The 56,246-nt window shown below is 67.7% G+C and carries 52 protein-coding genes (2 of these 52 cut by a window edge); 24 read left to right on the top strand and 28 right to left on the bottom strand.

What is annotated here, in order from left to right; genetic code table 11:
• The 3 genes from prfA to EYR15_RS09400 all read right to left on the bottom strand — a co-directional run.
• Nucleotides 1-260 carry the 5' portion of a peptide chain release factor 1 gene (gene prfA, locus EYR15_RS09410; protein ID WP_131003255.1) on the bottom strand. It extends 829 nt beyond the left edge of the window, so only the first 260 of its 1,089 coding nucleotides appear in the window; it begins with the start codon at nt 258-260; its stop codon lies off the left edge, out of view.
• Complete coding sequence (gene ptsP, locus EYR15_RS09405) at nt 257-2,530, bottom strand: phosphoenolpyruvate--protein phosphotransferase (protein WP_131003254.1); 2,274 nt, start codon at nt 2,528-2,530, stop codon at nt 257-259. The genes prfA and ptsP overlap by 4 nt, the downstream gene beginning before the upstream one ends.
• 66 nt (nt 2,531-2,596) lie before the next feature.
• Nucleotides 2,597-3,850, bottom strand: a complete 1,254-nt coding sequence (locus tag EYR15_RS09400) for an aspartate kinase (protein WP_131003253.1) — start codon at nt 3,848-3,850, stop codon at nt 2,597-2,599.
• A gap of 130 nt (nt 3,851-3,980) precedes the next feature.
• Here EYR15_RS09400 and ubiG point away from each other — a divergent pair, with 130 nt between their 5' ends.
• Nucleotides 3,981-4,727 (top strand): bifunctional 2-polyprenyl-6-hydroxyphenol methylase/3-demethylubiquinol 3-O-methyltransferase UbiG, encoded by a 747-nt coding sequence (gene ubiG / locus EYR15_RS09395; RefSeq protein WP_131003252.1) that lies wholly within the window; start codon nt 3,981-3,983, stop codon nt 4,725-4,727.
• A 19-nt stretch (nt 4,728-4,746) separates the two neighbouring features.
• On the opposite strand, the gene EYR15_RS09390 is transcribed toward ubiG, so the two are convergent.
• The 4 genes from EYR15_RS09390 to EYR15_RS09375 are packed head-to-tail and all read right to left on the bottom strand — an operon-like array spanning nt 4,747 to nt 7,133.
• The gene (locus EYR15_RS09390) at nt 4,747-5,181 is read right to left on the bottom strand and encodes a DUF1178 family protein (protein ID WP_131003251.1); all 435 of its coding nucleotides are present in this window, start codon (nt 5,179-5,181) and stop codon (nt 4,747-4,749) included.
• Nucleotides 5,182-5,189: 8 nt separating this feature from the next.
• Nucleotides 5,190-6,065 (bottom strand): carbon-nitrogen hydrolase family protein, encoded by an 876-nt coding sequence (locus EYR15_RS09385; protein WP_131003250.1) that lies wholly within the window; start codon nt 6,063-6,065, stop codon nt 5,190-5,192.
• On the bottom strand, nt 6,065-6,322 hold the full coding sequence (gene grxC, locus EYR15_RS09380; RefSeq protein WP_131003249.1) for a glutaredoxin 3: 258 nt from the start codon (nt 6,320-6,322) through the stop codon (nt 6,065-6,067). The genes EYR15_RS09385 and grxC overlap by 1 nt, the downstream gene beginning before the upstream one ends.
• Before the next feature lie 43 nt (nt 6,323-6,365).
• Entirely contained in the window at nt 6,366-7,133 is a 768-nt protein-coding gene (locus tag EYR15_RS09375; RefSeq protein WP_131003248.1) for a ComF family protein, read from the bottom strand.
• A 58-nt stretch (nt 7,134-7,191) separates the two neighbouring features.
• Between EYR15_RS09375 and EYR15_RS09370 the strand changes: the two genes are divergently transcribed.
• Nucleotides 7,192-8,424, top strand: a complete 1,233-nt coding sequence (locus EYR15_RS09370; RefSeq protein WP_131003247.1) for an SAM-dependent methyltransferase — start codon at nt 7,192-7,194, stop codon at nt 8,422-8,424.
• A 4-nt stretch (nt 8,425-8,428) separates the two neighbouring features.
• Nucleotides 8,429-9,307: a methyltransferase domain-containing protein gene (locus tag EYR15_RS09365; RefSeq protein ID WP_131003246.1), complete on the top strand. Its 879-nt coding sequence runs from the start codon at nt 8,429-8,431 to the stop codon at nt 9,305-9,307.
• A 15-nt stretch (nt 9,308-9,322) separates the two neighbouring features.
• On the opposite strand, the gene EYR15_RS09360 is transcribed toward EYR15_RS09365, so the two are convergent.
• From EYR15_RS09360 to EYR15_RS09345, 4 genes are all read right to left on the bottom strand, one after another.
• The gene (locus EYR15_RS09360) at nt 9,323-9,505 is read right to left on the bottom strand and encodes a Flp family type IVb pilin (protein WP_131003245.1); all 183 of its coding nucleotides are present in this window, start codon (nt 9,503-9,505) and stop codon (nt 9,323-9,325) included.
• A 44-nt stretch (nt 9,506-9,549) separates the two neighbouring features.
• Nucleotides 9,550-9,969: a (deoxy)nucleoside triphosphate pyrophosphohydrolase gene (locus EYR15_RS09355; RefSeq protein WP_131003244.1), complete on the bottom strand. Its 420-nt coding sequence runs from the start codon at nt 9,967-9,969 to the stop codon at nt 9,550-9,552.
• A gap of 55 nt (nt 9,970-10,024) precedes the next feature.
• Complete coding sequence (gene argJ / locus EYR15_RS09350) at nt 10,025-11,254, bottom strand: bifunctional glutamate N-acetyltransferase/amino-acid acetyltransferase ArgJ (RefSeq protein ID WP_131003243.1); 1,230 nt, start codon at nt 11,252-11,254, stop codon at nt 10,025-10,027.
• 210 nt (nt 11,255-11,464) lie between these two features.
• The gene (locus tag EYR15_RS09345) at nt 11,465-12,421 is read right to left on the bottom strand and encodes a peptidylprolyl isomerase (protein WP_131003242.1); all 957 of its coding nucleotides are present in this window, start codon (nt 12,419-12,421) and stop codon (nt 11,465-11,467) included.
• Nucleotides 12,422-12,663: 242 nt separating this feature from the next.
• Here EYR15_RS09345 and secA point away from each other — a divergent pair, with 242 nt between their 5' ends.
• A complete protein-coding gene (gene secA / locus EYR15_RS09340) occupies nt 12,664-15,384 on the top strand; it encodes a preprotein translocase subunit SecA (RefSeq protein WP_131003241.1) in 2,721 nt (906 codons plus the stop codon).
• Between the two features lie 503 nt (nt 15,385-15,887).
• Here secA and EYR15_RS09335 read toward each other — a convergent pair.
• The 4 genes from EYR15_RS09335 to EYR15_RS09320 all read right to left on the bottom strand — a co-directional run bounded on the left by EYR15_RS09335 (nt 15,888) and on the right by EYR15_RS09320 (nt 19,785).
• Nucleotides 15,888-17,441, bottom strand: a complete 1,554-nt coding sequence (locus EYR15_RS09335; RefSeq protein WP_131003240.1) for a L,D-transpeptidase family protein — start codon at nt 17,439-17,441, stop codon at nt 15,888-15,890.
• 112 nt (nt 17,442-17,553) lie between these two features.
• On the bottom strand, nt 17,554-18,507 hold the full coding sequence (locus EYR15_RS09330; protein ID WP_131003239.1) for an acetyl-CoA carboxylase carboxyltransferase subunit alpha: 954 nt from the start codon (nt 18,505-18,507) through the stop codon (nt 17,554-17,556).
• Between the two features lie 118 nt (nt 18,508-18,625).
• On the bottom strand, nt 18,626-19,564 hold the full coding sequence (locus EYR15_RS09325) for a site-specific tyrosine recombinase XerD (RefSeq protein ID WP_280987208.1): 939 nt from the start codon (nt 19,562-19,564) through the stop codon (nt 18,626-18,628).
• Nucleotides 19,561-19,785, bottom strand: a complete 225-nt coding sequence (locus EYR15_RS09320; protein WP_131003238.1) for a hypothetical protein — start codon at nt 19,783-19,785, stop codon at nt 19,561-19,563. The genes EYR15_RS09325 and EYR15_RS09320 overlap by 4 nt, the downstream gene beginning before the upstream one ends.
• Nucleotides 19,786-19,941: 156 nt before the next feature.
• Here EYR15_RS09320 and EYR15_RS09315 point away from each other — a divergent pair, with 156 nt between their 5' ends.
• Nucleotides 19,942-20,577 (top strand): shikimate kinase, encoded by a 636-nt coding sequence (locus EYR15_RS09315; protein WP_131003237.1) that lies wholly within the window; start codon nt 19,942-19,944, stop codon nt 20,575-20,577.
• A complete protein-coding gene (gene aroB / locus EYR15_RS09310) occupies nt 20,574-21,695 on the top strand; it encodes a 3-dehydroquinate synthase (RefSeq protein ID WP_131003236.1) in 1,122 nt (373 codons plus the stop codon). The genes EYR15_RS09315 and aroB overlap by 4 nt, the downstream gene beginning before the upstream one ends.
• A 5-nt stretch (nt 21,696-21,700) precedes the next feature.
• Here aroB and EYR15_RS09305 read toward each other — a convergent pair whose 3' ends face one another.
• From EYR15_RS09305 to cysG, 5 genes are all read right to left on the bottom strand, one after another.
• Entirely contained in the window at nt 21,701-22,234 is a 534-nt protein-coding gene (locus tag EYR15_RS09305) for a DUF934 domain-containing protein (protein ID WP_131003235.1), read from the bottom strand.
• 222 nt (nt 22,235-22,456) lie between these two features.
• Entirely contained in the window at nt 22,457-23,233 is a 777-nt protein-coding gene (locus EYR15_RS09300; RefSeq protein WP_131003300.1) for a phosphoadenylyl-sulfate reductase, read from the bottom strand.
• Nucleotides 23,234-23,306: 73 nt separating this feature from the next.
• Nucleotides 23,307-24,971 carry a nitrite/sulfite reductase gene (locus EYR15_RS09295; protein WP_131003234.1) on the bottom strand — a complete coding sequence of 555 codons (1,665 nt, stop codon included), beginning with the start codon at nt 24,969-24,971 and terminating at the stop codon, nt 23,307-23,309.
• Between the two features lie 14 nt (nt 24,972-24,985).
• Nucleotides 24,986-25,321 carry a DUF2849 domain-containing protein gene (locus EYR15_RS09290; protein ID WP_131003233.1) on the bottom strand — a complete coding sequence of 112 codons (336 nt, stop codon included), beginning with the start codon at nt 25,319-25,321 and terminating at the stop codon, nt 24,986-24,988.
• Nucleotides 25,322-25,336: 15 nt separating this feature from the next.
• Nucleotides 25,337-26,749 (bottom strand): siroheme synthase CysG, encoded by a 1,413-nt coding sequence (gene cysG / locus EYR15_RS09285; protein ID WP_131003232.1) that lies wholly within the window; start codon nt 26,747-26,749, stop codon nt 25,337-25,339.
• Between the two features lie 268 nt (nt 26,750-27,017).
• Here cysG and EYR15_RS09280 point away from each other — a divergent pair, with 268 nt between their 5' ends.
• Complete coding sequence (locus EYR15_RS09280) at nt 27,018-28,196, top strand: efflux RND transporter periplasmic adaptor subunit (RefSeq protein ID WP_131003231.1); 1,179 nt, start codon at nt 27,018-27,020, stop codon at nt 28,194-28,196.
• Nucleotides 28,197-28,199: 3 nt separating this feature from the next.
• Complete coding sequence (locus EYR15_RS09275) at nt 28,200-31,403, top strand: efflux RND transporter permease subunit (RefSeq protein ID WP_131003230.1); 3,204 nt, start codon at nt 28,200-28,202, stop codon at nt 31,401-31,403.
• 200 nt (nt 31,404-31,603) lie between these two features.
• Here EYR15_RS09275 and EYR15_RS09270 read toward each other — a convergent pair whose 3' ends face one another.
• On the bottom strand, nt 31,604-32,167 hold the full coding sequence (locus EYR15_RS09270) for a NifU family protein (RefSeq protein WP_131003229.1): 564 nt from the start codon (nt 32,165-32,167) through the stop codon (nt 31,604-31,606).
• Nucleotides 32,168-32,240: 73 nt separating this feature from the next.
• The gene (locus EYR15_RS09265; protein WP_131003228.1) at nt 32,241-33,242 is read right to left on the bottom strand and encodes an adenosine kinase; all 1,002 of its coding nucleotides are present in this window, start codon (nt 33,240-33,242) and stop codon (nt 32,241-32,243) included.
• Nucleotides 33,243-33,256: 14 nt separating this feature from the next.
• Between EYR15_RS09265 and trpS the strand changes: the two genes are divergently transcribed.
• The 8 genes from trpS (at nt 33,257) to EYR15_RS09225 (ending at nt 41,745) form a co-directional block, all read left to right on the top strand.
• A complete protein-coding gene (gene trpS, locus EYR15_RS09260; protein WP_382238400.1) occupies nt 33,257-34,399 on the top strand; it encodes a tryptophan--tRNA ligase in 1,143 nt (380 codons plus the stop codon).
• 56 nt (nt 34,400-34,455) lie between these two features.
• Complete coding sequence (locus tag EYR15_RS09255) at nt 34,456-34,944, top strand: universal stress protein (RefSeq protein ID WP_131003227.1); 489 nt, start codon at nt 34,456-34,458, stop codon at nt 34,942-34,944.
• On the top strand, nt 34,941-36,014 hold the full coding sequence (locus tag EYR15_RS09250; protein ID WP_131003226.1) for a dipeptidase: 1,074 nt from the start codon (nt 34,941-34,943) through the stop codon (nt 36,012-36,014). The genes EYR15_RS09255 and EYR15_RS09250 overlap by 4 nt, the downstream gene beginning before the upstream one ends.
• A gap of 207 nt (nt 36,015-36,221) precedes the next feature.
• Nucleotides 36,222-37,103 (top strand): RNA polymerase sigma factor RpoH, encoded by an 882-nt coding sequence (gene rpoH / locus EYR15_RS09245; protein ID WP_131003225.1) that lies wholly within the window; start codon nt 36,222-36,224, stop codon nt 37,101-37,103.
• 249 nt (nt 37,104-37,352) lie between these two features.
• Nucleotides 37,353-37,973 carry a hypothetical protein gene (locus EYR15_RS09240; protein WP_131003224.1) on the top strand — a complete coding sequence of 207 codons (621 nt, stop codon included), beginning with the start codon at nt 37,353-37,355 and terminating at the stop codon, nt 37,971-37,973.
• Between the two features lie 90 nt (nt 37,974-38,063).
• Complete coding sequence (locus tag EYR15_RS09235; RefSeq protein ID WP_131003223.1) at nt 38,064-38,705, top strand: cation efflux transmembrane domain-containing protein; 642 nt, start codon at nt 38,064-38,066, stop codon at nt 38,703-38,705.
• Between the two features lie 252 nt (nt 38,706-38,957).
• The gene (locus tag EYR15_RS09230) at nt 38,958-40,250 is read left to right on the top strand and encodes an adenylosuccinate synthase (protein WP_131003222.1); all 1,293 of its coding nucleotides are present in this window, start codon (nt 38,958-38,960) and stop codon (nt 40,248-40,250) included.
• Between the two features lie 70 nt (nt 40,251-40,320).
• Nucleotides 40,321-41,745 carry a hypothetical protein gene (locus EYR15_RS09225; RefSeq protein WP_131003221.1) on the top strand — a complete coding sequence of 475 codons (1,425 nt, stop codon included), beginning with the start codon at nt 40,321-40,323 and terminating at the stop codon, nt 41,743-41,745.
• A gap of 118 nt (nt 41,746-41,863) precedes the next feature.
• On the opposite strand, the gene EYR15_RS09220 is transcribed toward EYR15_RS09225, so the two are convergent.
• The 6 genes from EYR15_RS09220 to EYR15_RS09195 all read right to left on the bottom strand — a co-directional run bounded on the left by EYR15_RS09220 (nt 41,864) and on the right by EYR15_RS09195 (nt 49,208).
• Nucleotides 41,864-42,739, bottom strand: a complete 876-nt coding sequence (locus EYR15_RS09220; RefSeq protein ID WP_131003220.1) for an RNA polymerase factor sigma-32 — start codon at nt 42,737-42,739, stop codon at nt 41,864-41,866.
• A 227-nt stretch (nt 42,740-42,966) separates the two neighbouring features.
• Entirely contained in the window at nt 42,967-43,542 is a 576-nt protein-coding gene (locus tag EYR15_RS09215) for a CarD family transcriptional regulator (RefSeq protein WP_131003219.1), read from the bottom strand.
• A 344-nt stretch (nt 43,543-43,886) separates the two neighbouring features.
• Nucleotides 43,887-44,225 (bottom strand): ferredoxin FdxA, encoded by a 339-nt coding sequence (gene fdxA, locus EYR15_RS09210; RefSeq protein WP_131003218.1) that lies wholly within the window; start codon nt 44,223-44,225, stop codon nt 43,887-43,889.
• A gap of 150 nt (nt 44,226-44,375) precedes the next feature.
• The gene (locus EYR15_RS09205) at nt 44,376-44,687 is read right to left on the bottom strand and encodes an RNA-binding S4 domain-containing protein (RefSeq protein ID WP_131003217.1); all 312 of its coding nucleotides are present in this window, start codon (nt 44,685-44,687) and stop codon (nt 44,376-44,378) included.
• A gap of 7 nt (nt 44,688-44,694) precedes the next feature.
• The gene (locus EYR15_RS09200) at nt 44,695-48,120 is read right to left on the bottom strand and encodes a helicase-related protein (RefSeq protein ID WP_131003298.1); all 3,426 of its coding nucleotides are present in this window, start codon (nt 48,118-48,120) and stop codon (nt 44,695-44,697) included.
• A gap of 209 nt (nt 48,121-48,329) precedes the next feature.
• A complete protein-coding gene (locus EYR15_RS09195; RefSeq protein ID WP_245498219.1) occupies nt 48,330-49,208 on the bottom strand; it encodes a DUF3108 domain-containing protein in 879 nt (292 codons plus the stop codon).
• Nucleotides 49,209-49,486: 278 nt separating this feature from the next.
• Here EYR15_RS09195 and rpmB point away from each other — a divergent pair, with 278 nt between their 5' ends.
• From rpmB to sucD, 8 genes are all read left to right on the top strand, one after another.
• A complete protein-coding gene (rpmB, locus tag EYR15_RS09190) occupies nt 49,487-49,813 on the top strand; it encodes a 50S ribosomal protein L28 (protein ID WP_131003216.1) in 327 nt (108 codons plus the stop codon).
• An 18-nt stretch (nt 49,814-49,831) separates the two neighbouring features.
• The gene (locus tag EYR15_RS09185) at nt 49,832-50,440 is read left to right on the top strand and encodes a queuosine precursor transporter (RefSeq protein WP_131003215.1); all 609 of its coding nucleotides are present in this window, start codon (nt 49,832-49,834) and stop codon (nt 50,438-50,440) included.
• Nucleotides 50,441-50,774: 334 nt separating this feature from the next.
• Nucleotides 50,775-51,983, top strand: coding sequence for an aminotransferase class V-fold PLP-dependent enzyme (locus tag EYR15_RS09180; protein WP_131003214.1), 1,209 nt, complete (start codon nt 50,775-50,777; stop codon nt 51,981-51,983).
• A gap of 128 nt (nt 51,984-52,111) precedes the next feature.
• Complete coding sequence (locus EYR15_RS09175) at nt 52,112-53,053, top strand: D-2-hydroxyacid dehydrogenase (protein WP_131003213.1); 942 nt, start codon at nt 52,112-52,114, stop codon at nt 53,051-53,053.
• Nucleotides 53,054-53,266: 213 nt separating this feature from the next.
• On the top strand, nt 53,267-54,133 hold the full coding sequence (locus EYR15_RS09170) for an NADP-dependent methylenetetrahydromethanopterin/methylenetetrahydrofolate dehydrogenase (protein WP_131003212.1): 867 nt from the start codon (nt 53,267-53,269) through the stop codon (nt 54,131-54,133).
• Complete coding sequence (gene fchA / locus EYR15_RS09165; RefSeq protein WP_131003211.1) at nt 54,133-54,762, top strand: methenyltetrahydrofolate cyclohydrolase; 630 nt, start codon at nt 54,133-54,135, stop codon at nt 54,760-54,762. The genes EYR15_RS09170 and fchA overlap by 1 nt, the downstream gene beginning before the upstream one ends.
• A gap of 265 nt (nt 54,763-55,027) precedes the next feature.
• Nucleotides 55,028-56,206: a malate--CoA ligase subunit beta gene (locus EYR15_RS09160; protein WP_131003210.1), complete on the top strand. Its 1,179-nt coding sequence runs from the start codon at nt 55,028-55,030 to the stop codon at nt 56,204-56,206.
• 13 nt (nt 56,207-56,219) lie between these two features.
• Nucleotides 56,220-56,246: the 5' end (the start) of a succinate--CoA ligase subunit alpha gene (gene sucD, locus EYR15_RS09155; protein WP_131003209.1), read on the top strand. 873 nt of this gene lie beyond the right edge of the window; 27 of the gene's 900 nt are visible here — the first part of the coding sequence; the start codon lies at nt 56,220-56,222; its stop codon lies off the right edge, out of view.

Here is a 56,246-nt window from a genome sequence, read left to right as displayed (position 1 = left end):
GCCTCGTGCAGTTCGGCTTCGGCCAGCGCCCGGACTTCAGGGTCTCCTTTGGCGTCTGCGGCGAGCAGAGCGAGGTCGCCGATCTCCGCCTCGATCGCGTGCAGTTCCTCGATTGCGCCGACCACGGGCGCGAGCTCCGCGCGCTCGCGGCCGAGCTTGGCGAGGACTGCGCCGTCGGTGGTTTCGCCCAGCGCATGCTCGACCGTCGCGAAGCGGTCGAGGACCTGGTCGAGCCTCTCGGCGGGCAGTTCAGCGCTCACGGCTCGACCTGCAGGCCGCGCTTGGCCGCAAAGGCCTTCAGCTCCGCACGGATCGAATGCGCCCCGTCGCTCCGCGCCAGCAGCGGCTCCACGAAAGCCGCGAGCTCTGCCGCGTCGACGTCGAGCAGAGCCGCCTTCACCGGACCGATCGAAGCCGGCGACATCGACAGTGAGCGGTAGCCAACGCCAATGAGCGCCATCGCCTCGAGCGGACGGGAGCCGATCTCTCCGCACAAAGTCACCGGCGTGCCGGTCTCGCCGGCCTTCTGCGCGATGCGCTGAAGGGCGCGCAAGAAGCCCGGGCTCAACGGATCGAAGCGGGTCGAGACACGCGCGTTGCCGCGGTCGACCGCGAACAGGAACTGCATGAGGTCGTTGGAGCCGACCGAAACGAAGTCCGCGCGCGCCAGGATCTCGTCGAGCTGGAACAGCAGCGAGGGCACCTCAATCATCACGCCAAGCTGGAGCGACGACGGCAGCGGATGGCCGTGCCTCACGAGCCGTGCGTGCTCGCGACGAACCAGCGCGCGCGCCTCGTCGAACTCGGAGACGCTCGCGACCATCGGGAACATGATCCTGAGGTCGCGGCCGCCGGCGGCGTTCAGCAGCGCGCGGATTTGGGTGCGCAGCAGGGCCGGGCGATCGAGGCCCAGCCGGATCGCGCGCCAGCCGAGGGCCGGGTTCTCCTCCGGCTCGTTGCGCATGTAAGGCAGGATCTTGTCGCCGCCGACGTCGAGCGTGCGGAAGGTGACGGGCTTGCCGTCGGCTGCGTCCAGCACCGCGCGGTAGAGCTGCTGCTGAGCCGCGGTCCGCGGCATCGAGGACGCCACCATGAACTGCAGCTCGGTGCGGAACAGGCCGATGCCCGCGGCGCCGGTCTCGACGATGTGCGGCAGGTCGACCAGCAGGCCGGCGTTCAGCATCAGCGCGACCTCCGCGCCGTCCTTGGTCTTGGAAGGCTTGTCGCGGAGCGCGCGGTACTGCTCCTGCTTGCGGGCGCGGAAGCGGACCTTGTCGATGTAGGAGCGCTCGACGTCCGCGGTCGGACGGATGTGCACGTCGCCGGAGACGCCGTCGACGATGATGGCGTCTCCGCCCTCGACGAGGCCGGTCGCGTTCGCGATCTGCCCGACGGCGGCGATCCCCAGCGCCCGCGCGACGATCACCACGTGGCTCGACGCCGAGCCCTCCTCCAGCACGAGGCCGCGCAGCCTTGTGCGATCGTAGTCGAGCAGCGCGGCCGGCCCCATCGAGCGCGCGACGACGATCGCGTTCTCCGGCAGTTGCGTCAGCTCAGCTGTCATCCCTTTGCCCGGCGAGACAAGCTCGCGCAGCAGCCGGTTCGCGAGGTCGTCGAGATCGTGCAGCCGCTCGCGCAGGTAAGGATCGGTCTGGCGCTGCATACGGGCGCGGGTGTCGGACTGCACGCGCTCGACGGCGGCTTCCGCCGTGAGGCCCGTCAGCACCGCCTCCTGCATGCGCCGACCCCAGCCGCGATCGTTCGCGAACATGCGGAAGGCTTCCAGCACGTCGCGGTGTTCGCCGGCGCGGGCGACTTCGCTCTGGTCGATCAGTTTGTCGAGGGACGTTCGCAGGCTCGCAAGCGCGTCCTCCAGCCGCTTGAGCTCGGCCGCGGAATCCTCGGCGATCAGCTTCTTGATGACGACGCGCGGCTCGTGCAGCACGACATGGCCAAGGCCGAGGCCCTCGGACAGCGGCTGGCCTTCGGCGTGGGACGGCCGCCTGCCCGCGAGGCTCGGATCTTCGGGCCCGCCGAGCTCACCGCTCGCGATCATCTCCGCGATCACCATCGCGGTGGTCTGGAGCGCCTCGATCTCCTCGTCGGAATAGGTTCGGTGCGACTTGTTCTGGACGACGAGCACGCCGAGCGTGTTGCCCGACCGCAGAATCGGGACGCCGAGGAAGGAGTGGTAGATCTCCTCGCCCGTTTCCGGCTTGTAGGCGAAGGACGGGTGCGACTGGGCGTCGGACAGGTTGACCGGCTCGGCCTCGTCCGCGACGAGGCCGACGAGACCCTCGCCCTTGCGCATCATGGTCGCGTGGACCGCCGTGCGGTTCAGGCCCTCGGTCGCGAACAGCTCGAGGTCTCCGCCCCCGCGCAGCACGTAGACCGAGCAGACCTCCGCCACCATGTTGTTGGCGATCAGCACGACGATGCGGTCGAGACGCTCCTGAGCGGTGACCGGCTCCGCCATGACTTCGCGCAGCCGGCGCAAAAGCACGCGCGGGCCGCCATACGCGCCTCGCATCTTCCGCTCTCCGGGCGAGGAATACCCTCGCTTGTCGCTGTGATTCAGCCCGACAGGGGCGTCGCGTCAGCCCTTGTCGAGCCCGTATAGCGAATGCAGCGTTCGCACGGCAAGCTCGGCATAGGCGGAGTCGATCAGGACCGAGATCTTGATCTCCGACGTGGTGATGGCGCGGATGTTCACGCCGCGCTTGGCAAGCGCCTCGAAAGCCTGGGCCGCAACGCCGGCATGGCTGCGCATTCCCATGCCGATGACCGACACCTTGCAGGCGTCGGCTTCGGTGTTGAGGGTCGCGAAGCCGATCTCCGCCTTCTTGGCGTTGAGAATGTCGAGCGCCCGCGGCTGATCGGCGGTCGGCAGCGTGAAGGTGATGTCCGTCGTCTTGCCGTCCTCCGAAATGTTCTGGACGATCATGTCGACGTTGATCGAGGCCTCCGCCAGCGGGCCGAAGACGCCGGCGGCAACGCCCGGACGGTCCTGAACGCGCCGGAGGGTGATCTGAGCCTCGTCCTTCGAATAGGCGATGCCGGTGACGACCTGCTGTTCCACGATCTCGTCCTCGTCGCAGATGAGAGTGCCGGGCGGCAGACCGCCGGGACCCGACTGTATGGCGTCGGCTGCGTCGAAGCTCGACCGCACGAAGACGCGCACCTTGTGCACCATGGCCATCTCGACCGAGCGCACCTGAAGAACCTTGGCCCCGAGCGAGGCCATCTCCAGCATCTCCTCGAAGGCGATCCTGTCGAGGCGCCGCGCCTGCGGCACGATGCGCGGGTCGGTCGTGTAGACGCCGTCGACGTCCGTATAGATGTCGCAACGGTCGGCGTTGATCGCTGCGGCGACCGCGACGGCCGAGGTGTCCGATCCGCCGCGCCCGAGCGTCGCGATGCGGTTGTCCGGGCCGATGCCCTGGAAGCCTGCGATCACCGCGACCTGCCCATCGCTCATCCGCGAGATCAGCGTCTCGCCATCGATCGAAGCGATTCGCGCCGAGCCGTGCGCAGCGTCGGTGCGGAGCGGGATCTGCCAGCCCTGGAACGAACGGGCGGTGACGCCCATGCTCTGGAGCACGATCGCGAGCAGCCCGGACGTCACCTGCTCGCCGGAGGCGACGATGGCGTCATATTCGCGCGCGTCGTGGATCGGCGAGGCCTCGCGCACCCAGTCGACCAGCTGGTTGGTCGTCCCCGCCATCGCCGAGACGACGACCGCGACCTCATGTCCGGCGTCGATCTCGCGCTTCACATGGGCCGCCACGTTGCGGATGCGTTCGACGGTCGCGACGGAGGTGCCGCCAAACTTCATGACGATGCGGGACATGGAATTACGCGCGGCTTTCGAGTCTGGCTGGCCGCGTGAAAGGTCCGCCGGCCGAAAACGCGGCTATATAGCTTGGCGGTCGGCCGCGACACAACGCAGTCCGCAGCATTTTGGGCCAAGGAGATGGAACATGCGTCAGGCGGGAGGGGTGAGCCTCGACGCGGACGAAGTCGCCCGGTTCGACGCGCTGGCATCGCGGTGGTGGGACCTCGGCGGCCCGATGAAGCCGCTGCATCGCTTCAACCCGGCCCGCGTCGGCATCTTCCGCGACGCGATCACGGCCCGATTCGGCCGGGACGCCCAGGCGATGCGCCCGCTCGACGGGCTGACGCTGCTCGACGTCGGCTGCGGCGCCGGCGTGCTGGCCGAACCCCTCGCCCGCCTCGGCGCGACGGTCTCGGGCGCCGACCCCGCGCCGGAGCTGATCGCGGTCGCCGCCGCGCATGCGGACGACCAGGCGCTCTCGATCGACTATCGCGCCACGACAGCGGAGGCGCTGCTGGAGGCCGGCGAGGTTTACGACGTCGTCGTCGCCTCGGAGGTCGTCGAGCACGTGAACGACGTGCCGGGCTTCGTCCGGACCCTGTCCGGCCTCGTGAAGCCCGGCGGGTTGCTGCTGCTCTCGACCATCAACCGCACTCTCGCCGCGCACGCGCTCGTCATCGTCGGCGCGGAATATGTGCTGCGCTGGCTGCCGAAGGGCACGCATTCCTACGACAAATTCGTGCGGCCGGAAGAGCTGCGGGCCGCGTGCGAGGCCGCCGGGCTGGAGCCGACGGATATGCGCGGGATCAAGTTCGACCCGCTGCGGAATGCGTGGCGCGAGAGCGGCGATACGCTGGTGAATTACACGCTGGCGGCGGCGAAGGCGGATTAGCGGGTCTGCGCGCCGCCCTTCAGTTCGCGTCGTCCGGAAAAATCGGCAGCGGCTGAACGGCGATGCCTTCCTCGATCAGCGCCTTGGCCTCGTCGGCCGTCGCGCGGCCGCGGATGGCGCGTTGCTCGACCTCCTCGGCGTGCATCTGGCGGGCGACTTCCGGAAAACGCTCGCCGACATCCTCGGAGGTCGCGGTCACATGCCGCTTGATCTCCCGCAGCATCTCGCGGAGCCGCAGATCGCTTCCAAGCGCGACTTCGGACGTCGGGGCCGCGACCTCCTTGCGCTCGCGTGTGGCGACGGCGGGGGCCATCAGCGCCTTGGCGACCGACTCCGAACCGCAGACGGGGCAGGACAGCAGCCCTCGCCCGGCCTGCGAATCGTAGTCGGACGACGAGCGGAACCACGCGTCGAAGGAGTGCCCGGCGTCGCAGGCGAGATCGTAGCGGATCATTGGACGGTTCAGCTCGCCGCGTCGCGGATTGCGGTCGGCTCACTCGACTCCGGCGCGACGCCGAAGCGGCGGCCGTTCTCGAGCGATGGGATGCGCTTGCGGGTCTGCGGTGATTTGTCGAGGTCGATCTCGGCGAGGATAACGCCGGGCTCCTCGCCGCCTTCGGCCAGAACCTTGCCCCAGGGGTCGATGATCAGGCTGTGGCCGTACGTCTCCCGGCCGTCCTCATGTTTGCCGCCCTGGGCCGCGGCGACGACGAAGGAGCCGGTCTCAATCGCGCGGGCGCGCAGCAGCACATGCCAGTGCGCGGCGCCCGTTTGCTGGGTGAAGGCCGCCGGCGAGGCGAGCACCTCCGAGCCGTGTTCGGCGAGCGCCCGGTGCAGCAGCGGGAAGCGCAAATCGTAGCAGATCGTCAGGCCGAGTCGCCCCCAAGGCAGCAGCGTCGACACCGCCTGCTCTCCCGGTCGGTAGGTCTCGGATTCGCGCCAGCTCTCGCCGTCCGGCAAATCGACGTCGAACATGTGGATCTTGTCGTATCGAGAGATGATATCGCCGTCGGGGTCGATGACGAGCGCCCGGTTCGCCGCGCGCTCGCCTTCAAGCTTCACCGCCACCGAGCCGACATGGAGCCAGACGCCCGTGGCTCGCGCGAGCTCCTGGAAGGCCGCGACTTCGGGAGAGACTTCTTCGGGCATAATGGCGGCGAACAGCTCGGCCCGTGAGCGCACGAGGATGTTGGTCATCTCCGGCGTCTGGACGTAATGCGCGCCTTGTTCGGCAGCCTCGCGCACCATCCGCGCCGCATCGTCGACGTTCTTCGCCACCGTCTTGCCGGACCGCATCTGCACGCAGGCGGCGACGAAGCTTCGGCCGGATTCCGCCATCAGGCCGCCAGCAGCGGATCGAGGCCGCTTGCGCGGTCGAGCGCGTAGAGATCGTCGCAGCCGCCGACATGGCGTCCGTCGATGAAGATCTGCGGCACGGTCGTGCGCCCGCCGGCGCGATCGATCATCTCGGCGCGTCGCTGAGGCTCGCGCTCAATGTCGACCTCGTCGAACGCGACGCCCTTCTTCCTCAGAAGGTCCTTCGCCATGTGGCAATAGGGGCAGGACTGGCGCGAGTAGATCGTCACTGAAGGCATGTCAGCCTCGCCGGTTCGAGATATTCCGGGACGATATAGAGGTTCACCCGTCCTTCACAACAAGGGCGAAGACCAGCACATCGACCGATTCTGCGCCCGCCCGGCGCACCAGCCGGGACAGGCGATCGACGGTTGCCCCCGTCGTCAGCACGTCGTCGACGATCACGACCCGCCTGCTTTTCAGGGCCGCGGCCGCGCCGTCGGCGAGCCGGAAGGCGCCGGCGAGGTTCGCGGCGCGCTCGGCCGCGGTGAGGCCGACCTGCGGCCGCGTCGGCTTGACCCTGAGCAACAGGTCGGTGCGGAGCTCCGCGCCCGAAAGCCGCGTCGCCTCGCGGGCGAGCAGCGCCGCCTGGTTGAAACGCCGGCTCCACAGCCGTCCGCGATGGAGCGGGACCGGCAGGATCACCGCCCCGGGACCGAGAAGTTCCGCGCCTGCCCGCGCCATCATGCCGCCCAGCGGCCGGGCGAGATGAACTCCGTCCGCGTATTTGAGCCGGTGGACGAGCTCCCGCGCCGAGCCGTCGAAGCGCGCGACCGCCCGCGCCCGATCATAGGCCGGCGGGTTCGCGATCGCCGCGGGCGACAGCAGGCCCGGTCCGTAATCGGCGGGGAACGGCGTGCCGAGCCGCTCGCAATAAGGCCGCTCGATCGGCTGCAACACGCTCCAGCAGCCCGCGCACAGACCGCCGGAATCGATGACGGGCTTTGAACAAGCAAGGCATTGCGGCGGCAGGGCGAAGTCGAGCACGACCCTTGCAGCGACGCCAAAGGCACGGGATGCGCTCGCAATGACGGGGCTCGCGAAGGCCATCGCAACCGGGCTCGCTCTGGACTAAACGGAGTGTCCGCTTGGTCGCAGGGAGCCGTCAATGTCCGCGCTGAAAACGATCCTCGGCGATTTCGTCCGCATCGGATCGCTCACGATCATCGACGCCAAGGGGCGCTCGCACACGCTTTCCGGCGCGCCAGGCCCGACGGTCACAATCCGGCTACACGACAGCAAACTGCACCGGCAGCTGCTGCTGAAGCCCGAGCTCTACACGGGCGAGGCTTACATGGACGGCCGCCTCACCATCGAACAGGGCAGCTTGCGCGACCTGCTCACCATCTACGGCCTCAACCGCACCAGCCTTCGCGCCCAGCCGATCCAGAAGACGCTGCGCGCCTGGACCAAGCGCTTCAAGCGCTTCGCTCCGAAGAACGACGCCAAGCGCTCGAAGGAGAACGTGGAGGCGCATTACGACCTGTCGAACGAGATGTACCGGCTCTTCCTCGACGAGGGCCTGAACTATTCCTGCGGCTACTATCGCTCTCCGAACGACACGCTCGAACAGGCGCAGGTCAACAAGCTCCGCCACATCGCGGCGAAGCTCGACCTGAAGCCTGGCCAGCGCGTGCTGGACATCGGCTCGGGCTGGGGCTCGATGGCGATCTATCTCGCGGAAGCCTGCGACGTGGAGGTGCTCGGCGTCACGCTTTCCACCGAACAGCATCAGCTTGCGACCGAGCGGGCGGCCGAACGCGGCCTGTCTAATCGGGTGCGCTTCGAGCTTCGCGATTATCGCGAGGTTCAAGGCAAGTTCGATCGCATCGTCTCTGTCGGCATGTTCGAGCATGTCGGCGTGAAGAACTATCCGGCCTTCTTCGAGACCGTGAAGAGCCTGTTGACCGAGGACGGCGTCGCGCTGCTGCACACGATTGGCCGCAAGGGCGGACCGGGCTCCACCGGCGCCTGGGTCCAAAAATACATTTTTCCGGGCGGCTACTCGCCTGCGCTTTCCGAGGCGACGACCGCGATCGAGGGCGCGAAGCTCTGGATCACCGACATCGAGATCTGGCGCATGCATTACGCCGAGACCTGCCTCGCCTGGGGCGGCCGTTTCGCCGCGAACCGCGACAAGGCGGCCGCGCTGCTCGGCGAACGGTTCTGCCGGATGTGGGAGTTCTATCTGCTGATCAGCGAGTTCTCGTTCCGCTACGGCAAGCACGTCGTCTTCCAGATCCAGCTCACCAAGGACGTCCACGCGCTCCCGCTCGCCCGCGATTACATGGGTCAGACGGAGACGCGGTTCGAGGCCGGCGAGCGCGAGTGGGCGGCGTAAGGCCTTGAGCGCCGCTCCGCGGCTGATCGACCGCGCGGCGCTGCGCGCAAGGCTCGCGCGCTCGGCGGCCGCAGGCGGGGGGCCGGACTTCCTGCGCCGCCGCGTCGCCGAGGATCTTGCCGACCGGCTCGCCGCGACCCTGCGCCCGTTTCCAATGGCCCTCGACCTTGCCTCGTCCGGACCTGAAATCCTCGAACTGCTCCGCCCGCGGGACGGAGTTGCCGCCTTTCGCGCAGGCGCGGCCGGTCAGGCCGGCGCGGCGGCGCTGGTCGATCCCGACGCGCTGCCCTTTGCGGCGGAAAGCCTCGACCTCGTGGTCTCGTCACTCGCGCTCCATCTCGTCGACGATCTGCCGGGCCTGCTCGCGCAGATCCGGCGGAGCCTTCGGCCTGACGGGCTGTTCCTCGCGGCGCTTCTCGGCGGCGACACGCTAACGGAGCTCCGCCAGTCCTTCGCCGCGGCGGAGGCTGAGATCGAAGGCGGCGCCGGTCCGCGCGTCGTGCCCTTTGGCGACGTCAGGGCGTTCGGTGGGTTGCTGCAGCGGGCGGGCTTCGCGCTGCCGGTGACGGACGTCGACCGCGTGACAGTGCGTTATCCCGATCCGCTCGCCCTGATGCGCGACCTTCGCGCCTGGGGCGCCGCCAACATGCTGGCCGAGCGCCGCCGGACGCCGCTGAAGCGCGCCACGCTGGTGAGGGCGATCGAGGTCTACGGAGAGAAGTTCGCCGACGCGGACGGCCGCGTGAGGGCGACCTTCGAGATCATCTGGCTGTCAGGCTGGGCGCCGCATCCCGACCAGCAGAAGCCGCTCAAGCCCGGCTCGGCCACGACGCGGCTCGCGGACGCGCTGGGCGTGAGGAGCGGAGACGGGGCGGCGTCGTAGGGGCGCATGCAGTCCTCAGAACGCCGCCAGGACCTTCTGGTAGAAGTTGACGTTGAGCGACGTGCCGGCCGAGAATATCAGAGCCGAGGCGGCGACGGAGATGCCGACGGCGATCATGGCGTATTCGATCGCAGTCGCGCCGCTGTCTTCGCGCAGCAGCCTGCGAATAAGGCCAGTCCGCTCCGGCTTCGTCGTCATCGTCTTCCGGCCCCCGCCCGTTCAACGCGACCGGAAGCCTGACGTCAGAGCAGGTCGACGAGGTGCGCGATGAGCGGCTCGTCGGCCGGCGGCATCGGAAAGTCGCGGAGCCGTTCCGGGCGGACCCAGCGCGTCGCCTGACCTTCCTTGCCGGTCACGATCCCGTCCCACCGCCGGCACACGTAAAGCGGCATCAACAGGTGGAAGGTTTCGTAGGCGTGGCTTGCGAAGGTGAGCGGCGCGAGACATGGCTCCTTGACCGCGATGCCGAGTTCTTCGGCCAGTTCCCGGATCAAGGTTTCTTCCGGCCGTTCGCCCGGCTCCATCTTGCCGCCGGGAAACTCCCAGAGCCCCGCCAGCGTCTTGCCTTCGGGCCGTTGCGCGATGAGCACGCGGCCGTCGACGTCGACGAGGGCGCAGGCGACGACCAGAACGAGTTTTGGCTTCACGTCCGCAGTCGTCATTATGCCGGACGCTCGTAAAGGATGCGTTGACGGAGGGGCCGAAGGTTCTGGATTCTCAAGAGCGATAGTCGGCGTTGATCGCGATGTAGCCTTCCGTCAGGTCGCAGGTCCAGACCCGCGCCTTGCCGGTGCCGAGCCCAAGCTCGACCGCCACCGTGATCTCCTCGTTCTTCATGTAGGCGGAGGCGACGGCCTCGTCGTAATCGGGATCGCGCGCGCCGAGATGAGCGACGCGGACGTCGCCGAAGCGGATCGTCAGAAGGTCGCGGTCGGCGGGTTCGCCGGCCTTGCCGACCGCCATCACGACCCGGCCCCAGTTAGCGTCCTCCCCGGCGATCGCGGTCTTCACCAGCGGCGAGTTGGCGATCGACAGCGCGATCTTGCGGGCAGACAGGTCGCTCTCGGCGCCCTCGACCTCGACGGTCACGAATTTGCGCGCGCCCTCGCCGTCACGCGCGACGAGCTGAGCGAGTTCGATCAGCAGATCCTCGAACGCGGCCTTGAAGCCGTCCAGCGCCGGGTCGGACGCATTCTCGATCTCATTGACGGCCTTGCCTGTTGCGAAGGCCAGCAGCGTGTCGGAGGTCGAGGTGTCGCCGTCGATCGTCACGCAGTTGAACGAGCGCTCGACCGCATCGCTCAGCACCGCCTGCAGCGCCGTCGGCGCGATGGCCGCGTCGGTCGCGATGAAGGAGAGCATGGTCGCCATGTCGGGCGCGATCATCCCAGCGCCCTTGGCGATGCCGTTGATCGTTACGGTTGCGTCGCCGATCCGCGCCGTGCGGGTGGCGAGTTTGGGGAAGGTGTCGGTCGTCATGATGGCGCGAGCCGCGGCCTCCCAGGCGCCCTCCTCGCCATCGGCGGCGAGCCGATCCATCACCGGGCCGAATTTCGAGGCGTCGAGCGGCTCGCCTATGACGCCGGTGGAGGCAAGGAAGATCTCGCTTTCCGAGCAACCGAGGGATCTGGCCGCGAGTTCGGCCGTCAGCTTGGTCGCCTGCCGGCCGGTCGCGCCCGTAAAAGCGTTGGCGTTACCGGAATTGACGACAAGCGCGCGGATCGAGCCTCCGGCGAGCCGCTCCCGGCACCATTCGACCGGCGCTGACGGGCAGCGCGACCGGGTGAACACCCCGGCGACCGCGGTTCCTGGCTCGAAGACGGCGAGCAGCACGTCGGTCCGGCCGGCGTAGCGGATGCCGGCCTCTGCGGTCGCCATGCGCACGCCCGCGATCGGCGGCAGCGCGGGGATCGATTTGGGCGCGAGCGGAGAGACGGCGGTCGACATGGGCTTTACCTCGAAGCGCGTAGCGCGTGAGGCTTACAGACTCGGCATGACGAAGGAAACGCGCGAGGCGCGCCTTCGCCGCTGTCTCCTCCCCCGCTTAGCGGGGAAGGATCGAGAGCGGCGCTTCGCACGCAGTCCTCCTCCGCGACGAGGAGGGGGAGCATGCGCAGCATGGTGGAGGAGGCCCTGCGGCCTCCGGCGAAGTTCAGCTTACTTCGGCGCGTCAGCCTGCGGAGCGGCCGGGGCTTCGACGCCAGGCAGCGGGACCGGCGGAGCGGAGGGCTTACCGGCGTCGGTGCGCTCGATCTTGGCGTCGTTGCGCAGCTTCAGCACCAGATCCTGCTGCGCGGTGCGCACGACGTAGTTCTCGATCTGCGGACGGACCTGCTCGAACGGCGGCACGGGACGGGTGCGCTTCTCGTCGATCTTGATCACGTGGTAGCCGAACTGCGTTTTCACGGGGTCAGAGACCTTGTTCGGCTCGAGCTTGAACGCGACCTCTTCGAAGGCCGGCACCATCTGGCCGCGGCCGAAGAAACCGAGATCGCCGCCGCGCTTCGCCGAGCCTGGATCAATCGAGACGTCGTTCGCGACCTTGGCGAAGTCCTCGCCCTTGGCGAGCCGCTCCTCGACCTTCTTGGCCTCGTCCTCGGTCTTCACGAGGATGTGGCGCGCATGCACCTCCTCCTCGGGCTTCATGTTCTTGGCGGTGTCCTCGTAGAGCTTGCGCATGCGCTCGTCGGTGACGGCGGCCTTCGCCTCCTTCTGGAGAAGCTCCTCCATCAGAGCGCGGTCCTTGAGGTAATCGAGCCGCTTCCTGAACTCGTCGCTGTCGCCGAGCTTGGCCTTCTCGGCCGAGCGCGCCGCGAGCTTCAGGTCGATCAGGTAGTTCAGCGCGTAATCCTTGCGCTGGTCCTCGGTCATCGAGGCCATCGACTGCTCAAGATCCTCGGTCGCGACCGCGACGTCGCCTGCAGTCACCGGCTGCCCGTCGATGGTGGCGAGCACCGTCGAGGGATCAAGCGGCGCCGCCTTGGGCGCGGCGGCGGCGGGAGTGTCCGCCGGCGGCGGTGTCTGCGCCATGGCTGGAGCGCCCGCTGCGAGCAGGAGGGCGAGCGTCGCGCCGAGCGCGGCGCGCTGCCGGCTCGCAAGGCGGGAGAATGTCATGAAGACCATCCGTTTTGAGCGTCTACGCGCCCCCGATTGGCGCGGGAAGATGTGGGAAAGGCCTTGGATTGACAAGCCTCCGGCCCCCTCTTATCTCGGTCCTTGGCCTATGCCGCGTAAGAAGCGCCTCGGAAAAGAACGAATTTCTAGGTAGACGCGGCCCCTCGAGACCGTCTAACGGCGGGCTCGAGCAGCGGCGTCCGGCTCTTGGTCGGTCCAGGTCCTAATCGAAAGGTTGCCTCATGTTCGGCGGTCTCGCCCGACGCCTGTTCGGCTCATCCAACGAGCGCCGCGTGAAGGCGCTGCGCGGTCGCGTCGAGGCGATCAACGCGCTGGAGCCCGAAATCTCCGCGCTGACCGACGAGGAGCTCAGGGCGAAGACCTCCGAGTTCCGCGAGCAGATCGCCGCCGGCGCCTCGCTCGACGACCTGCTCGTGCCCGCCTTCGCCGTGGTGCGGGAAGCCGCCAAACGCGTGCTCGGCCAGCGCCATTTCGACGTCCAGCTGATGGGCGGCATGACGCTGCACGAGGGCCGTATCGCTGAGATGAAGACCGGCGAGGGCAAAACGCTGGTCTCGACGCTCGCGGCCTATCTCAACGCGCTGTCGAGCAAGGGCGTCCACGTCGTCACCGTGAACGACTATCTCGCCCAGCGCGACAGCGGCTGGATGGGCCGCGTCCACGGCTTCCTTGGCCTCTCGGTCGGCGTGATCGTCCACGGCCTCGACGACGACGAGCGCCGCGAGGCCTATGCCTGCGACATTACCTACGCGACCAACAACGAGCTCGGCTTCGACTATCTGCGCGACAACATGAAGTACGACGTCCGCGCAATGGTCCAGCGCGGCCACGCCTACGCGATCATCGACGAAGTAGATTCGATCCTGGTCGACGAGGCGCGCACGCCGCTCATCATCTCCGGCCCGATGGAGGACCGCTCGGACCTCTATGTCGCGGTCGACGCCATCATCCCGCAGCTGATCGACGAGGATTACGAGGTCGACGAGAAGCAGCGCACCGCGACACTGACCGAGGCCGGCAACGAGCATATCGAGCGCCTGCTCGAGGCCGCGGGCATGCTGAAGGGCGACAATCTCTACGACGTCGAGAACGTCACCGTCGTCCACCACGTCAACCAGGCGCTGCGCGCCCACAAGCTGTTCGCCAAGGATAAGGATTACATCGTCCGCGGTGACGAGGTCGTGATCATCGACGAGTTCACCGGCCGCATGATGCCGGGCCGGCGCTATTCGGAAGGCTTGCACCAGGCGCTCGAGGCGAAGGAGCGCGTGAAGATCCAGCCCGAGAACCAGACGCTGGCCTCGATCACGTTCCAGAACTATTTCCGCATGTACTACAAGCTCTCCGGGATGACTGGCACGGCGCTGACCGAGGCCGACGAGCTGCTCGACATCTACGGCCTCGAGGTCGTGGAGATGCCGACCAATCTGCCGGTCGCGCGGCTTGACGACCACGATGAGGTCTACCGGACCAACGCCGAGAAGGAAAAGGCGATCATCGAGCTGATCCGAGACTGCCGTGAGCGTCGGCAGCCGATCCTCGTCGGCACCACGTCGATCGAGAAGTCCGAGCAGCTCTCCGAAGCGCTGAACCGCGCCAAGATCCCGCATCAGGTGCTGAACGCGCGCTACCACGAGCAGGAGGCGCATATCGTCGCCGACGCCGGGGTGCCGGGCGCGGTGACGATCGCGACCAACATGGCCGGACGCGGCACCGACATCCAGCTCGGCGGCAATCTCGAGATGCGCATCGAGCGGGAGCTCGGCGAGGTCGAGGACGGTCCGGAGCGCGATGCCCGCATTGCCGCTATCAAGGCCGAGATCGCCGAGAAGAAGGACGTCGCCAAGAACGCCGGCGGCCTGTTCGTCGTCGGCACCGAGCGGCACGAGAGCCGCCGCATCGACAACCAGCTCCGCGGCCGCTCCGGCCGTCAGGGCGACCCCGGCCGCAGCCACTTCTTCCTGTCGCTGCAGGACGACTTGATGCGCATCTTCGGCTCCGCCCGCATTGACGGCATGCTGCAGAAGCTCGGCATCAAGGAAGGCGAGGCCATCATCCACCCCTGGGTGAACAAGGCGCTCGAGAAGGCCCAGAAGAAGGTCGAGGCCCGTAACTTCGACATCCGCAAGAACCTTCTGAAATACGACAACGTCATGAACGACCAGCGGAAAGCGGTGTTCGAGCAGCGGCTCGAATTCCTATCCGCGGAATCGATCTCCGCGCCGATCGCCGAGATGCGTCACGACGTAGTCGAGGATATCGTCTCCAAGCACATCCCCGAGAACGCCTACCCCGAGCAGTGGGATTCCGCAGGCCTCGAAGAGGAAGTCCGCGAGCTGCTGAACCTCGACCTGCCGATCGTCCAGTGGGCGGCGGAAGAGGGCATCGCCGACGAGGAAATCCGCGCCCGCTTGATCAAGGCCGCGGACGACGCCGCCGCCGAGCGCGCCGAGCGCTTCGGGCCGGAGGTCACGACGCAGATCGAGAAGGCGGTGCTGCTGCAGACCCTGGACCATCTGTGGCGCGAGCATCTCGCGACGCTAGACCATCTGCGGCAAGTCGTCGGCCTGCGCGGCTACGCGCAGCGCGACCCGCTTAACGAGTACAAGTCGGAAGCCTTCGAGCTGTTCCAGGCGATGCTGGGACGCCTTCGCGAGACGGTGACGGCGCAGTTGATGCGGGTCGAGCTCGTCCAGTCCCCGCCGCCCTTGGCGGACGAGGGTCTGCCGGAAATGCAGGCCTCTCATATCGATCCGAACACCGGCGAGAACGAGTTCGCCTTCGCCGGAGCGGCTCCGGCCGCCATCGCCGCCGATGCGGCGCTCGCCGCGGTCGGCGTCGACCCGAACGATCCGACGACATGGGACAACACCCCGCGCAACGCGGCCTGCCCCTGCGGATCAGGCAAGAAGTTCAAGCACTGCCACGGCAAGTTCGCGTGAGCTGAGACGGCGCTGAGGGGCTGCGGCCCTTCGGCCGATAAGACTCGTGGGTACTCGATCGCGTCGGTCGGCGCGATCTCAGACGCCCGCTCACCTCTTCGGTCGTCCCGGCTCGATTGCCGCTGCATTTCAAGGAAGAACGACACGGACGACCGTCGGCCCTAAACGTCGCGGGATCCGGCATTCCGCTAGAGATGACGGGGCGTCGCGACGCCAAGCGCCGTGCTTGAGACAAATCTCATTCGGCCGCTTGCGGCGGCCACCGTCTCCCGCGGGCGGGAGAAGGAAGAGGCGCCGCCGCTTCTTTGAGATCATAGAACGCGATATCTCCACCCCCTCTCCTCCTTCAGGAGAGGGTAAGGGCGGGGGCGGCTCAGAACAGAACGTGCTAGCGGCTACGACTTGCCGTCATCTCCCCGACCTGATCAGAAGATCTATCTCGGGCGTGGAGTTCAGGGCCGGACGTGGATGGTCCGGTCAAGCCGGACCCTGACGCCTTCGCTTCAGGGCCGGATCGACGCTTCGCTGCCCTGATATGACAGGAATGTCGAGGCCACGCGCGCGTTGGGCTTCTTCGGCTGAGCGTCCGCCGAGCGCTTCTTCATGGGCTCGGCGGGAGGCGATGGTGGCGCGGAGGCCGGGATGACCGCCGGCGGCTGAGCCGCCTCCGCCGCGGGTTCGGGCGCTCCGCCGAACACGCCCTTCAGCCAGCCGCCCACACCCGAAGGCTTGGCGGCAGGCGCAGGACCGACGGAAGAGGCCATCACCGGCGCCTGATCGATCGCGATTTCGCGCGGAGCGTCGCCGGGCTTACGGGCCGCCGCAGACTTTGCGACCAGAACCGGGGCCGGCTTCGCAGCCGCGACGACGGCGACCGGCCCCTCGACCGGCGCAGGCGCGGGCTTCTCGCTCGCGAACATCTGGGCGAAGAAGCCGCCTTCGACCTTGGTCGTCGGCTGTCCCTCAGTCGCAGTCACAGGCGCTGTCAGCGCCACGGGCGCAACGCTCGCCATAGCGACGCTCTGGCGCACGACCGGACGCGCCGTCGTCGAGCCGGTGGCGGCTTCCGGAGTCGCGTCGGCGGACGCCGAGGCGGCAGGACCCGGCTGCCCGGGAATTGGCGAAATGGCGGCCAGCATCACAATCGGCTCGTCGAGCTTGCGGCGCATACGGCCATCCTGCGCGACGTATTCCGGCGCGGGCTGCTCCTTCTTGGAGAGCTGCGCGATCAGAATGTCGTCGGCGCGCTGCTTCGCCGCGACCGCCTTAGCGATCTGCGGCTCGACCTGATAGCTCGGGCAGGCTGCCGTGGGCTCGAAAGTCGAGAGCGGGCCGGGCATCCCGTCGAACACGTATTTCTTGCCGCAGGAATCCACCTTCGGCTCGAGCTTGGTGACCTCGAAATGGTCCGAGCCCTGCTTGAGGTTCTTCCAGAAGGCAATGTTCTCGTTGTTCCGGCGGCGCGCCATGTTCTGCGCGGTCATGCGGAACGGCAGCGCCTGCACCTGGAACGCCTTCTGCCCGCCCGCGAAGGCGTTCTGCGCCAGCGCGTAAATCTCGCCGATCTGCTCGTCGGTCATGGCGTAGCAGCCGGCAGACAGGCAGTCGCCATGCATCATCACGTGCTGGCCGCTGCGGCCGAGCGCGCGGTCATAGGCGTTGGGATAGCCGATGTTGAAAGAGAGGAAGTAGTTCGAGCGCGGGTTCATCTGCGCCGGGCTGACCGAATAGAAGCCCTCCGGCGCCTGCTTGTCGCCCTCCTTCTTCTTCGGCCCTAGCTTCCCCGAAAAACGGCAGATGTCGTAGGACTTGAGCAGCGCGTAGCGTCCGTCGGCCTTGCGCTTCTTCCAGACCTCGGCCTTCGACTCTTCCTTGTAGATGCGCAGCAGGATCGGGTCCTGCCGCGACATCCCCTTCTCGGTCATCAGCGAGACGGTGGCCGCGGACAGCTGCGGCGTCGGGCGTGAGGCGACGGTCGCCTGCTCGCTCTTGCAGCCGGCGAGCGCAAGCGCTGCGACCAGTCCGACCATGGCGAGCGCGGCGCGCGCAGCGAACATGGAGGCTCCCCCGAAACACGTTATGAACGGTAAGTTAGCGACAGCTAATGACGATACTCTTACGCAAAGGTTACTGCAATAAGAGGAAGTCCTTACCAGCCGGGGACCGCGTCTAGAGGCCGCGGCCGATCGCCAGGAACTTCGCGCGCCGTTCCGCCCGGACCTCCTCCGGCGAAAGCGCCATGAGCCTCGCCAGCGCGGCCGAGATGGCGTCGCCCGTCGCGGCGATCGCCACGTCCGGCGCGCGATGGGCGCCGCCGAGCGGCTCCGGCACCACGTCGTCCACCACGCCGAGCCGAAGGAGGTCGGACGAGGTGATCTTCATCGCGGTCGCCGCGTCCTGCGCCTTGGCGGCGTCGCGCCACAGGATGGAGGCCGCGCCTTCCGGCGAGATCACGCTGTAGATCGCGTGCTCCAGCATCAGCACCGCGTTCGCCGTCGCGATCGCGATCGCGCCGCCGGAGCCGCCCTCGCCGATCACCACCGCGACGTTCGGGACGGTGAGGTTGAGGCAGGCCTCGGTCGAGCGCGCAATCGCCTCGGCCTGGCCGCGCTGCTCGGCGTCGATGCCGGGAAAGGCGCCCGCCGTGTCGACCAGCGCGATGACGGGCAGGCCGAAGCGGTCAGCGGTCTCCATCAGGCGGATCGCCTTGCGGTAGCCCTCGGGCCGCGCCATGCCGAAATTGTGCTTGAGGCGGCTTTCGGTGTCGGCGCCCTTCTCTTGGCCGATCACCATCACCGGCTCGCCGCGGAAGCGGCCCAGGCCGCCGATGATCGCCTCGTCCTCGGCGAACAGCCGGTCGCCGGCGAGCGGCGTGAAGTCCTCGATCAGCCCCTTCACGAAGTCGACGAAGTGCGGCCGGTTCGGGTGGCGCGCGACAAGCGTCTTCTGCCACGGGGTGAGCGCAGCATAGAGCTCCTTCAGCGCGGCGTCGGACTTCGCCTCCAGGCGCCGGACGTCCTCGTCGATCGCGACGCCGTCGCCGTTCTCCCCGAGCGTGCGGAGCTCGGCGATCTTCGCCTGAAGCTCGGCGACGGGCTTTTCGAAATCGAGATAGCTTTTCATGAAAACGAGCTCCGCGCCGTCGACGCCGGGACGGTGGCGGTGGTCCTGCGAAGCGCGCGCACAGTTGGTCGGGGGCGCGACGAAAGTCAACACGCGACGCGCCCGACGACCTGTCGTATCAGCCATCGCCCAAGGGATGCAGGTCGCGGACCATCGCTCGCGCGCGCTCATCCAGCACATGCGTGTAGATCTGCGTGGTCGCGATGTCGGCGTGGCCGAGCATCTGCTGGACGGCGCGCAGGTCCGCGCCGTTCTGGACGAGGTGGCTGGCGAAGGCGTGGCGCAGTACGTGCGGGCTGACCTTGGCGGGCGACAGGCCCGCTCTTGCGGCAGCGCTCTTCAGTTCGCGCGCAAAAACCTGGCGGGCCAGATGGCCGCTCTCGCTGGGCGCGGGGAACAGCCACGGCCCCTCCGCCTCGCGTCCGCAGTCTTTCAACGCCGCGAGGTAGTCGGTCATCGCCTGCTTCGCGAGCGGGGTCAGCGGAACGAGGCGTTCCCGGTCGCCCTTGCCCTTGACCGCGACGGCCGACGCGCCGGCGCGCGCAGCCGAGCGCGGCAGGCCGACGAGTTCGGAGACGCGAAGGCCTGCGCCGTAGGCGAGTTCCAGCAGGCAGGCGAGACGCGCGGCGCGCATCCGCGCCATCGGCGTCGGCTCGGGGCCGGGATCGCCCGCGGCGGCGATCAGCCGTTCGAGGTCTGACACGGCCAGCGACTTCGGCAGCGGCCGCCCCCGCTTCGGGCCGTCGAGCGCCGAAGTCGGGTCCTCGGTACGGTAGCCGTCGGCGTAGAGGAATTTGTGAAGCTGACGCACCGCCGAGAGCTTTCGGGCGGCTGAGGAGGGCTTGAAGCCACGCTCCGCGAGGTCGGCCATATGAGCGCGCACGTCGTCGGGACCGGCGCCGGCCGGATTGGTCCCGCGCGCTTTCAGGAAGGCGACGTAATCCTCGAGGTCGCGGGCGTAAGCGTCGAGCGTGTTCTTCGCCGCGCCGCGCTCTGCGCTCGCCATCTCCAGAAAGGCGGCGACGTGGGAGCGCGCGCTCGTCGGCGAAGGTCTCACTGGGTGGATGTCGCGCCGCCGTCGAGCGCGGCGTCGGTGCCGGCGGTGCGCGGCAGCGGGGCCGCGGCGGTCGCCGCCGGGGGCCTTAGCCGGGCGGCCGGGATCGTCACCGTCATCTCGCGCGGGCGCGGGGTGACGAAGGTCGCCAGCGCGTAAACCGCGCCGAAACCGACGGCGACGAGGACGCCGACGAATGTCAGGAACCTGATGAGGCTCGGCATGGCTTTTGTTCTCAAGCGGACCTTGCGGGCCGCCCTTCCCCCCGGTGACCAAGATCATCACGACCGGGCGCGTCGGGCAACCGTCTAAGATTGTATGCCAGCAACCTTAGGAATAGGTTGCGCCGCCTTGTACGGGACCCAAAGACCACGCCGCCGATGACCGCGATGCGACAGATCGAGGATGACGACGCGCCGACGCCCGAGCGTCCGGCCGATCGCGCGCCCGCGCTCCGGGACGCCGTGCGCGCAGGACTCGGGCAGAGATCGATCGTCCTGGTCGGCATGATGGGGGCCGGTAAGACGTCCGTCGGCCGCAGGCTGGGGGCTGCGCTCGACGTGCCCTTCGTCGACGCCGACGCCGAAATCGAGCAGGTCTCGCAGATGTCGATTCCGGAAATCTTCGCGCGCCACGGCGAGGCCTATTTCCGCGCCGGCGAGACGCGGGTGATCGCGCGCCTGCTGGGTCAGGGCCCGAAGGTGCTGGCGACCGGCGGCGGCGCCTTCATGAACCCGGAGACGCGCCAGCGGATCGCGGAAGCTGGGATTTCCGTCTGGCTCAAGGCCGAGATCGACGTGCTGATGAAGCGCGTGCGCAAGCGCTCGAACCGACCGCTGCTCGCCTCCCCGGACCCGGAGGCGACGCTGCGCGGGCTGATCGACGCGCGCTACCCCACCTACGCGCTCGCCGACCTCACCGTGATGTCCCGCGACGCGCCCCACGAGCATGTGGTCACGGATCTGATCGAGGCGCTCGCGGCGCGGTTTCGGAATACGCAGGAGGACGCTCTATGACGCCCGACGTCGCGCAAGACGAACGCGTCCGGGTGGATCTGAGCGACCGCTCCTATGACATCCTGATCGGCGGCGGGCTTCTCGCCGAGGCTGGTGCGCGGATCGCGGCGCTCGGCGCGCACACGGTCGGCGTGGTCACCGACGAGAACGTCGCCAACCTCCATCTTCAGACCGCGCTCGGTTCGCTGAACGCCGCGGGACTCAAGGCCGAGACGATCGTCGTGCCTGCGGGCGAGACCTCGAAATCCTGGGAGGTCCTTGGCCGCGTGGTTGATGGGCTGATCGCGGCGCGCGTCGAACGCGGCGATGTCGTGCTGGCGCTCGGCGGCGGGGTGATCGGCGACCTTGCAGGCTTCGCCGCGGCGATCGTGCGGCGCGGCGTGCGCATCGTGCAGGCGCCCACCAGCCTCCTCGCGCAGGTCGACAGCTCCGTCGGCGGCAAGACCGGCGTGAACTCGCCGCGAGGCAAGAACCTGATCGGCGCCTTCCACCAGCCGAGTCTCGTTCTGGCGGACGCAGGCGCGCTCGATACGCTGCCCGCGCGCGAATTCCGCGCCGGCTATGCGGAGGTCGTGAAATACGGGCTGATCGACGATCCCGCCTTCTTCGGCTGGCTGGAGGCGAACCACGCGGGCGTCTTCGCGGGCGGGCCCGAGCGCACGCGGGCGATCGCCACGAGCTGCCGCGCGAAGGCCGCGGTGGTGGCGCGGGACGAGCACGAGCATGGCGACCGCGCGCTGCTCAATCTCGGCCACACCTTCGGCCACGCGCTGGAGGCGGAGGTCGCCTATGACGGCGAACGGCTGGTCCATGGCGAGGGCGTCGCGATCGGCATGGCGATGGCGTTCCGCTTTTCGGCCAGCCTCGGCCTCTGCTCCCTGGCCGATGCGGCTCGGGTGACGGCGCATCTCGCAGCGGTCGGCCTGCCCGTCTCGCCACGAAAGATCCCCGGCGGCGTCGGCGGCGCAGAAGCGCTGCTCGCGCATATGCGGCAGGACAAGAAGGTCGAGCGCGGCCGGCTGACCTTCATCCTCGCGCGCGGCATCGGAAAGAGCTTCGTCTCCCGCGACATCTCGGAAGACCAGGCGCTGGCGTTCTTGGAAAGCGAGCTGGGCTGAGGCCCCTACCCCTTCGGCCGCCGCGCCCAAGGCCGGGTTCCGGCCGGAATTTCGCCCTGCCGCGTCGAACTCATCGGCTGGTAGTAGAACGGCACATCGGGCCACTTGCCCTCGGCGAGCTGCTTGCGCGTCACCGGGTTCGACACCTCGAAGGCGTCGATCCCGCAGCGGCGCATCAGCGGCATCTGGTCGATCAGGACGTCGCCCGTCGCTCGGATCTCGCCCGAAAAACCGTAGCGCTCGCGCAGGATGCGCGCCGTCGACATCGAGCGGCCGTCGGAATATTTCGGAAATTTCAGCACGACGAGGGAGATGCGGCCGAGATGGGGCGCGAGCTCCTCGATCGCCTCGCTGGGCTCCACGACCACTCCGAGCGGCGCGTTGCGCGCGGTCAGCGTGTCGCGCTCGGCGAGGAAGCGCTCGAGCGGCAGGATGGCCGGCCCGTCGCTGACGGCTTCCTCGGGGCCGATAAGGCTCCATTCGTCCGCCTGGAAGCGGCTGTCGCGCCAGATGGGCAGGTCTTCGGCAGGTTCGGTCATCAGATCCCCGTCATCCCGGACGCTGTGGGCGCCGATCGGGATCGCTATCAGAAATAAGGCGGCAAAAGCGCTTGGCCGCCTCTTGATCCTCCCTTGCGCAGCGGGCGAGGAGGACCGCGTCAGCGGTTGAGGGGGCGGGCTCGACGTCGAAGGTCGGGGCCCAAGCCTCCTCCACCATGCTCCGCATGGTCCCCTCCTCCGCGATGCGAAGGAGGATCAAGATCAGATGCCGCTGCCCTCGGCTTCCGGCGCGATCGGCATGTGGATGCCGCACTCGGTCTTGTCCTTGCCGCGCCAACGGCCGGCGCGCGGATCTTCGCCCGGCTTCACGCGGCTGGTGCAGGGCATGCAACCGATTGAGAGGAAGCCGTGCTGCACCATGGGGTGCGCGGGAAGATCGTGCGCGACGCGGTAATCCTCGACGTCTTTCGCCGTCCAGTCCGCGAGCGGGTTGACCTTGATGCGCGTCCCATCCGCCTCGAATACCGGGAGTTCGGCGCGAAACGCGTTCTGAAAACGCTTGCGGCCGGAGATCCAGGCCGGGAAGTCGCCGATCGCCTCGGCGAGCGGCTCCACCTTGCGAATCCGGCAGCACAGGTCCGGGTTCGACTGCCAGAGGAAGTTCTCCGGGTCGAGCCGCGCCAGCCGCTCGGGTTTCGGGCCGATCGTGCGGACATCCGTCAGGCCGAGGCGCGCCGCCAGGTCGTCGCGATAGGCGAGCGTCTCCTCGAACAGCATGCCGGTGTCGATGAACAGCACCGGCGTCGCCGGGTCGATCTTCGCCACAAGGTCGAGCAGCACGGCCGAATCGGCGCCGAAGCTCGAGACCAGCGCGATACGCCCGTGAAACAGATCCGCGATCGCCGCGTGAAGAATCTCCTGAGCGCCCGCGCCGCGATAACGGCGCGCGAGATTGGCCGCGAGCGAGGTCGCGCGTTCGGCCGCCCTCGTCTTGTTGACCTCGAGCGGAGACGCGCGTGGCGGCAGCGTCGGCCGCATCTCGGCAGGGGCGGTCGGGGCGGGACGCCCCACCCAGTCCGCGGCGGGGCGCGGCGCGTCCAGCGTCAGAAGTTCAGGCCGCTGCTCCATAGAGCGCCTCCTTGAACGGTTTCTGGCCGAGCCGGCGGACTGCGGAGAGGAAGGTCTCATCCGGGCCTTCGCGCAGCTTCAGATAGGTGTCAACCACCGTCTCCACGGCGCCGGCGACCTCGTCTTCCCTGAAGCCCGGGCCGACCAGCGTGCCGACCGACGCTGTCTCGTCGCCGGAGCCGCCGAGCGTGATCTGGTAGACCTCCTCGCCCCGCCGATCGACGCCGAGCAGGCCGATATGGCCGACATGGTGATGCCCGCAGGCGTTGATGCAGCCCGAGATCTTGATCTTGAGCTCGCCGATCTCCTGCTGGCGCGCGGGATCGGCGAAGCGCTTCGACAGATCCTGCGCAAGCGGGATCGAGCGGGCGTTGGCGAGCGCGCAATAGTCGAGGCCTGGGCAGCAGATGATGTCAGTGACGAGGCCAGCGTTGCCCTCGCCCAAAGCGTGCTCCTTGAGCGCGGCGTAGAGCTCCGGGAGATCGTCGAGCGCGACATGAGGCAGGACGAGGTTCTGCTCGTGGCTGACGCGGATCTCTGACTGCGAGTACCGATCCGCGAGGTCGGCGACCACGTCCATCTGCCTGTCGGAGGCGTCGCCCGGCACCTGCCCGATCGCCTTGAGCGAAACGGTAACGACGCCGTAGCCCGGCTGCTTGTGGGCGACGACATTGTTCTTCGCGAACGTCGCCAGCCCGGCGTCGAGGATCTTGGCGCGCTCAAAGGTCTCGGAACGCGCCGGCTTCTCGGCAAGATCGGGCGCGGCGAAATAAGCGGTGATGCGCTCGATCTCCTCGTCGGGAAGGCGCAGCAGCTCGGTCTTCTTCACCTCGACGAATTCGGCCTCGATCTGGCGGGTGATCTCCTCGGCGCCGGTCTCGTGCACGAGGATCTTGATGCGCGCCTTGTACTTGTTGTCGCGTCGTCCGTGCAGGTTGTAGACCCGCATGATCGCCTCGCAATAGGCGAGCAGGTCTTCTTCAGCGAGGAAGTCGCGCACCTTGTGGGCGATCATCGGCGTACGGCCCTGCCCGCCGCCGACAAACACGGCGAAGCCGATCGCGCCGTCCGGCCCGCGCTTCAGCTCCAGCCCGATGTCGTGGACCTGGATCGCAGCGCGGTCCTTCGGCGCGCCGGTCACGGCGATCTTGAACTTGCGCGGCAGGAACAGGAATTCGGGGTGGATCGACGACCACTGCCGCAGGATCTCGGCGTAAGGCCTGGGGTCGGCGACCTCGTCGGCCGCGGCGCCGGCGAAATGGTCGGTCGTGACGTTGCGGATGCAGTTGCCCGACGTCTGCAGCGCGTGCATCTCGACCGAGGCGAGGTCGGCGAGGATCGCCGGGATGTCCTTCAGCGCCGGCCAGTTGAACTGCAGGTTCTGGCGCGTCGTGAAGTGGCCGTAGCCGCGGTCATAGGTGCGCGCGATGTGCGCGAGCATCCGCACCTGCCGAGAGGACAGTGTGCCGTAGGGCACCGCAATGCGGAGCATGTAGGCGTGGAGCTGGAGATAGACGCCGTTCTGCAGCCGGAGCGGCTTGAACTGGTCCTCGGTCAGTTCGCCCGAGAGGCGGCGCTCGACCTGGTCGCGAAACTGGTCGACGCGAGCGGCGACGAAGCCATGGTCGAACTCGTCGTAGCGGTACATTGTCTCAAAGCTCCTCAGGCGCCGGTCGGACGCCAAAGCTCGGGATGGATCGTCGGCCCCTCGGCGCGGATCTTTTCCCGCAGCCGGAGCGCGACGAGCGCGCCGCCCTGTTCGGCGACGTCGATCGGATAGGCCTCGACCACGACGCGGTCGGTTTCAGCCGCCTTCGCGATCTCCAGGGCGGAGGCGAGCGCGTCATCGCCCTCGATACGGCGCGCCGCGCCGAGACGCTCGGTCCAGCCGCCGTCGGGAGCGAGATAGACGACGACGCCGTCATCCAGCCGGTTGGCGGTGACGATCTGCGTCGCGGCCCGGGTCTTCGCCGCAGATTTCTGGATCGGAGCTGACATTATAACCGTGTCTCTTCAGGCCGCCCGGATGGTCTCGGACGCAGCGAGCGGCTCCGCGACCTCGAAGGAGGCCTGGCGCAGAGCGTCGCCTATCAGAATAAGCACGGGCCCCTCCAGGTCGCCGCGCAGATTGAGCGCGGCGAGGCCCGAGAGACGGCCCGTCAGGATGCGTTCGTCGGCGCGCGTGGCGTTCTCGATCGCGACGACCGGCGTGTCGGGCGACAGTCCCGCCGCGGCCAGTCTGTCGGCGACCGAACCGGCGACCGAGCGGCCCATATACACGGCCACGGTCGCGCCCTGAAGAGCGAGTTGCGCCCAATCCGGCAAAACCTCGCCGGCGAGGTCCTGACCGGTCGCGAAGATGAGGCTGGAGGCGACGCCGCGGAGCGTCAGCGGCGCCTGCGCCGAGGCGGCGGCCGCGAGCGCGGCAGTGACGCCCGGCACGACTTCAAAGGAGATCCCGGCCTGCGCGAGCGCCGCCATCTCCTCTCCGGCTCGGCCGAACACCATAGGATCGCCGCTCTTCAGCCGCACGACCCGGCGCCCGGCCTTCGCCTCGCGGACCAGAACGGCGTTGATCTCGTCCTGAGAGGCCTCGTGATATCCTTTGCGCTTGCCGACCGAGATGCGCTCGGCGTCACGCCGTCCCATCGCGATGACCGCGTCCGGCACGAGCGCGTCGTGCACGATGACGTCGGCCTCCTGCAGGACACGCTGCGCGCGCAGCGTGAGAAGATCGGTGGCGCCGGGACCGGCCCCAACCAGCCATACGAAGCCGCCGAGGTCGGGCGCGGCCTGCATCAGCCGGGCGGCCTCTTCGCTCGCGCCGACGAGATCGCCGGACAAAGCGCGCGCCGCGACGGGACCGTCGAAGACTTTCGCCCAGAACCGCCGACGCGCTTCGCCGAACGGCACCATGTTCGCGACCGCCTCGCGCATGCCCTCGGCGAGCGCCGCGAGGTGGCCGGTCTCGGGCGCCAGCATCGCCTCGATCTTCGCGCGAAGGTGCCGCGCCAGGACTGGCGCCGCACCCTCGGTGCCGATCGCAACCGCGAGCGGCGCGCGATTGACGAGCGCGGGCGTCGTGAAGTCGCACATCTCCGGCCGGTCCACGACGTTGACGGGCACCCGCGCAAAGCGCGCAGCCTCGAAGACCAGCCGATCCGCCGCCTCGTTCTCGGTGGCGGCGAACGCCAGTACGACGCCTTCAAGATGAGAGGGATGGAACGCTTCCCGCAGGATCTCGGCGTCGAGACGCGCGGCGTCTTCAAGCAGTTCGCGTCCCGGATCTTGCGCGACGATCTTCAGGCGCGCGTCGGTCTCTCCGAGCAGGCGCGCCTTGGCGGCGGCCGCAGGACCTTCGCCTACGATCAGGACGGTCCTTCCAGACACCTTCTGGAAGACCGGGAAGGATGTGAGCCGCGCCATAGCTTTCAAGTCGCTCCGAGCAGCGGCGACAATGGTATTTCACGTCACTCGGCGCAAGTCCTCGGTTTATTACATTCTAAACGCGTTTAATGCGGCGAAGTCCCTGGCCGACGGCGTGTTCGCGAAGGAGGTCGTGCGCGCACGCCCACGTGAGCAGCCGCACTCGGTGTTGCGGTCTGCGGCGGCGCACTTTATCTAGTTCGCGGGGACGTCCAGAAATCTGATCGCGATGGCGCAAGCTGTCGCCCTTTCGCGTAGGTGGCCCCTCATGGCACGTATCGCCTCGTTCGCCGGCTCCGTCGCCGGTAGCGCGCTCCTGAGCCTCGCCATAGCGGCGCCCGCCGCTGCGCAGGGAGCGCCAGGGCCTCTTCCCGTCACGATCGCACAGCCGACCAAGCGGAAGGTCTCGGACGTCGCTGAGTTCACCGGCCGGTTCGAAGCGTCGCAGATCGTCGATGTCCGCGCCCAGGTCAGCGGCCAGCTCGTCGAGGTCGGCTTCAAGGACGGCGCGGAGGTCAAGAAGGGCGACGTGCTCTTCAAGATCGACCCGCGCAACTATGAAGCGGCGCTGCAGCAGGCTCAGGCGTCGGTGACGACCGCGAACACCCGCATCGTGCTGACCAAGGCCGACGTCGACCGCGGCAAGGAGCTGCTGCGCACCGGCGACATCACCGACCAGGTCGCCCAGCAGCGCAACCAGGCCTATCAGGAGGCGCTCGCCAGCCTCCAGTCAGCCCAGTCCACGGTGGCGACCGCAAAGCTCAACCTCGAATGGACCACGGTGACCGCGCCGATCGACGGAAAGATCGGCCGCAAGATGGTCGACGTCGGCAATCTGATCGCTGCGGGCGCCGGGTCGACGGTGCTGACGACCATCGTCAACACCAAGCCGATCTACTTCTATTTCGACGTCGATGAGCAGAGCTACCTGCGCTATCTCGGCTTCCTGCGCGCGGGCCTCCTGAAGCGCGAAGAAGGCGGCTCGCCGGTCAAGATCTCGCTGCCCGACAGCAACAAATACGACGTCGACGGCCGCATCGATTTCGCCGACAACCAGCTTGACCAGCAGACCGGCACACTGCGTCTGCGCGCCTCGATCCCCAATCCGGACGGCTTCCTGACCTCGGGCGTGTTCGGTCGCGTCCGCATCCAGGCGAGCCCGGAATATGACGCCCTGCTGGTGCCCGACGAAGCGATCATGTCGGATCAGACGCGCAAGGTCATCCTGACGGTCGGTCCGGAAGACAAGGTCGTGCCAAAGGTTGTCGAGCTCGGCCAGCTCAACGACGGCGCGCGGATCATCAAGAGCGGGCTCGCTCCGGAAGACAAGGTGATCGTCAACGGGCTGATGCGCGCCCGCCCGGGATCCAAGGTCATCCCGCAGACCGCCGAACAGGCGAAGCAGCAGCAGCAACAGGGGGCCGCCCAGCCCGCCGCGGGGAAGTAAGCGATGGGATTCGGGCATTTCTTCGTTGACCGGCCGATCTTCGCGGCGGTCATCTCGATCGTTCTCATGATCGTCGGCGCGGTCGGGTTGCTCGCGCTGCCGATCGCGCAATATCCCGAGATCGCGCCGCCGACCATCGCGGTCACAGCGCAGTATCCAGGCGCCAACGCCGAGACCATCGCCGAAACCGTCGCCGCGCCGCTCGAGCAGCAGATCAACGGCGTCGAGGGCATGATCTACATGAACTCTCTGGCCACCGGCGACGGCCAGCTGCAGCTCACCGTCACCTTCCAGCCCGGCACCAACCAGGACATCGCGCAGGTTCAGGTCCAGAACCGCGTCAGCCAGGCGGATCCGCGCCTGCCGGAGGCGGTCCGACGCAACGGCGTTCAGGTCAACAAGAGGTCCTCGGACTTCCTGATGGTCGTGAACCTGATCTCGCCCGACAAGTCGCTCGATACGGTCTACATGTCGAACTACGCGTCGGTGAACGTCATCGACGCGCTCAAGCGCATCAACGGCGTCGGCGACATCCGCATCTTCGGCGAGCGCGAGCTCTCCTTGCGCGTCTGGCTCGACCCAAACCGCCTGGCGGCCTACGGGCTGGCGGCAGGCGACGTCGTCACCGCGATTTCCCAGCAGAACGTACAGGTCTCCGGCGGCTCGCTCGGCGCTCCGCCGTCCCCGCCCGGCACCGCCAGCCAGATCACCGTCACGACGCAAGGGCGCTTCCAGGACCCCGAGCAGTTCAAGCAGATCATCGTCCGCGCCACGAATGACGGCCGCCTGCTGCGCGTCGGCGACGTCGCGCGCGTCGAGCTCGCGGCGCGGCAGTATTCCTCGAACTCCTATCTCGCCGCCGACCCGACCGTCGGCATGGGCGTCTTCCAGCGCCCTGGCACCAACGCGACACAGGCGGCGGAGCAGATCAAGGCGACGATGGAGACCCTCAAGGGCGCGTTTCCGCAGGGCCTCGAATACCGCATCGAGTACAACCCGACCGAGTTCATCAATGAGTCGATCGACGCGGTCGAAGAGACGATCTACGAGGCGGTCGCGCTCGTCGTGATCGTGGTCTTCATCTTCCTGCAATCGTGGCGCGCGGCGATCGTGCCTGTGGCCGCGATCCCGGTCTCTCTGATCGCGACCTTCTTCGTGATGTCGACGTTCGGCTTCTCGCTGAACCTGCTCACGTTGTTCGGCCTGATCCTCGCGATCGGCATCGTCGTCGACGACGCCATCGTTGTGGTGGAGAACGTCGAACGAAACATCGCGCTTGGGAAATCGCCGCGAGAGGCCGCGCACGCCACGATGGACGAGGTCGGCACCGCCGTCATCGCCATCGCGCTGGTGCTCTGCGCCGTGTTCGTCCCGACCGCGTTCATCCCCGGCATCTCGGGCATCTTCTACAAGCAGTTCGCGCTGACCATCGCGAGCGCGACGGTTCTGTCGGCGATCGTGTCGCTCACCTTGTCGCCGGCCTTATGCGCGCTGCTGCTCAAGCCGCACCAGCACGGCAAGAAGCGAAACCTGCTCGCCCGTGCGGGCGATCTGTTCAACCGCAACTTCGATCGCGGCGCGCACGGCTACTCCCGCAGCGTCGGCTGGATGGTCGGGCACCGCACGATCTTCCTGCTGATCTACGCCGTCCTGATCGGCGGCGCGGTCTACATGTTCTCGATCGTCCCAAGAGGCTTCATCCCGCAGGCCGACCAAGGCTACGCGATCCTGATCGCGCAGTTGCCGGAGGGCGCGAATCTGCAGCGCACCGACGAAGTCGCCCGGCGAGCGAGCGAGATCGCGCGCGGCGTTCCAGGCGTGAAGAGCGCGGTGACGATCGCGGGCTTCAGCGGCGCCACCTTCTCGGCCGCCTCCAACGCCGCGACGAGCTTCATCATCTTCGATCCGTTCGACAAGCGGAACGAGCATGGGGCGAGCCAGAGGGCGCCGGCGATCCTTGCCGAAGCCCAGAAGCGCTTGGGCGTGATCCAGGACGCCTTCGTCATCGCGATTCTGCCTCCGACGGTGCGGGGCATCGGTCAGGGCGGCGGCTTCAAGATGTACGTGCAGGACCGCACGGGCCTCGGCTTCCCGGCGCTTGAGGCGAGCGTCAATGACATGATCGCGAAGGCCAACGCCAGCGGTCAGGTGACCGGCGTATTCACCGCCTTCAACACCCGCGCTCCGCAGTTCTACCTCGACATCGATCGCGTCAAGGCGCAGCAGCTGAACGTGCCGATCGAGAACATCTTCGAGGCGCTTCAGACCCTGCTGGGCACGGCCTATGTCAACGACTTCACCGCGCTCGGACGAACCTTCCAGGTCAACGCCCAGGCTGACGCGCAATTCCGCGTCAAGCTGTCGGACGTCTACCAGTTCAAGGTGAGGGCCACGAACGGCGCGCTGGTGCCGCTCGGCACGCTGATCACCGAGCGCAACCAGACCGGCCCCTACACCGTAGAGCGCGAGAACATCTACAACTCGATCGCGGTCCAGGGTAATGCGGCGCCCGGCGTTTCGACGGGTCAGTCGATCGCCTACATGGAAGGCCTCTTCAAGGAGGTGATGCCGCCCGGCGTTCAGTTCGAGTGGGTGGATCTCGCCTATCAAGAGAGGCTTGCCGGCAATACGGCCACCTACGTGTTCGGCCTCGCCATCCTGTTCGTGTTCCTGTTCCTCGCGGCGCAGTACGAAAGCTGGGCTCTTCCGCTCGCGATCATCCTGATCACGCCGCTCTCGCTGCTCGCGGCGCTGCTCGGCGTGCATGCGCGGGCGTCGGACAACAACATCCTCACGCAGATCGGCTTCATCGTGCTGATTGGCCTCGCGGCGAAAAACGCGATCCTGATCGTGGAGTTCGCCCGCCAGCGCGAGGACGAGGGCGAAAGCCCGATGCAGGCCGCGATCGACGCGTGTCGCGACCGTCTGCGGCCGATCATCATGACCTCGCTCGCCTTCTCGCTCGGCGTCGTCCCGCTCGCCTTCGCGACCGGCGCCGCCGCCGAGCTCAGGCAGGCGATCGGCACGGCCGTGCTCTCGGGCATGATCGGCGTCACGATCCTCGGCCTGTTCCTGACGCCGGTGTTCTATGTCGCGATCCGGCTGCTCGTGAACCGCTTCCGGAAAAAGAAGGATGACGGCGCGCCGAAGGGCGACGGACATGAGCCACGTTCGACCGACAGCCATGGCGCGCCGACGCCCGCCTGAGGGATTGGAGCGGATCGATGATCCAAAGGGGCGCGGCGCAGGCTGCGCCCCTTTTTCATTGGTGGCTCGGGCTCCTCAACCGTCATGCCGGTCTTCGCCGAGCATGACGGTGGGTTGCGCCGACGCCTCCGCGAGCCAAACAAAAAGCCCCGACGCTCACGCGTCAGGGCTTGTCTCAGTCTAGCCGTCGATCGAAGCCTTCACGCCACCGGGCGGACTTCTTCGACTTCCGGCACGAAGTGGCGCAGCAGGTTCTCGATGCCCTGCTTCAGCGTCGCGGTCGATGAGGGGCAGCCCGAGCACGAGCCCTTCATGTTGAGATAGACGACGCCCTCCTTGAAGCCGCGGAAGGTGATGTCGCCGCCGTCCTGGGCGACCGCGGGCCGCACGCGAGTGGCGAGCAGCTCCTTGATCGTGTCGACCGTCTCCGCGTCGCTCTCCTCGAAGAACTCCTCGCCGTCAACGTCCGGCTCGTCGCCCGCTCCTGCAAGCAGCGGCTCGCCGGAGAGATAATGCTCCATGATCGCGCCGAGGATCGCAGGCTTCAGATGCTGCCATTCGCCGCCAGCCTTGGTGACGGTGACAAAGTCCGAACCGTAGAACACGCCCGTAACGCCATCGATCGCGAACAGTTTTTGCGCAAGCGGAGAGCGCGCGGCGTCCGCGCCTGGTTTCAGCTCGAGCGCGCCGCCGGGGAGCACATCGCGGCCGGGCAGGAACTTGAGGGTCGCCGGGTTCGGCGTGGGTTCGGTCTGGATGAACATGAGTGAAACGCCTTTCGGTTCTCGGAAGAGATGGGCGTTTGAGCGCGAAGGGTCAATGCAAGACGCTGCCGCCTCAGATCAGCCCCTTCTCCTCAGCCAACGCCTTCAGCGAAACGAGCGGCCGGGCGCCGACATGGGAGATGACCTCGGCCGCGGCGAGCGAGCCGAGCTCGGCGCAGCGCTCGAGGGTCAAGTCGCGCGTGAAGCCGAACAGGAAGCCGGCGGCGAACAAATCGCCTGCGCCGGTCTTGTCGACGATCGGTCCATCGACAGGGGCCGCCGGAACGCGGATGCGCGAGGCGCCCTCGACAACGACGCAGCCCTCGGCGCCGAGCGTCACCGCAGCGAGCTTGACGTCCGAGGCGATCGCCTCGATCGCCTCTTCGATGTCTGCGGTCTCGAAGAGCGACTTCAACTCGCCGTCGTTGGCGAACAGAAGGTCGACAGCCCCCTCGCGCAGCAGCGCGAGGAATTCGGCGCGGTAGCGATCGACGCAGAAAGAGTCGGAAAGCGACAGCGCGACCTTGCGGCCCGCGGCGTGGGCGACGGCCGCCGCTTCGCGAAACGCCTCTTTGGCCGCTGGCGGGTCCCAGAGATAGCCTTCGAGATAGACCACCTTGGCGGCCTTGATCGCGTTCTCGTCCAGATCACCGACGCCGAGATCCTGCGCCGCCCCGAGATAGGTGCTCATCGTCCGCTCGCCGTCCGGCGTCACCAGCACGAAGCAACGGGCGGTCGCGACGCCGCCTTCCGCGGCCGGCGTGGAATAATCGACGCCGATCGCGGTGATGTCGTGCCGGAACACAGCGCCGAGCGTATCGGCCTTCACCTTGCCGACGAAGGCCGCGCGGCCGCCGAACGAGCCAAGCCCCGCCAGCGTGTTCGCCGCCGAGCCGCCGGATGCTTCGACGGCCGGCCCCATCTTCGCGTAGAGCGCCTCGGCGCGCGCCTCGTCGATCAGCGCCATGGAGCCCTTGGCAAGACCTTCGGCGGCGAGGAACGCCTCGTCGGTCTTCGCGATCACGTCGACGATCGCATTGCCGATGCCGAGCACGTCGTACTTCGCGTCGCTCACTCTGGTCGCTCCGGATGTTCAGAAGGGGGTGGCGGCCCTTGCGTGGGCTGACGCGCGACGCCATAACGCGCCGTCGTATTTCAGGCAAACGAACCAACCTCAAAGCATCGAACGTGGTGGCGAGCGTGACCGAGCGCGTATTCTCCGGCGTGCAGCCGACCGGAAACCTGCACCTCGGCAATTATCTCGGGGCGATCAAGCGCTTCGTGGAGCTGCAGCAGCGGTTCGAGTGCCTGTATTGCGTGGTCGATCTCCACGCCATCACGGTCTGGCAGGATCCGGCCGAGCTGAAGCGGTCGATCCGCGAGGTCGCGGCCGCGTTCCTCGCGGCCGGCGTCGACGGCGAAAAGCACATCGTTTTCAACCAAAGCCAGGTCTCGGCCCATGCCGAGCTCGCCTGGGTGCTGAACTGCGTCGCCCGCCTCGGCTGGCTGAACCGCATGACGCAGTTCAAGGAGAAGGCCGGCAAGGACCGCGAGAACGCTTCGGTCGGGCTCTACGCCTATCCGAACCTGATGGCGGCCGACATCCTGGCCTATCGCGCGACGCATGTGCCGGTCGGCGAGGATCAGAAGCAGCATCTGGAGCTCGCCCGCGACATCGCGCAGAAGTTCAACAACGATTTTTCCGCCTCGATCGCCGAGCTCGGGCTGGACGAGAAGTTCTTCCCGCAGCCCGAGCCGCTGATTGCGGGGCCCGCGACGCGCGTGATGTCGCTCCGCGACGGCGCGAAGAAGATGTCGAAGTCGGACGCCTCCGACGCAAGCCGCATCAATCTGACCGACGACGCCGACCAGATCGCCGCCAAGATCCGCCGGGCGAAGACCGACCCGCTGCCGCTGCCCGAAAGCATCGAGGGCCTGAAGGAGCGTCCTGAGGCCGACAATCTCGTCGGCATCTACGCCGCTCTTGCGGACTCCGACCCGGCCGCGGTGCTGGCCGAGCATGGCGGCGCGCAGTTCTCGCAGTTCAAACAGGCGCTGGTGGACCTCACCGTCGCTAGGCTCTCGCCGATCACCGCCGAGATGAAGCGCTTGGTCGCCGACCCCGGCCACATCGACGCCACGCTCGCATCCGGCGCCGAGCGCGCGGAAGCGATCGCCAAGCCGACGATGGATGCGGTGAAGGACATTGTGGGGTTCGTGCGGCGGAGCTGAAGCCAGCCTATCCTTCGCCCATTGCTCCCGAACGCCCCTCCCCCCATCATCGCGCGATGAGCGTTCCCCGCCGCTGCTACGAAGCCGGTCATCGGCCGAAATTCCTGGTCGTCGTCGACGACAGCCCCGAGGCCGACCGCGCGCTCTACTTCGCGGCCCGTCGGGCCGCTCGCGTCGGCGCCACCGTGACGCTGCTCGCGGCGATCGCGCCCGGAGAATTCCAGCACTGGTTCGGCGTCGGCGAGGTGGCGCGCGAGGAGGCTGAGGCCGAAGCCCAGGCGCGGCTCGCCCGCTTCGCGGCCCGGGCGCGCTCGGCCGCCGTCGAGGCCGAGACCATCGTGCGGCAGGGCGCAGAGGGCGACGCCGTCGCCGCGCTGATCGGCGAGGACGAGGACATCGCCTTGCTCGTGCTCGGCGCCGGCGCTGGCTCGGAAGGGCCCGGGCCGCTGGTAAGCGCGATCGCCGCGCGCGCCGCCACCTTCCCCGTGCCGATCGCGATCGTGCCGGCGCAACTCACCGATTCCGAGATCGACGCGCTCGCGTGACGCAAAGCCCGCTCATCCCCGTCTTCGACGGCCATAACGACACACTGCTGCGGCTGCGCGAGCGGCGCGAGCCGGACGGCGGCGCCGCAGCCTTCCTCGAAGGCGGCGCGGGCGGCCAGCTCGATCTGCCGCGGGCGCGCGAAGGCGGCTTGTTCGGCGGACTGTTCGCGGTCTTCACGCCGTCGCGGCAGCTCGGCGTCGATTACGTCGCGATGATGCGCGAGGCCGGCTACGACGTTCCGCTGCCCTCCCCGCTGCCGATCAGCGAGGCCCAGAGCGCGACGCTCGGCATGATCGCCGGGCTGATGCGGATCGAGCGGGCGTCCGACGGCGCGGTCGCGATCTGCCGGAGCGTCGGGGACATCGAGACCGCCAAAGCGCGGGGCGCGCTTGCGACGGTGCTCCATATCGAGGGGGCCGAGGCGATCGGGCCTGATCTCGACATGCTGCACGTGGCGTACGCCGCCGGCCTGCGCTCGCTCGGACCGGTGTGGAGTCGGCCGAACGTGTTCGGCCATGGCGCGCCGTTTCGCTTTCCGTCCTCGCCCGACATCGGCCCCGGCCTGACGATGGCGGGCAAGGACCTGCTCGCCGAATGCGACCGGCTGAAGATCCTGTTCGACCTGTCGCATCTCAACGAGGCCGGGTTCTGGGACGTCGCCCGGCTGTCGCGCCAGCCGCTGGTCGCGACGCACTCAAACGCCCACGCGGTGACCCCGCACGCCCGTAATCTCACCGACGCTCAGCTCGACGCGATCCGCGACAGCGGCGGCCTCGTCGGACTGAACTTCGCCACCTGCTTCCTGCGCGAGGACGGGCGCATGCGCGCCGACACCGGGCTCGAAACCATAGCGCGGCACCTTGATCACCTGATCGGCCGGCTCGGCGAAGACCATGTCGGCTTCGGCTCGGATTTCGACGGCGCGATCGTGCCTGCCGGGATCGGCGACGTCGCCGGCCTACCGCGCCTGTTCGAGGCGCTCCGCGGCCACGGCTTCGACGACGACCTTTTGAAGAAGATCGCCGCCGAAAACTGGCTAGCGCTGCTGCAGCGCTCCTGGGGGAACTGACAGGGTTCACAGCGAGTTGATGGGCGAAAGCGCAGGGTCGTCCCACGGGCTCCGTGTGAGTTCATGCGCAAATGCACAGCAGGCCAGCGCGTAACGAACGGGAAGCCCGCAGCGATATGCGTTATAAGACCGTCATGGCGATCGGCGATTTCGCGGTCGCCGCCACGGCTCGCCGCTGAAAGCGGGAGCCTTTAACAGGAGGCGCACATGGCTTCTGCCGCCCTTCCCATTCTCGTCAGCGACGGCGGCCTTAGCCGCTACCTCGACGAGATCCGTAAATTCCCGATGTTGGAGCCTCAGCAGGAGTACATGCTCGCCAAGCGTTGGCGTGAGCATGGCGACCGCGACGCCGCCCACCAGCTGGTCACCAGCCATCTTCGGCTCGTCGCCAAGATCGCGATGGGCTATCGCGGCTACGGCCTGCCGATCGGCGAAGTCGTGTCCGAGGGCAATGTCGGCCTGATGCAGGCGGTGAAGCGCTTCGAACCCGAGAAGGGCTTCCGGCTCGCGACCTACGCGATGTGGTGGATCCGCGCCTCGATCCAAGAGTACATCCTGCGCTCGTGGTCGTTGGTCAAGATGGGCACCACCGCGAACCAGAAGAAGCTTTTCTTCAACCTGCGCAAGGCCAAGAGCTCGATCTCCGCACTGGAGGAAGGCGACCTCAGGCCGGATCAGGTCAAGACGATCGCGACAAAGCTCGGCGTTACCGAGACCGACGTGGTCGACATGAACCGCAGGCTCGGCGGCGACGCCTCGCTCAACGCGCAGCTGCGCGAGGACGAGGGCTCGTCGGAGTGGCAGGACTGGCTGGTCGACGACAGCGACAGCCAGGAGACGCGGCTCGCCGAAAGCCAGGAGCTCGACAACCGCCGGAGCGCGCTTTCCGGCGCGCTGACCGTGCTGAACGATCGCGAGCGGCGGATCTTCGAGGCGCGCCGGCTCGCCGATGACCCGCTCACTCTCGAGGAGCTGTCGGGCGAGTTCGGCGTCAGCCGCGAGCGGGTGCGCCAGATCGAGGTGCGCGCCTTCGAGAAGGTGCAGGCCGCAGTTCGCAGGAACGTCGCAGAGATCGAAGCTCACGCCTGATCAGGGCCTAACCCTCTTGATATTTACAAAGCCGCGCGGGCGACCGCGTGGCTTTTTCTTTGTCTTAAGGGCCGACGAAAAATTGTGAGTCGTCTCGGCAACAGTATCGCCAAAAGGGTTAACGGCGACTCTTGCTTGCGACGCTCGAATCACAACACATTTGGGAAAGAGCACGGGACGTTCCGAACGTTTCCGTTAAAGTTGAGCTAATCTGAATCGTCGCTTCCCCGTTCTGTGCGGAGAAGTGTTGTGAAGGTGACGATCGACTTCTCGCTCTCGTTCGCAGCCGTGACTTTTCACTTACGCTCGGAGACGCGCCGCATGAGCGGTCAGGTCGACATCAACGCTCTCGCCAGCAGCCTCAGCAATAACGGGCCGCAGCGCGACAAGCTGTTCCAGTCCATGGAAGGCGCGGTGAAGGAAATCGTCAATTTCCTTCTTCCCTCCGACCATCTCCTTCAGCAGATGGAGCGCACGCTGGAGCCGGTCGCCGGCGCCGGCGCCGAGAAGGTCGCCATTCGCCGCGACGAGCTCGAGAGCGTCATCCATCTCGTCTCCAGCGCGCACGTGCTGTCGTCCCGGCTGCGCACGATCTTCGCGCTCGCCGCGAATGGCGGCGGCGCGCCGCAGACGGCCCCGGAGGTCGAAGCGCCGGTCGCCGTTCAGCCGGAAGCGCCGCGTCCGCTTGAGGACGTTTCGCTCCGCGAGGACGCCCGCGCCCGCGAAGAGGCCCGCCTCCGCGACGAGGCGAGACTGCGTGAAGAGACCCGCGCCCGCGACGAGGCCCGCGCCCGCGAAGAGCTTCGCGCTCGGGATGAGAGCTGGCGCCGCGAGCTTCGCGAGCCGCTTCGGCCGATCAAGGCTGCGTGACGACTCCTTCTGGTGGGTCTGTGTGACTGCTTCGTTCGCGGGCTTGACGCTGTAATAGCGTAACGCCGTCTCTGCCTGATACGGTTCGGGGTGTCTTGTTGCAGCCACTGCTCAGCTCCCGAACCGAAGCCTGACGACCGCGCTCAGCGCCGCGTCTTGTGGGCTGTCCTCGCCATCAACGCGGCGATGTTTGCGATTGAAGTCGGCGCAGGCCTTGTGTCCGGCTCCGCGTCGCTGCAGGCCGATGCGCTGGATTTCCTCGGCGACGCCGCGAATTACGGCGTCAGCCTCGCAGTCATCGGAATGGCGCTCCGCCACCGGGCGTCGGCTGCCCTCCTGAAGGGCGTCACCATGGCGTTGTTCGGTTTGTGGGTGATCGCCGTCACTATTTGGCATGGCGTCTACGGCATCGTTCCCGCGGCTGAGACGATGGGCGCTGTGGGCTTGATGGCTCTGGCGGCGAACGCCGCCTCGTTCGGCCTGCTCTGGGCCTACCGGGACGGCGACGCCAACATGCGGTCCGCGTGGATCTGCACCCGTAATGACGTGCTCGGTAATCTCGCCGTGATGCTCGCCGCTTTGGGCGTGTTCGGCACGGGCGCGGGATGGCCCGATCTGATCGTCGCCGGCGTGATGGCGATTCTAGCGCTGCAGGGCGCCGTCCTTGTCATAGGCCAGTCGCTTCGCGAGCTTCGGGGCCAGCCCGCTTCGGCTTCAGTCCCGGCGTCCTAAGGCGTCGCGCTTTCGCCTCCCTCCGGCCTCCCCCCGGCTACGCCGAACCGTTCCGACGGTCCACCGTCCGGCTCATGCGCTCCCCGCCTGCGGCCGGCCTCTCGCGCCATCCTCTTTTCCGCAAGGCCATCCTCGCCGCCTTGCCTCCCGCGGCGCGATCCTTTAGCAAGCCGCGGGAGAACCCTGGCTCTCCGCGAGCTGGGGTCTTTTTGTTTGGGGCGCTTCAATCGCGCCCCGAAGAGGAGACGCCTGATGGCGAACGTCGTGGTGGTCGGCGCCCAGTGGGGCGACGAGGGCAAGGGCAAGATCGTCGACTGGCTGTCCGATCGGGCGGACGTCGTCGTGCGCTTCCAGGGCGGACACAACGCCGGCCACACCCTCGTCGTCGACGGCGTCACCTACAAGCTCAGCCTGCTGCCGTCCGGCGTCGTGCGCCAGAGCAAGCTCTCGATCATCGGCAATGGCGTGGTGGTGGACCCGCATGCGCTCGCCTCCGAGATCGAGCGGCTGCGGGGCCAGGGCGTCTCGATCACGCCGGACAATCTCAAGGTCGCCGACAACGCCACGCTGATCCTGTCGCTGCACCGCGAGCTCGACGCGCTGCGCGAGGGCTCGAATGAGGGGACGCGCATCGGCACCACCAAGCGCGGCATCGGCCCGGCCTATGAGGACAAGGTCGGCCGGCGCGCCATCCGCCTGCGCGACCTCGCGAATTTGCCGACGCTGCGCCCGAAGATCGAGCGGCTGCTCAGCCATCACAACGCGCTTCGCCGCGGCTTCGACCTGCCGGAATTCACCATCGACGCGATCTATGACGAACTCGCCTCGGCGGCGCCCAAGGTGCTGCCTTACGTCGACGCGACCTGGGAAATCCTCGACGAACGCCGCCGCGCCGGCGCGCGGATCCTGTTCGAAGGCGCTCAAGGGGCGCTGCTCGACGTCGACCACGGCACCTATCCGTTCGTGACCTCGTCGAACACGGTCGCCGGCCAAGCCGCGACCGGCTCGGGCGTCGGTCCGAAGACGATCGGCTATGTGCTCGGAATCGCCAAGGCCTACACGACCCGCGTCGGCGAGGGTCCCTTCCCGACCGAGCTGACGGACGAGATCGGCAAGCGCCTCGGCGAGCGCGGCCACGAGTTCGGCACCGTCACCGGCCGTCCCCGCCGCTGCGGCTGGCTCGACGCGGTGGCGCTTCGCCAGACCGCGCGGACCTCGGGCATCGACGGCATCGCGCTGACCAAGCTCGACGTTCTCGACGGCCTCGACGAGGTAAAGGTCTGCGTCGGCTACACGCTCGACGGCGAGACCATCAACCGTCTGCCGGCGAGCCAGGGAGCGCAGGCGCGCATCGAACCGATCTACGAGACGGTCGAAGGCTGGTCCGACACGACCGCGGGGGCGCGCTCTTGGGCCGACCTTCCCGCGCAGGCGATCAAGTTCGTCCGCCGGGTGGAGGAGCTGATCGATTGCCCGATCGCGCTGGTCTCCACCTCCCCGGAGCGGGCCGATACGATCCTCGTCGCCGACCCGTTCGAGGACTGATTAAAAAAGGCTTGTTGGCCGTGTCTTTCGCGTCCTCGACGCGGGCGAATCCCTGCCGTATGTCGACCTTATGGCCGATTACTTTCCAGTCATTTCGCGCGCGGTCGCGGGGCTAGAGAACAACACGGGCGAAGCGCGACGCGCCGTCTACGAGCGCGCGCGAGCCGCGATCGTGAAGCAGCTCCGCGCGATCGACCCGCCGCTGTCGGAAGACGACATCGGCCGCGAGCGGATGAACCTCGAGGAGGCGATCCGGCGCGTCGAGGCGGAGGCGCCGGCGCCCGCCTCCGCAAAGACCGCAAAGCCCCTCGATCAGAAACCAGCGGCGCCGCGGTCGGCCGAGCCCGCGAAACCGCAGCCGCTCCCCAAGGCGCCGCCGCCCGTTGCGGCGAGACCTGAAGCACCGAGGCCGCCAGAGGCTGCCGAGACCGCCTCGTCCGAGCTCGCGCGGCCGGAAGCCGCGAAGGGCCAGGCCAAGATCGCGCCGCCCGTCATGCAGGGCCCGACGCCCACCAAGCGCTCGGACGGCCGTCCGATCATCGCGGCCGGCAGCAGGCCGGACGCTGCGAAGAAGAAGCAGCGTTCCGCGCCGCTCATCGCGCTTCTCGCGCTGGTTCTGATTCTCGCGGGCACAGGCCTGTTCCTCGCCCGCGACCGCATCGCCGGCATGCTCGGGGGTCGCTCCGGCAGCGAAGTCGCCCGCCAGGAGCAGCCCGTGACCGAAACCGCGGCGCGCGATCAGGCGCCCGAGGCCCAGCCGCAGGACGGCAAGAGCGACGATCGCCTTCCGCAGGACGGCGCTCCCGCAGCTCCGGCTCAGCCTGCGAACGAGCAGCAGACCGCCCGCGTCGAGCCGCCCGCCGCGGCTGCGCCTGCAGCGCCCGCGGCGACTGACTCTTCCTCGCCGCCGCCGTCGCAGACCGGCCCGCTGGTCGCCCAGCGCGCCACGCTCTACGAGGAGGGCCCGAACCAGCAATCCGGCGAAGCGCTGGCGGGAACGGTGCTCTGGCGCACAGAATCCGTGACGAGCGGACAAGGCCAGCCGCTAGAGACGGCGATTCGTGGCGACATCGAGATTCCAGGCCGGAACCTCCGGGCCACGATGGTGATCCGCCGCAACTCCGACGCGACGCTGCCGGCGAGCCATACCGTCGAAATTCAGTTCGACCTGCCGCCCGACTTCCCGAACGCCGGCGTCGCAAACGTGCCGGGCGTGGTGATGAAGGCCGACGAATCGGCGCGTGGCGCGACTGTCTCGGGGCTTTCGGTACGCGTGACGACCGGCTTCTTCCTGATCGGCCTCTCGAACCTCGACACCGAACGCTCGGTAAACGAGCAACTGTTGCGCGACCGCAGCTGGATCGACGTGCCGATCCTCTACGACAACGGCCGCCGGGCGGTGCTGACGCTCGAGAAGGGCACTCCGGGAACGCAGGCGTTCAACGACGCCTTCAACGCTTGGCGCAGCAGCCCCGCGGCTCAGGCGCAGCCTTAAGTTTGATAGGCGCTGCAGACGGCGCCAGCGGACAATCGGCTTTGCGGAGAAGCAAAAGAAAAGGCGGAGCGCCTGACCCGGCGCGCCGCCTTTTCTTCGTTTGCTTGAAAGCCTCCGCTCAGGCGCGGATTTCGGCGGCGCCCATGGGGTGGCGCTCGACGAGGGCGCGGCGGAGCTTTTCCAGCGCGCGGTTCTCGATCTGGCGAACTCGCTCCTTGGAGATGCCGAGCCGCTCGCCGAGCGCCTCCAGCGTCACCGAGTTTTCCGCGAGGCGTCGCGCGCGCACAATCTTCAGCTCGCGCTCGTTCAGCACGTCGAGGGCGGAGCGCAGCCAGGTGACCCGACGTTCGGTGTCGATGCTCTCGCCGACCGTCTCGTCCGGAAGCGGCTGGGTGTCGACGAGAAAGTCCATGCGCTCCGACGATGAGTTCGGATCGCTGTCGATCATCGGCGCGTTGAGCGACATGTCGGGTCCCGACAGCCGTGAATCCATCAACGCCACGTCGGCCTGGGAGACGCCGACAGCCTCGGCGATCTTCTTGTGGAGCGCGCCGGGCGCGAGCGGCTCGCCGGTCTTGCCGAGGCGGGCGCGCAAGCGGCGCAGGTTGAAGAACAGCGCCTTCTGAGCGGAGCTGGTGCCGCCGCGCACGATCGACCAATTGCGAAGGATGTGGTCCTGGATCGCTGCGCGGATCCACCATGTGGCGTAAGTGGAGAAGCGGACTTCGCGCTCCGGCTCGAAACGAGCGGCGGCTTCGAGCAGGCCGACATGACCCTCCTGGATCAGGTCGGGCATCGGCAGGCCGTAATGACGGAAGCGGGCGGCGATGGCGATGACGAGCCGCATATGGGCGGCTGCGAGGCGATGAAGGGCTTCGGTGTCGCCCTCGTCCTTCCAGAGAACGGCGAGGTCATGCTCTTCCTGCCGCTCGAGGAACGGCGCCTCCATCGCGGCCCGAACGAAACGACGGCGCACTCCGGCCATTTGCGACATAGCGGCTTGTCTCCAGCTTCGGGCCATCCCGCGGGACGGTTCGGAGGGAAAACGCCGGTCAACGTGAAAAAGGCCGCGCGAAATCTGGTATTTTCGATCACGGTTTCGTGATCAGAGGCGCATGCCCCTTGTCGAGGTGAAGGTGGCGGAAAGGCGCGAAGTCAAGGCCTGACGAAAAAGGCCCGGCGCGATGGCCGGGCCTTTTCCAAAAGTTGCTCCGAAAAACCTCAGGCCGCTTCTTCCTGGGCCTCGGCTTCCACCTCCGCCTCTTCGCCGCGGCCGCGCCGCGGACCCTTGGCGAGCTGCCCTTCGATCACCTTCTGCGCCTCGATATCCGTCAGCTTCTGGACGGCCGCGACTTCACGCATCATGCGGTCGAGCGCCGATTCATAGAGCTGACGCTCGCTGTAGGACTGCTCGGGCTGGGTTTCGGCGCGGAACAGGTCGCGGACCACCTCGGCGATTGCGATGATGTCGCCGGAGTTGATCTTCGCTTCGTATTCCTGAGCGCGGCGGCTCCACATCGTCTTCTTCACGCGGGCGCGGCCGGTCAACGTCTCGAGCGCCTTGTCGACGAGCGTGTCCTCGGACAGCTTGCGCATGCCGGCCGACGCGACCTTCGCGACGGGCACGCGCAGGGTCATCTTGTCCTTCTCGAAGGAGATCACGAACAGCTCGAGGGTATGGCCGGCGATCACCTGCTCTTCGATGGCGACGATCTGGCCTACGCCGTGGGACGGGTAGACGACGTGCTCGTTCGTCTTGAACCCATGGCGACCCTGCGAGGTTTTCTTGATGGTCATGCTGATCCGCACTCCGTGACGTACGAAGCGCCGCCCGAGCGGCGCGTCGCACCTGAAGGACCCGGACCGGCGACCGCCAAGCCCGGACATCATCAACAGGGCCGACCGGCGCAAACTGCCGGAGGCCCGCGATCAGGGATGACAGGGCCGTGCGCCCCGAAGACGCTCATCGCGCGCCAGGACGAAAATCCAGCCGTGTTGCCGAAGGAACGCCATGGCCGCTCGAAGAGCGGGCGCGTCATCCTGACCGTTGTGATGGACTATCACGAACGGCGCCAAAAATCAATGAAATAGACGCAAAGCTACAACACCCGACGCATGTCGCGGCGCCGCGGCTCTGGCGCTCAGTCGCCCTCGCCCGGCTCCGGCGAGAAGTATTTCTCGAGCTTGCCCTCGACGCCGTCCATCTCCTTGGCGTCCGGCGGCGGGTCGCGCTTGATGGTGATGTTCGGCCACGACTTCGCGTAGTCGCCGTTCAGCTTCACCCAGGACTCAAGTCCCGAGTCCGTGTCGGGCTTGATCGCCTCGGCGGGGCATTCGGGCTCGCAGACGCCGCAATCGATGCACTCGTCGGGATGGATGACGAGCATGTTCTCGCCCTCGTAGAAGCAATCCACGGGACACACTTCGACGCAGTCCATGTACTTGCAGCGAATGCAATTGTCGGTGACCACGTAGGTCATCGTATCGTCGTCTCCTGTACAGGAAGCGAGGACGTAGCGAAGCCGCCCTTGCTGCGCAAGCCCCGGCGGGCGTTTCGCTGTCATGCCGTCGACCGCTTGTCCGGACGAGCGCCGTGACCGCAGGAGCTCCTCTCACGAGGCGGCGCCGTGTCAGGGCTTCGGCGTTTCCTCGCCCTCCATCAGATCATCATAGAGGCCGCGCGCTTCCGTCGCAGGTCCTCGGCGCCCGCCGAGCGCGACAACGCGTACGACCCTGACGTCGCGGACGAACGCCATCGTCAGCGTGTCGCCAACGCGCAGCGGCTGAGCCGCGGTCGTGGCCCGCTGACCGTTGATCCGGACATGACCAGCCTTGGCGAACTCGGCCGCAAGCGAACGGGTCTTGAGAAAGCGCGCACGCCAGAGCCAGACGTCGAGGCGCGCGCGTGTCGGTCGGCCGGCTTCGGGCGGTCCCGACGCCAAGCGGAACTCAGCCTTCGTCCTTGCCCTCGAGGCGCGCCTTCAGCGCCGCGAGCTTGGCGAAGGGCGAGTCCGGGTCGACCGGACGTTCCGCGCGCCTAGCGGCGGGCGGCGGGGAGCCTGCATTGGCGTGGGCGCGCCATTCGCCGCGATCCTGTCCGCGGCCGCCGCGCTCGGGACGTCCGCCGCCGCCGTCGCGCCGGGGCGGACGGTTGTCGGGGCGACGATCCCCGCGCTCGCCGTCCCGCGGCGGGCGATTGCCGCCTGCTGCCCCCTGCGGACGGTTAGCGCCGGGCCCTTGAGGGCGTTCGCGGCGGTCGTCGCGCCGGGGCTGGCGATCCTGGCCAGGAGCCGGAGCGGCCGCCTCGCGCGGAGCTGCAGCGTCGCGCGGAGGCCCGCGGCGCTGGTCGCGCCCGCGCGGCTGGCCGCGGTCTCGGCGCCCGCCGCCGGCGGGCCGCCAGACTTCGATCATCTCAGGCTCGGTCGCGACAGCGTCGACGGACGGCGCTTCCACGCCAAGGTCTTCGATGACCTCCGCCGAGAGTTCGGCCGAAATTTCCGCATCAGCGGCGGCGGCGGTCGCAGTCTCGACCGCCTCGTCGTCAGCGACGGCGTCGAGCGCCTCGCTCGGCACGTCGTCGGAGCCGATCGGGCCCAGCAGCGCAGGCTCCTCGGAGGCGACGTCGAACACCGGTTCGTCGGCGACCTCCGCCTCGGGTTCACTCGCGGCGACGTTCTCAAACTCGATCGCCGCATCGGTTTCGGCGTCGATTGGCGCTTCGCCCCGATTGATCTCTACGGTCTCCGAATCCGGCTCCTCGACGGCCGTCTCGTCGGCTTCCGGCGCTTCGGCGACAGGCGCCGCGCCTTCGGTCGAAAGATCGGGTTCTTCGGAATCCGCGCTCGCCGTCTCGACGGTCTCCGCGACATCAGTCACGTCGACCGGCTCGCTCTCGGGCGCCGGCAGCGCGACCGCCGCTTCAGGCGGCGACACCGGCGTCGTGGGCTTCAGACGGCGCTCCATGCGGTAGCCGAGCGAGCGCAGGATCTCGGCGAAGTCCTCGCCGGAGCAGCCGGCGAGTGAGGTCATCGCGACAGTGACCGTAAAGCCCGCTCCGTCGGCGGCGCCCGCGGGCGGCGTGCCGGGCTGACCGGGCTTCCAGGCGATCGCCGGGCGGATCAGGTCCGCTAACCGCTCGAGAATGTCGACGCGGATCGCGCGGGCGCCGCAGACGCGGTAGCCGAGCGCTCGGTACAGGCCTTTGTCGATCGCCGTATCGACCGGGATCGATGTGCGGCCGGCCGACGCCAGATGCGCGACCTCATCGACGCCAGGGCCGCCCTCGGAGCCGTGCGCGAGCGACCAGAGCTGGGCCGCGAGCGCGCGCGGCGCGGGCTTCATCAGCAGCGGCATATAGATGTGGTGCGCGCCGAAGCGGATTCCGTGCTTGCGCAGCGCGGCGCGCGCCGTCTGGTCGAGGCCCTTGACCTCCTCCGCGACGCGGGCGCGGTCGAGCACGCCGAGCTCCTCGACGAGCTGATAGGCGACGCCGCGCGCGACGCCGATCACGTCCTCCGCGGTCTCGATTGCGGCGAGGCCGCCAAGCAGCTTCTGGACATGCGCGCGGATCCACTGGTCGAGCCGCTTCTCCACCTGCTCGCGGGCCGCGCCTGTGAGCTGTTCGTCGGCGAGGATGCGGACGCGGGGGCTGAGCGCTTTGTCGCCCTTCACCAGCTTGCCGACCAGCTCGCCCTGCCAGCGAACCGCTCCGTCGGCGGCGAGCACGATGTCGCCGTCGCCGGAATTCGAGAACCGGTTGGCGCGCGCCTCGATCTCGCCCGCCAGCGCCTTGGAGGCCGCGGCGCGCAGCGCCTTGCCCTCGGTGCCCTCCGCGGAGGAGTCCGGCGCGAACTGGAAGCCCGCGAGCCGACCGACATGGTGGCCCTCGACCAACACGTCGCCGTCCTTGTTGATCTCGGCCTCGAGCATGTCTTTTTCCCTCAGGCGGCGCATGAGCACGCTGGTGCGCCTGTCCACGAAGCGCTGCGCGAGCCTGTCGTGCAGAGCGTCAGAAAGTCTGTCTTCGACGGCGCGGGTGACGCCCTGCCAATGTTCGGGATCTGCAAGCCAGTCCGTTCGGTTGGCGACGAACGTCCAGGTGCGGATGTGGGCGATCCGCGCGGACAGCGTGTCGATGTCGCCTTCCGGGCGATCCGTCAAGGCGACGTGGCGCGAGAACCAGTCGGTCGGGACCCGTCCGCCGGGTCCGGTGAGGAAGCCGTAGAGCTCCGAGATGAGCTCCGCGTGCTGCGCCGGCGCAATCTTGCGGTAGTCTGGAACCTGGCAGACGTCCCACATCAGCCGGACCGCGGCCTCGCCTTTCGCGGCGTTCTTGGCCGCCGGATCGCGGGCGAGCGCAATCAGCGCGCGCACGTCGTCGGCGTCGGGCGCGCGGGTCAGCCCAGCCTCTGCCGGCGGCCGCGACAAGCTCGCGATCAACGCCTGCGGGTCGTGGAAATCGAGCGCCGCGTTTCGCCACTGCGCCACCCGGATGGCTGCGAAGCTGTGGCTCTCGATGCGCTCGACGATCTCCGGGTCGAACGGCTTGCAACGGCCGGTCGTGCCGAAGGTCCCATTCTTGAGGTGGCGCCCGGCTCGGCCCGCGATCTGAGCCAGTTCGGCGGGGTTGAGCTGGCGGTGCTGGTGGCCGTCGAACTTGCGGTCGCCGGCGAAGGCGACGTGATCGACGTCGAGATTGAGCCCCATGCCGATCGCGTCGGTCGCCACGAGATAGTCGACGTCGCCGGCCTGATACATCGCGACCTGCGCATTTCGGGTCCGCGGGCTGAGCTTGCCGAGCACCACCGCCGCCCCGCCGAGCTGGCGGCGGATCAGCTCCGCGATCGCGTAGACCTCCTCGGCCGAGAAGGCGACGATGGCGCTGCGCCGCGGCAGCCGGGTGATCTTCTTCTCGCCGGCGAATAGAAGTTCGGAGAGCCGCGGCCGCACCACGATGTTCGCGCCCGGCAGCAGCTTCTCGACGAGCGGGCGCATGGTGGCGGCGCCGAGGATCAGCGTCTCGTAGCGGCCGCGCATGTTCAGCATGCGGTCGGTGAAGACGTGGCCGCGGTCGAAATCCGCGCAGAGCTGGATCTCGTCGATCGCGACGAAATCGACGTCGAGGTCGCGCGGCATCGCCTCGACGGTCGAGACCCAGTAGCGCGCGCCGAATGGCTTGATCTTCTCCTCGCCGGTGACGAGCGCGACCTTTTCCGGGCCCACCTTCTCGACGAGGCGCTGATAGACCTCGCGCGCGAGCAGCCTCAGCGGCAGGCCGATCAGCCCGGAGCCGTGCGACGCCATCCGCTCGATCGCGAGATGAGTCTTGCCGGTATTGGTGGGGCCGAGCACGGCGGTGACGCCGCGCCCCCGCATGGGAGCGAGGATCGACGAGGCCGGCGCCGGAGCGAGGTCAAGCAGATCGCCGAATTCGAGAAAATCGCCTGTCATTCAGCGTTCTTTAACCCGGCAGCCCGCGCGGCGCAGCCCCGGCCGGGACGGGAAAACACGAACGGGTCGGGAACGGAACGGAGTCGAATCGGCGGCGCCTGGAACCTTCGCGATTCGTTCCGACCCGATCTCGCTCAGAGATCGACGCCTTTTGCGCCGGCCGCCTTCTCTTTGGTTTCCGTCACAAAGGACGTCGCGGTGATGACGGCTGTGCCGATCGGCGTGCGCACCGAAATCTTCCAGGGGATCAGCGCGCGCGAGCCTGCGACGGGCGCAAGCCAGACCTCCATGTCCTTGTTCTGCTCCATGAAGGTGACCTGCTCGCGACCGGGCTTATGGCCAGCGATCGCGCGATAGCTCGCCTTGCAGACGATCACCTTGCCGGAATAGCTGTCCTTCGCCTCGGGAGCGGCCGTCGCGGTCTCCATCCGGTCGTAATGAAGCGCAACGTCGTAACGCTGGCGGCCGTCGAACACCGGCAGGGTGCGGTCGCAGGACGACTTGTCGAGCAGCTCGCCCGAGCCCGCGACCGGCATCACCAGCGCGCTCAAGGGATCGACGATGCCGCGCTGGTCGGCCTCGGTGATCGGGACCGTATCCTTTGTCTTTACCGGCGGTTCGACCGAGATCTGCCGGATCGCGCCGCCGGCGAGGGCGAAACGGATGACTTGGCTTTTTTCCTTGCCGCGCGTGTTGAGCGCATAGGCGGTCGGCGTCACCGCGGCCCCGACATAGCCGCCGCGAGCGGCTGCGGCGCCCTGGCCGCCGGTCAGAAACTTCGCGAGCCCCGTCATCCGCAGGCTCATCGTGACGTCGTAGGACGCGCGGTCGATGCCGGCCTGGAGGCTCGCCGTGCCAATCCCGATCCCCATCAGCGTCACGTCATAGCGCGCGCGTAGCTGGGTTTCGGCGAAAGCGGGCGCTGCGAGGATCGGCGCGGCTGACAGGGCGAATGCGAGGCTCGCCACGGAAGCGGCGCGAAGCCGGGGCGAGGCGGGAAGGCGTGTCATCATCTTCAATCGGGCTTCGGATCTGCGGGCCTCGGCGCGGCGCCTCGCCGCCAGGCGTTGACGGAGGCGAACGCTTGGCGATGGTAGTGAGACTAGCGTCGATTCGGCTTTTTGTGAGGCTGATGCGCGGGCGGTCCTCAGCCGACCGTCGCGATCCTTGACGCTCAGGGCCGCCGAGACTATACGGGCGCCTTCAAACCGACAGGCTGTGAGACGGCCGAACGGACATGTCGTCCGGCGTCGTCGCGCTGTCCCAGACTATCGCCTCAGGAGCTCAACCCATGTCCCGGCGTTGCGAACTCACCGGCAAGGCCGTGCTCACCGGGCACAAGGTCAGCCACTCCAACCACAAGACCAAGCGCACCTTCCGTCCGAACCTGCTGCAGGTCTCGCTGATCTCGGAAGCGCTCGGCCGTTCGGTTCGGTTGCGCGTCTCCGCGCACGCGCTGCGCTCGGTCGAGCATCGCGGCGGCCTCGACGCCTTCCTCGCCAAGGCGAAGGACCTCGAGCTCAGCCAGGGCGCGCGCGAGCTGAAGCGCAAGATCGCCAAGTCCGGCGAAGCTGTGTCCGGTGAGAATGCCGGCGCCGAGCAGGCCGCCGCCTCCTGACCGCCCAGGTCCGCGGGCATGAGGCCTACGGCCCAGCTTTCCTCGCTTGCGCTTCCCGTCGTCGCGATGACCATCGTCGTCGCGGCGTCGAACGTGCTCGTGCAGCATCCGGTCGAGGCTTTCGGGCTCGGCGACAAGCTGACCTGGGGCGCGTTCTCCTATCCTCTTGCCTTCCTCGTCACCGACCTGACGAACCGCCGCTTCGGACCAGGATCTGCGCGCCGCGTGGTCTATATCGGCTTTGCGCTCGCCGTCGCGCTCTCGATCGGGCTCGCCACTCCACGCATCGCGTTCGCCTCGGGAACCGCCTTTCTCGTTGGTCAGTTGCTGGACGTCTCGGTGTTCGCCAAGCTCCGCCGGCAGAGCTGGTGGCGGGCTCCGCTGATCGCGAGTTTGCTCGGTTCGGCGATCGACACCATCGTGTTCTTCTCGCTGGCTTTCGCGGGCGACGCCGAGATGTCGTCGGCCGTGCCGTTCTTCGGCAGCGCGTGGATGGCCCCGCTCTGGACCAATCTCGCGGCGTTTGACTTCACGGTGAAAGCCTTTGCGGCGCTCGTCCTGCTTGCGCCCTACGGCGCGCTGATGAATATCGTGATGCCCTATGAGCGGGTCGGTCACGCGCGCTGACCGTTCACGCTTTCGCTTAAATTCACCGCAAATCGCATTTGCGCCTAAAGTCGGCGTCGAAACGCCTTGGCCTTCCGAGGCATTGTGGCGCGGTTCTGCATCCCTTTCGGACGTCGCCACGCGCCTGCGCGCGAAGTCTAGTGCGATAGAGCCGTTCTATCGTGCGACGATAGGACATAGTGTAATCTCTGCTGAATACGTCGACCGGGTTTTGCTGAAGGAAAAAGCAAGCAGATCGACATGATTATGCTATGAGAGGCGTGACGGCCTGTCGCATAGTCAAGGCAGAGCTTCAGTTGTTTGCTGCCGCCAAGAAGGCGCTACGGAGGAAATCATGGCGAGACGCCCCGGTAAGAATTTTCTGTTCGTCCCCGGTCCGACGAACGTGCCGGAGCGCGTGCTCCGCGCCATGATGGTCTCCCAGGAAGATCATCGCTCGCCGATTTTCCCCGAACTGACCAAGCCGCTTTTCGAAGGCCTGAAGAAGGTCTTCAAGACCAAGGAAGGCCAGACCTTCATCTTCCCGTCCTCCGGCACCGGCGGCTGGGAAGCCGCTCTCGCCAACACGCTCGCCCCCGGCGACAAGGTGCTGACGGCCCGCTTCGGCCAGTTCTCGCACCTCTGGACCGACATGGCGCAGCGCCTCGGCCTGGACGTCCAGATCCAGGAAGAGGAGTGGGGCACCGGCGCCCATGAGGAGAAGATCGAGGAGGCTCTCGTCGCCGACAAGGCGCATGAGATCAAGGCCGTCATGGTGGTCCACAACGAGACCGCGACCGGCGTGACCTCCAACATCGGCGCGATCCGCAAGGCGATCGACGCCGCCGGTCATCCCGCGCTGCTGTTCGTCGACTCCGTCTCGGGCCTCGGCTCGATCGACTTCCGCTTCGACGAGTGGAAGGTCGACCTCGCGGTCTCCGGCTCGCAGAAGGGCCTGATGCTGCCGGCCGGTCTCGGCTTCGTCTGCGTCAGCCAGAAGGCGCTTGGCGTCCGTAAGAATGCCGGCCTGAACAAGGTCTATTTCGACTTCCAGGACCACATCAACACCAACCCCGGCGGCTACTTCCCCTACACGCCGGCCACGAACCTGCTGCATGGCTTGCGCGAGTCGCTGGCGTGCATCGAGGAGGAGGGTCTGGAGCAGATCTTCCACCGCCACCACGTGCTCGCCGAGGCGACACGCAAGGCCGTCGACGCCTGGGGCCTCAAGCTCTGCGCGAAGTCGCCCCGCTGGCACTCCGACACGGTCTCCGCGATCCTCGCGCCGGAAGGCATCGACGCGGCGAAGATCATCCGCCACGCCTATGACCGCTACAATCTCGCGCTCGGCGCCGGCCTCTCGAAGGTCGCCGGCAGGGTGTTCCGCATCGGCCATATCGGCGATCTGAACGAGCTGATGCTGCTCGGCGCGATCGCGGGCGCCGAGATGTCGATGCTCGACAACGGCGTGAAGATCAAGGCGGGCTCCGGCGTCGGCGCCGCGCAGGACTATCTGCGCGACAACCCGATCGAGAAGCAGGCCGAGACCCCCAAGGCGGCCTGACCACGCGACGTCGCTTGAGAGGGCCGGACGGGAAAATCCCGCCCGGCCCTCTTCGCGCGCTGGAAGCCGTCAATCGCTCAAAGCCGGCGGACTCGACTCCGCCAGGCGCTCGCAATGGGGAAACGTCCGTGACGCACAAGATCGTCTTTCTCGACCGGGAGAGCGTGGACGCCAAGGTCCGCGCGCCGAACTTCCCGCACGATTACACGGAATACGACTCGACCTGGGAGCCGGCGGAGATCGTCGAGCGCCTCAAGGACGCCGACATCGCGCTGATCAACAAGGTGCCGATGCGCGCCGAGACGTTGAAGCAGCTGCCGAACCTGAAGCTGATCGCGGTCGCGGCCACCGGCACCGACATCGTCGACAAAGCGCAGGCCAAGGCCCAGGGGATCACGATCTCCAACATCCGCGGCTACGCCTTCAACACCGTGCCCGAGCACGTCATCGGCCTCATGTTCGCGCTGCGCCGCTCGATCGTGCCCTACGCCAATTCCGTGAAGCGCGGCGATTGGAGCAAGTCCCGGCAGTTCTGCTACTTCGACTACCCGATCTATGACATTGCCGGTTCGACGCTTGGCATCATCGGCTACGGCGCGCTCGGCAAGTCGATCGGCAAACGGGCGGAAGCGTTGGGCATGAAGGTGCTGCCCTACGACGTCTTCCCGCAGGACGGCCTGGTCGACTTCGAAACGGTGCTGACCCAATCCGACGTCATCACCATCCATGTGCCGCTCACGCCCGACACCAAGAACATGTTCGGGCCTGAGCAGTTCAAGAAGATGAAGAACCACGCGCTGCTCATCAACACCGCGCGCGGCGGCCTTGTCGACGAGGCGGCGCTGCTTGAGGCGCTGAAATCGGGCGAGATCGGCGGCGCCGGCTTCGACGTCGTGGCGCAGGAGCCTCCGAAGGACGGCAACATCCTGTGCGACGCGGACCTGCCGAACCTGATCGTCACCCCGCACGTGGCGTGGGCGTCGAAAGAGGCGATGCAGTTCCTCGCCGACCAGCTGATCGACAACGTGGAAGCCTTCGTGGCGGGCAAGCCCGTCAACGTGGTGGAGTGAGCGCGAACTGAGCCTGCATCGGGCGTTCTGCGTGCTTCGAGACGCCTTGGCCTGAGAGGCCAAGGCTCCTCAGCATGAGGAGCGCAGAGATGGCGGGCTCAAACCTCCTCATGCTGAGGAGCTTCGGGGCGAAGCCCCGACGCGTCTCGAAGCACGCGGGCCGTCGCTCCAGGCCAAACAAAACAGCCCGAACGCGGGCGACAGGGAAGACCGATGACCAAGAAGCTGCTTTTCCAGTTCGACACCGACCCGACCCCGAGCGTCTTCGACGTCGTCGTGGGCTATGACGGCGGCGCGGATCACATCACGGGCTACGGCAACGTCACGCCCGAGAATGTCGGCGCCTATGTCGACGGGACGATCTACACGCGCGGCGGCTCGGAGAAGAAGTCGACGGCGATCTTCGTCGGCGGCGGCGACATGGCGGCCGGCGAAGCGGTCTACGACGCCGTGCAGAAGCGCTTCTTCGGCCCCTTCCGCGTCTCGACCATGCTGGATTCGAACGGCTCGAACACCACGGCCGCAGCCGGCGTCGCGCTCGCGGTCAAGGCGCTCGGCGGCGACGTGAAGGGCAAGAAGGCCGTGATCCTCGCCGGCACCGGCCCGGTCGGCATGCGTTCCGCCGCCATGCTCGGCAAGGAAGGCGCGATCGTCGCCATCACCGGCCGCGATCTGGGTAAGACCCAGAAGGCCGCCGACGCGATCGAGAAGCGTTTCGGCGTCAAGGTCGAGGCGATCGAGGCCAAGGACGAGGCCGCCCGCAAGGCTGCCGTCGCCGGCGCGAACCTCGTATTCTCCGCCGGCGCGATCGGCTTCGAGCTGCTCTCGGAGGAGAACTGGAGCTCGGAGGCCTCGATCGAGATCGTGGTCGACTACAATGCCCAGCCTCCGCTGGGGATCGGCGGCATCGACGCCATGGACAAGGCCAAGGAGCGCCACGGCAAGCTCGCGCTCGGCGCGCTCGGCCTCGGCGGCCTCAAGCTCAAGCTGCACCGCACGCTGATCGGCAAGCTGTTCGAGGCGGCCGATCAGTCGTTCGACGCCGACGAGATCTACGCGCTCGCCAAGGAAATGGCGTAATGGCGGCAAACCAGCCCCTCGGCGAATTCCTCGACGATCTCGCGAGCGAGCGTTCGACGCCCGGCGGCGGCGGCGCGGCCGCGATCTCCGGCGCCATGGGCGCGGCGCTCGTCTCGATGGTCTGCAACCTCACGATCGGCAAGCCGAAATACGTTGAGGTCGAGGCCGAGCTGAAGGAGGTCTTGGCGAAGTCCGAGACGCTCCGCGGCGAGCTCACCGCGGCGATCGCCGACGACGTGAAGGCGTTCGACGCCGTCATGGGCGCCTATGGCCTGCCGAAGGGCGAGACCGACGAGGCCAAGGCCGCCCGCACCGCCAAGATCCAGGCGGCGCTGAAGGAGGCGACCGACGTGCCGCTCGACTGCGCCAAGCTCTGCGCCGAGGTGGTGAAGCTCTCGAGCGTCGCGGCGGACAAGGGCAACGTCAACGTCGTGTCGGACGCCGGCGTCGCCGTGCAGTCGGCCTATGCCGGCCTGATGAGCGCTGCGCTCAACGTCCGCGTCAACGCCGCTTCGATCAAGGACCGCGACTTCGCCGACGGCCGCCTCGCGACGCTGGAGTCTCTTTTGTCGGAAGCCGGCGCCGAGACGACGCGGGTCTATGATGTGGTGAAGGCCAAGCTCGGCTGAGCTGCGGCCTGCCTTCAGACGTCATCCCGGCCGAGGCGTCAGCCGAGAGCCGGGCTCGTGCGCAAGACAGCGCGCCTTACCTTGACGATCCCGGATCGGCCTACGGCCGTCCGGGATGACGGCGCGCCCTAGTGGGCGTCATGACCTCTCCCGTGCCTACCAAGCCCGCCACGAAAGTTGGGCATGACTGCTTGCGCCTTCTTTGAAAGAATAGCTTTCATCCATAAATCCAAAAATAAGAAAAGCTGAAGGTCGCGGAGGCGGGATGGACGTTCACGAGTATCAGGCGAAAGAACTGCTCGCGGGCTTCGGCGTCGCCGTTCCGAAAGGTTCGATCGCGTTCAGCGCCGATCAGGCGGTCTATGCCGCGAGCGAGCTCGGCGGCTCGCAATGGGCTGTGAAGGCGCAGATCCACGCCGGCGCGCGCGGCAAGGCCGGCGGGGTGAGGCTTTGCGGAACCTGCGCGGAGGTGCGCGAGGCCGCGCAGGACCTGCTCGGCAAGCGCCTCGTGACGACGCAGACCGGCCCCGAGGGCAAGCCCGTCCAGCGCGTCTATGTGGAGGCCGCCGAGCCCTTCCAGCGCGAGCTCTATCTCGGCTACGTCCTCGACCGGAAGGCCGAGCGCGTGCGCGTCATCGCCTCCGCCAATGGCGGCATGGAGGTCGAGGAGATCGCCAAGTCCGACCCGGACTCGCTGATCCAGGTCGTCGTTGAGCCCGCCGTCGGACTGCAGCAGTTCGAGGCGCGCGAGATCGCCTTCAAACTTGGCCTCAGCCCCCGGCAGGCTTCGGCGGCCGTGAAGACAATCATGAACGCCTACCGCGCGTTCCGCGATTCAGACGGCGTCATGCTCGAGATCAACCCGCTCGTCGTGACCAACGACGACCGCGTGCTGGCGCTCGACGCCAAGATGTCGTTCGACGACAACGCGCTGTTTCGCCGGCATACCGTCGCCGACATGCACGATCCCTCCCAGTCCGATCCGCGCGAGGCGCAAGCCGCCGAGCACAACCTCAACTATATCGGGCTCGAGGGCGAGATCGGCTGCATCGTCAACGGCGCTGGTCTCGCCATGGCGACCATGGACATGATCAAGCATGCCGGCGGGGAGCCGGCGAACTTCCTCGACGTCGGCGGCGGCGCGTCGCCGGACCGCGTGGCGACGGCGTTTCGCCTCGTGCTGTCGGACCCGAACGTCAAGGCGATCCTCGTCAACATCTTCGCTGGCATCAACCGCTGCGACTGGGTTGCGCAAGGGGTCGTCCAGGCGGCCAGGGAAGTGAAGATCGAGGCGCCGCTGATCGTGCGGCTCGCCGGCACGAACGTGGAGGCCGGCAAGAAGATCCTTGAGGAGAGCGGGCTCGACCTGATCGCCGCTGACACGCTAGCGGAGGCCGCCGAAAAGGCGGTGCGCGCCTGCGAAGCCTACAAGTCGGCCGCGTGAGGGAGGATCGGCAATGAGCATCCTCATCGACGAGAAGACC

Origin of the sequence: Hansschlegelia quercus, from assembly GCF_004310425.1 — a bacterium.
GTDB classification, from domain to species: Bacteria; Pseudomonadota; Alphaproteobacteria; order Rhizobiales; family Methylopilaceae; genus Methylopila; species Methylopila quercus.
The sequence above is the reverse complement of the archived record's forward strand: the minus strand, read 5'-3'. Positions and strand labels throughout refer to the sequence as shown.

What these genes read in the sequence shown, in the direction of transcription:
- EYR15_RS09335 (WP_131003240.1), bottom strand. Translation starts at nt 17,441, where the DNA reads ATGTTCGCTGCGCGCGCCGCGCTCGCCATGGTCGGACTGGTCGCAGCG.
- EYR15_RS09305 (WP_131003235.1), bottom strand. Translation starts at nt 22,234, where the DNA reads ATGACCGAACCTGCCGAAGACCTGCCCATCTGGCGCGACAGCCGCTTC.
- ubiG (WP_131003252.1), top strand. Translation starts at nt 3,981, where the DNA reads ATGCGTCAGGCGGGAGGGGTGAGCCTCGACGCGGACGAAGTCGCCCGG.
- EYR15_RS09295 (WP_131003234.1), bottom strand. Translation starts at nt 24,971, where the DNA reads ATGTACCGCTACGACGAGTTCGACCATGGCTTCGTCGCCGCTCGCGTC.
- EYR15_RS09345 (WP_131003242.1), bottom strand. Translation starts at nt 12,421, where the DNA reads ATGACATTCTCCCGCCTTGCGAGCCGGCAGCGCGCCGCGCTCGGCGCG.
- EYR15_RS09330 (WP_131003239.1), bottom strand. Translation starts at nt 18,507, where the DNA reads ATGAAAAGCTATCTCGATTTCGAAAAGCCCGTCGCCGAGCTTCAGGCG.
- EYR15_RS09220 (WP_131003220.1), bottom strand. Translation starts at nt 42,739, where the DNA reads ATGTCGCAAATGGCCGGAGTGCGCCGTCGTTTCGTTCGGGCCGCGATG.
- EYR15_RS09270 (WP_131003229.1), bottom strand. Translation starts at nt 32,167, where the DNA reads ATGTTCATCCAGACCGAACCCACGCCGAACCCGGCGACCCTCAAGTTC.
- trpS (WP_382238400.1), top strand. Translation starts at nt 33,257, where the DNA reads ATGTTCAGAAGGGGGTGGCGGCCCTTGCGTGGGCTGACGCGCGACGCC.
- rpmB (WP_131003216.1), top strand. Translation starts at nt 49,487, where the DNA reads ATGTCCCGGCGTTGCGAACTCACCGGCAAGGCCGTGCTCACCGGGCAC.
- EYR15_RS09300 (WP_131003300.1), bottom strand. Translation starts at nt 23,233, where the DNA reads ATGCGGCCGACGCTGCCGCCACGCGCGTCTCCGCTCGAGGTCAACAAG.
- EYR15_RS09315 (WP_131003237.1), top strand. Translation starts at nt 19,942, where the DNA reads ATGACCGCGATGCGACAGATCGAGGATGACGACGCGCCGACGCCCGAG.
- EYR15_RS09225 (WP_131003221.1), top strand. Translation starts at nt 40,321, where the DNA reads ATGGCCGATTACTTTCCAGTCATTTCGCGCGCGGTCGCGGGGCTAGAG.
- EYR15_RS09275 (WP_131003230.1), top strand. Translation starts at nt 28,200, where the DNA reads ATGGGATTCGGGCATTTCTTCGTTGACCGGCCGATCTTCGCGGCGGTC.
- EYR15_RS09360 (WP_131003245.1), bottom strand. Translation starts at nt 9,505, where the DNA reads ATGACGACGAAGCCGGAGCGGACTGGCCTTATTCGCAGGCTGCTGCGC.
- fchA (WP_131003211.1), top strand. Translation starts at nt 54,133, where the DNA reads ATGGCGGCAAACCAGCCCCTCGGCGAATTCCTCGACGATCTCGCGAGC.
- EYR15_RS09355 (WP_131003244.1), bottom strand. Translation starts at nt 9,969, where the DNA reads ATGACGACTGCGGACGTGAAGCCAAAACTCGTTCTGGTCGTCGCCTGC.
- EYR15_RS09170 (WP_131003212.1), top strand. Translation starts at nt 53,267, where the DNA reads ATGACCAAGAAGCTGCTTTTCCAGTTCGACACCGACCCGACCCCGAGC.
- EYR15_RS09215 (WP_131003219.1), bottom strand. Translation starts at nt 43,542, where the DNA reads ATGACCATCAAGAAAACCTCGCAGGGTCGCCATGGGTTCAAGACGAAC.
- EYR15_RS09180 (WP_131003214.1), top strand. Translation starts at nt 50,775, where the DNA reads ATGGCGAGACGCCCCGGTAAGAATTTTCTGTTCGTCCCCGGTCCGACG.
- EYR15_RS09200 (WP_131003298.1), bottom strand. Translation starts at nt 48,120, where the DNA reads ATGCGGGGGCGCGGCGTCACCGCCGTGCTCGGCCCCACCAATACCGGC.
- ptsP (WP_131003254.1), bottom strand. Translation starts at nt 2,530, where the DNA reads ATGCGAGGCGCGTATGGCGGCCCGCGCGTGCTTTTGCGCCGGCTGCGC.
- EYR15_RS09280 (WP_131003231.1), top strand. Translation starts at nt 27,018, where the DNA reads ATGGCACGTATCGCCTCGTTCGCCGGCTCCGTCGCCGGTAGCGCGCTC.
- EYR15_RS09400 (WP_131003253.1), bottom strand. Translation starts at nt 3,850, where the DNA reads ATGTCCCGCATCGTCATGAAGTTTGGCGGCACCTCCGTCGCGACCGTC.
- argJ (WP_131003243.1), bottom strand. Translation starts at nt 11,254, where the DNA reads ATGTCGACCGCCGTCTCTCCGCTCGCGCCCAAATCGATCCCCGCGCTG.
- EYR15_RS09320 (WP_131003238.1), bottom strand. Translation starts at nt 19,785, where the DNA reads ATGCCGAGCCTCATCAGGTTCCTGACATTCGTCGGCGTCCTCGTCGCC.
- aroB (WP_131003236.1), top strand. Translation starts at nt 20,574, where the DNA reads ATGACGCCCGACGTCGCGCAAGACGAACGCGTCCGGGTGGATCTGAGC.
- rpoH (WP_131003225.1), top strand. Translation starts at nt 36,222, where the DNA reads ATGGCTTCTGCCGCCCTTCCCATTCTCGTCAGCGACGGCGGCCTTAGC.
- EYR15_RS09370 (WP_131003247.1), top strand. Translation starts at nt 7,192, where the DNA reads ATGTCCGCGCTGAAAACGATCCTCGGCGATTTCGTCCGCATCGGATCG.
- EYR15_RS09290 (WP_131003233.1), bottom strand. Translation starts at nt 25,321, where the DNA reads ATGTCAGCTCCGATCCAGAAATCTGCGGCGAAGACCCGGGCCGCGACG.
- grxC (WP_131003249.1), bottom strand. Translation starts at nt 6,322, where the DNA reads ATGCCTTCAGTGACGATCTACTCGCGCCAGTCCTGCCCCTATTGCCAC.
- EYR15_RS09160 (WP_131003210.1), top strand. Translation starts at nt 55,028, where the DNA reads ATGGACGTTCACGAGTATCAGGCGAAAGAACTGCTCGCGGGCTTCGGC.
- EYR15_RS09255 (WP_131003227.1), top strand. Translation starts at nt 34,456, where the DNA reads ATGAGCGTTCCCCGCCGCTGCTACGAAGCCGGTCATCGGCCGAAATTC.
- EYR15_RS09185 (WP_131003215.1), top strand. Translation starts at nt 49,832, where the DNA reads ATGAGGCCTACGGCCCAGCTTTCCTCGCTTGCGCTTCCCGTCGTCGCG.
- fdxA (WP_131003218.1), bottom strand. Translation starts at nt 44,225, where the DNA reads ATGACCTACGTGGTCACCGACAATTGCATTCGCTGCAAGTACATGGAC.
- EYR15_RS09375 (WP_131003248.1), bottom strand. Translation starts at nt 7,133, where the DNA reads ATGGCCTTCGCGAGCCCCGTCATTGCGAGCGCATCCCGTGCCTTTGGC.
- EYR15_RS09195 (WP_245498219.1), bottom strand. Translation starts at nt 49,208, where the DNA reads ATGATGACACGCCTTCCCGCCTCGCCCCGGCTTCGCGCCGCTTCCGTG.
- cysG (WP_131003232.1), bottom strand. Translation starts at nt 26,749, where the DNA reads ATGGCGCGGCTCACATCCTTCCCGGTCTTCCAGAAGGTGTCTGGAAGG.
- EYR15_RS09230 (WP_131003222.1), top strand. Translation starts at nt 38,958, where the DNA reads ATGGCGAACGTCGTGGTGGTCGGCGCCCAGTGGGGCGACGAGGGCAAG.
- EYR15_RS09385 (WP_131003250.1), bottom strand. Translation starts at nt 6,065, where the DNA reads ATGGCGGAATCCGGCCGAAGCTTCGTCGCCGCCTGCGTGCAGATGCGG.
- EYR15_RS09390 (WP_131003251.1), bottom strand. Translation starts at nt 5,181, where the DNA reads ATGATCCGCTACGATCTCGCCTGCGACGCCGGGCACTCCTTCGACGCG.
- secA (WP_131003241.1), top strand. Translation starts at nt 12,664, where the DNA reads ATGTTCGGCGGTCTCGCCCGACGCCTGTTCGGCTCATCCAACGAGCGC.